Raw genomic sequence first — 56,521 nt, 5'->3', positions numbered from 1 at the left:
CAATTATTTTTATAAACGATATGATTTATACATTGTGGTATAAGTCGTCTCTTTCAGGCGCAACCACTTTATAATGATCTCAAAAAAAGGCAGTTAAAACATATCCGATATAAGATTTATTTAATAGAGAACTTGACATTCTAATTTAAATCTTATACCTTAGTAATCAAGTTTTATACGACACCGCTCGTTTGAAAATACATTTTCACGGCTTTTATCGCCGAAAACTTGGAAGCGTATTTTCTAAATAATACACTTTTTTAACTGCCTTTTTTTATTCCTTTTGCGTAAATAATATTTGTATTGAAAGTTATCTAACGATAGCCGCGCTATTGCTTACAACGTGATTGTGTATGGTTAGTTGCGTGGTTAAGCAACTAAGTTAGCAAACATTTACGAACCCGTGAATATTCCGCAGGAATATTCGCAAGTAAGCTTAATGAAGCAATTAATTATACACGGTGTTGGCAAATCGTTTTTTATTCGCTTTCATATTCGAACCAATTTTCCGCAATCTGCTTTTTCAAAATAAAGGTATTATAAATATTTCTTTCATTTCTCAAAGTGTCTCCAACTTTTAAATCCGATGAACTTTTATATAAATATCCGTTATGTTTTGATAGAGCGTATTGTTCGACTGGAAAATTATAAAATCCATCTTCTCTAATAAATTCGCTAACTTTTATTTCTTTAAAAACTGACAATAACTTGCTTAGCTTATCTGGCTCAATATCTAATTCTTTCGCACGTTTTGTGTAACTATAATAATTTGGCAGATTTTTTTGCAAAGTATCGTTGAAAATTGATTGTCCATTTACTTTAAATTCATTCCTTTCCAACTGAACGTCCACAACCGATATTTTCGTGATTTCATTCAGCGAATTTATTTCCACAACAAATTCTTTTCCAGCATTAAGATTAAATTCAGATAAATTATAAAACAGAGGATTTTTGGTCGTTTTACAACTAATCAGCAGAATTAGTATTCCGCAGTAAATTCCGATTATTTTATACCTTAATTTCAAATTTATCAATGTCCTCTTAAATGTTTGCCAACGTGATTGTGTATGATTAGTTGCGTGATTTAAGGAACTAAGTTAGCAAATAAATCACAGATAGAATATTCCGCAGGAATGTTCGTAAGTAGGCTTAAACCAGCAATTAATTATACACGGTGTTAGCTACTGTACTTTTATATGTTTTCCTAAGTTCTTTATTCGTTGTTCCCAATTTCCATTTCTTGAAACAATATAAATAGAATATTTTTTAAAATCATTTTTCCTAAGTTGAATATCATATTTTTTTAAAGGGTTTTCAGAATCGATTTTTTTAGATTTAGATGTTAAATCTTTGAAAGATTGATTTCCTAAACAAATAATAATCTCAGGTTGTAATTCTTTAATTAGGTCAATAGTTCTTTGTCTAAAGAAGTTTTTTAAATCATTTACGTTTTTAATTTTTTTCTCGTTAAGGGTAATTTGTTCTGAAACAATTCTTTTTAAAATGATATTCAATTCCTTTGTGGTTTTTGTTGAAATTGGATATAAATTATAATAAAATATATCTGAATTTATTTTCTTTTCAATTTCAGTATAATTTGATTTCTCATTTATATTGTAGTAGGCAAATAAAAATTCAATTAGTCTTTTGACAAAGACATTATTAACTTTTTGATTTCTTTCATACCATTTATATGATTTCCAAGTTTTACCTTTAAACTCTCCTCTCGAATTTCCATCTTTTAACCAATCGATTTGACTGATTTTGTTATCAGAGAATAAATTTTTCGGGTAATGTATTTCCTTAATGTTTTTGGATTTGTTTTTTTCATTAAATGCTCCAGGTCCAGGATTAATTCCGAGAAATAAGATTTTAGGTTTCGTAATCAATGGATTTAATGCAGTAATAAAACCTTTATATTCATTTTTAATAGATTCTAAAAATGATTTCTCCTCTAGAAGTTCAATAATAGGTAAGTACTTTTGTTCTATTTTATTCATCTGAGTGAGAGTATTGTAGCTAACAATTGTATATAGTTAGTACTAACTATATATCTATTATATGCGCACTAAGATAGTAAATCTTTAATTTCTGTAAAGGAACTCGTAGCAACATGTGTGTAAATTTCTGTTGTTTTAGTCGAATTATGCCCCAGTAGTAGTTGAATGTAACGAATATCGGTGCCACTTTCTAGTAAGTGAGTAGCAAAACTATGTCTTAACATATGCGGAGTAACTCTTTGTTTAATACCAGCATTCTTGGCAGATTTCACAACAATTTGTAACACGCTAGAGCTACTGTATGGATTACCCGAAATAGGGCTTTCAAATAAGTAGGTTTTAGGTCTGTAAATTTTAAAATACTTTCTCAAATCTTCTAGAACACTTTTGTTCAGTACAGTATATCGGTCTTTATTTCCTTTAGCTTGTTCAACTCTAATAACCATTCGTTTACTATCAATGTCTTTTATTTTTAATTGTAAAAGTTCATTTCTGCGCAAACCAGAAGAGTACAATAAGCTTATAATGCATTTATGTTTTATATTATTAGTTAAGTTGATTATTGCAATTATTTCTTCCTTTGATAGTACTTTTGGTAGTTTAGATTCTTTTCTAGGTCTTTCAATGGAGTAAAACCGATTAGGCATTCCTAAAACCATTTCATAATAGAATTTAATAGCGTTAATCGACATATTTATATATGAATTTGATCTATCTTCATTAACTAACTTTTTAAGATAGATTCGGATATCATTTTCGTTAATACTAAATAATTCTCTTTCTTTATAGTAGTTGATAAATTTCTCAAAGCTATGCACGTAGTTTTTTACCGTGCTATTAGAATATTTTTTCAACTCTAATTTCTGTAAAAACTCATCAGGACATGCTCTAAAGTGTTTTTTAATAGGTCGATTTCTAAACCAAGATACATCTGTATTTTTGTTATCACTATTTAGTTTTTTGTCTTTAAAAAAATAGTTGCAATTAACCCAGGCAACACCTTCAAATTTCTCAAAAACCAAATTGATATTAGATTTGTTATTTATAATATATACCATATTAAACTCTTTACTCCATTTTGGGTTAGGTAACTCTTTAATTAGAGCTTGAATAACTTTATCTGCATTAAATTGTAAGCCAATACATTGTTTTTCTTTAATAAAAAGATGTTTTAATGTTATATGTTTATTTAGCATATCAGTAATTTTAAAACAAGATATTTATATAAAATAATTTAGTCGTATCTTAAACGAATAGTATTCGTGTAATCTTCGTTTAAGTTAATATGAAATTAAAAAATAATGAGTGTTTAGCCTGCGGAAAAGAGCTGATAGGACGATCAGATAAAATTTATTGCGATTTACATTGCAAAAGCTCATATCACTACCGGAAATCTTTAGATGAAGCTCCAAGGTTCTATAATAAAGTAGACAACCAGTTGAAGCTTAATAGAAAAATTCTTAAAAACTTTAATAAATCGGGTAAAGCAACTGTGCGAGCAAAAGTTGTTCTCGAATTAGGATTTAATCCAAAATATTTTACCCATTACTGGAAAAACAAAAAACATGATGTTTATCTATTTGTTTATGAATTTGGTTTTCTAAAAAAGAAAGAAAATAATGTAGAAAAATATATTTTAATAAAATGGCAAGAGTATATGGAGTAACTATTGTTGTATAACGGGTTATTGAAATTTGGATAAAAACAACAAAGCCTTGGATTATCCAAGGCTTTATTATTACTTAATTTAATGGGTTTTAATTAAAAGAATCCCATAGGTTTCTTGTCGTAAGATATTAACATGTTTTTTACAACACGGTAATGATCTAAAGCCATTTTATGGTTTTCACGACCAAATCCAGATTCTTTAACACCACCAAAAGGAGCATGTGCAGGATAAGTATGGTATTGGTTTACCCAAACTCTACCAGCTTGTATTGCGCGAGGCACTTGGAATAATTCGTGTGCATCTCTAGACCAAACACCAGCACCTAAACCGTAAGGCGTATCGTTTGCAATAGCAATAGCTTCTTCGGTAGAGCTAAATGTTGTTAAAGCTACAACCGGACCAAAAATTTCTTCTTGGAAAATACGCATCTTATTATTTCCTTTTAAAACTGTAGGCTGAATGTAATATCCTTCAGAAAGTTCACCTTCATAATTACCAGCATCACCACCAGCAACAACTTCTGCACCTTCATCTTTTCCTATTTTAATATAGTCAAGAATTTTGTCGTATTGCGGCTTAGAAACTTGAGAACCAATCATTGTTTCTGGATCTAATGGGTTTCCTGTTTTAATTGCTTTTAAACGCACTTTCATTTTTTCGATAAAAATGTCTGCAATATCCTCATGTACTAAAATACGTGATGGAGCAGTACAAATTTCACCCTGGTTTAAAGAGAACATTAATGCACCTTCAATAGCTTTACTAAAGAAATCGTCGTCATGATCTGCTACAGATGGAAAAAATACGTTTGGAGATTTACCACCTAATTCCATAGTTACAGGAATAATGTTTTCGGCAGCATTGTGTAAAACTTTACGCCCAGTTTCTGTAGAACCTGTAAAAGATAGTTTTGCAATACGTTTAGATGTTGCTAAAGCAGCACCAGCTTCTGCGCCAAAACCAGTTACAATGTTTAATACACCTGCTGGTAAAATATCACCAATAAGTTCCATTAATGCAATAACACTAGTAGGTGTTTGCTCTGCTGGTTTTACAACAGCTGTACAACCTGCGGCTAAAGCTGGAGCAATTTTCCATGCTAACATTAACATTGGAAAATTCCAAGGAATAATTTCTCCAACAACACCAACAGGCTCGTGCAATACAATGCTTACTGTGTTTTTGTCGTGTTCTGAAATACTACCTTCGTCTGCACGAATTACACCTGCGAAATAACGAAAGTGATCGATACAATAAGGGATATCTGCTGCACGAGATTCGCGAATTGGTTTTCCGTTATCTATAGTTTCTAAAGTTGCTAAGTACTCGAAGTTATCTTCCATTACTTGTGCAATTTTCAATAACGCATTACTACGTTCTGTTGCTGAAGATTTACTCCAAGACGGGAATGCTTCGTGTGCTGCATCTAACGCTAAATCTATATCTTCTTTTGTTGAGCGTGCTGCTTGCGTAAATACTTTACCATCTACTGGAGAAACGTTATCGAAATATTGACCTTTTACAGGATCCACGAATTTACCGCCAATAAAGTTACCGTATCTTTCTTTAAATACTGGTTTTGTTACATTTGCCATAATTATAATTTTTAATTATTAATAGTGCTTGCAAAAACAAGCGTTGTTTAATTATGGTACAAATGTATGTTGGGTTATTACCTTTCTATTTATTGAAACGGCTCAATAACTTATGAAAAAAGGTCAATGTTGTTTATTTTGGAAAATAAATATCTTTAATCTCTAATAGGACTCTGTAAATCAGGTGTTTGGATGTTGTTTGTTTAATTTGAAATATCCGTTGGACTAATTCCGAACTTATTTTTAAAGGCTACACTAAAGTTAGACAGGTTGTTATAGCCAATTTCTAAGTAAATATCGGATGCTTTTAATTCACCTCCTTGTAACAATTCTTTGGCTTTTTGTAGACGTTTATCTTGCAACCATTTTCCTGGTGCTTGGTTGTATTCGTTTGTAAAATGACGTTTAAAAGTAGATAAACTCATATTACAGAGAAAGGCAATTTCTTCTAACTTTAAATTAGAATGCACATTGTTTTCTACTATGTTTTTAAATGGTGAAACATGTTTAGAAATTAGAGAATGTAAGTAATACTCAAAGGTATCACCATATTTATTTAATAAGTACAATAAAATTTCTTCAAACTTTAAAGCTAATAATGCATCGCTAAAATTGTGGTTTTCGAATGTATGTGATGCTAACGAACTAATAAAAGAAGCTATATATGCGTCGTTTTCAATTACAAAATAGGGTACATCTTCTTTATACGGTTTAACGTCGTTTGTGTATTTGCTTAAAAAATTGGTTAGTTTCTCTTCAGAAAAGAAAAAGAGTTTACAGTAATAAATAGCTTCTGTGTTTAATAATTCTGTCCAAAGCCAATTTCCTTTTTTCAGTAATAATGATTGGTCTTTATTTACTGCAACCGATGTTCCTGCAAAATGCACTTGTTTTTTTCCTACTTGAAGAAAACTAAACATATTCATGCCTAAATTCACCTTACTTTTAACAACATCTGTGGTCATTTTAAAGTCGTAAACAAATAAATCAGGACTTTCTGTTTTGTCCTTAATGTAGAGTTCGGGTATGTTTTCTATTGGCATCTAGATTCTTTTTTGGCTAACAGGTAATGTTCTTTTTTTTTGCTTGTAGGGCAGAAGGTAAGCTCAGCCTTTTAAATTCTTACTTGGCCAAATTTACATGTTTTGCTTTTAAATTAGCCTTAAGTCGCGCTATGGATTTGCACGTTGTTAATTTCTGTGGTTTTTTATATACTCAGTAGGGTCTAAATACCCTTCGGTATCAAAAGAATATCCGCCACCTATTGGAAGTCCAATTTGGCTTCTTAATTCTAAATGTAAGTGAGCAAGATATTGCCCATTATTATTTCCTATTGTTCCAATTTTTTGCCCTTTTTCTATGTAATCTCCTTTTTTAATAATTATTTCATCACAATGTGCATATAGAGATTCAATTTGATTTTCATTGTCAATATAATGTACTATTCTAATAACGTTTCCCCAACCTCCATAAACATTTTCAGCATTAGAGACATATCCATTTGCTATAGAATATATCGGATCGCCTAAATCGGTGTTTCCTCCTCCAACTCCATTCCAATCATCTCCTAAATGTTCGTTTTCTCCAAATTTTTGAGCATTATAATATTTTTTTGCATCTGGTTTTCCTACAGGGAAATCAAATCCATTTGTGAATTTTATCGTGTCAGATTTTATAATCTTTATATTATTTTGAGCTGTATAACTAATGTTTTTTTTGGTGTCAGGTTTACAACTAAAAAATCCAATTAATAATATTAAAATTAAGTTTTTCATAATGTTTTGTTCTGAAATATGTCTACAGGTTAAAATTGATTTTATGCTGTTTCTATATCTGTTATTCGTTTATAAATGTTTCGTTTTTTTTAGGAGGAAAAATTATTACATGAGAATTATAATCATGGTAATCGGTGAATTTAGTTTTTAAAAATAGAGGCGTGCTCTTGCTTAAGTTGTGTTTTTCAGAAGGAGCTCCAAGCCAATTACATTCTTTTAAATAGTTAAACCGGGTTATCCAAGTGTGCCATCCCTGATTGCTAAAACCCCAGCCAAACTCATTTAGATTTAGAAGATTATTAATGTCGTCTTTATCATCATCAACATCAAAAATACCCGTTAAAGGAATGTTGGGTTGTTTCCAAACATGGTATTTTTTATCCTTTTTGTAATTCTTTAAACAGGCATCATATTCATTAGAGTTTTTTGAGATAAAAAGGTAGGCTTTCCAGTTGTAGAATTTAGTTAAAATATATCCTAAGCTCCAGCCAGCATGTTCGCGGTTAGCCCATATTTTGGTATGATGTTTTTCAACAGTTTTAAATTCCTTTCCAAACCCAGCTTCTAAAGCTTTTACAGCAAATATAGTGCAGTGCATACTATCTAGCTTAATATCATTTTTTTCTAAAGCATATTTTTGAAAAACATTTATAGAGTCTAGTAAATCCTTACTTAAACCTACTGAGTAATACCATTGTGTGCCATAGTATTTACTTGAGTTTAACCTATAGTCATTAAAATATTCGTTTTCTATGTCTGCTATTCGATTTATAGCTTCTGGAGAATTAAAATTAAGATATTCATTTTCAAGTTTACTTTTTGGTGTGTAAACTATAGCGCTATCTATGACTTTCTTTTTTATATAAGTGCTTTTCTTTGTTTTTTCCTTACAGGAATAAAACAAAGATGAAATTGTTAATAGAAAACAAATTACTTTTTTCATGATGTTTGCTAAGGTTTTAGCAATGTAATATTCAAATTTAAAAATTCAACGCTTAATAAGTAAGAAAAAACACTTTAATTTAGTAGGGGATTTTCTAGTGATAATTTAAATCCTCTTTTACCTTTTAGAACTATCTTTTACACGAAAGCAAACTTCAAGCATTTGATATAAGTCTGGATGTTTTTTCTTCATCTTTTCAGGTTGTTCAAAAAAATATTCGGAAGCTACAGCTAAAAATTCGGCTTCATTGGTACCTCCATAATTTCTAATATCAGATTTATTGTTATTTATATCCTCCATTTCTTTATGGATAATTTTTAACCAAGGTATAACGTAGGGTTGCTGTATTAATGTTTCTGGTACGCCATCTGTTAAGCCATCTAGTTTGTCTATTAAATGTACAAACTCATGAATACCTGTATTGTGAATATGAGATTTTTTTTGAAAGCCACCATGTAGTGCTTTTCGTGATAAAATCATTTGATGTTCAAATTGTCCCGTACCAACCATACCTGCAATTTGTCGGTTTTCATCGGTTTGAGCAAAACCTAAATTTTCGTTAAAATGATCTGGATAAACCAAAACCGTACTTAAATTTTTGTAATGCCATTCCTCGAAATTAAAAACAGGAATAACAGCGCTACATGCAATTAATATTTTATCGAGATCTTCAAGGTTGAAACCTACACTTTCAATATTTACTTCACTTAAAAATACCATAATCCGCTGCTGGAATCGTTTTTGTTCAGTGGTAGATAAACCTTTATAAAAATTAACATGTCGGATGATTTTGTTATGCCAATTAGCGGGAAATTTTTCAGCTTTTTTCTTTTTGGTCGCATAAAGAGTATAGAGAGCGAAAGCCACTAATAATATAAAAGCAATAGTAAATGCCATAAAATGATGATTTAGTTTTTTGTAAAAGTATTCTATTTTTTAAAGAAAAGGAATTGCTGTTTGTGTTGCAATGCCTTTTACTAATATTAGTTCTTATTTGTAAAGAAACCATATTCAATTAAGTAGCTGTTTATTTTTGCTTGAGTATAAATAAAAAAAGCCGAATTTCAATATGTTTTGAAATTCGGCTAGAAAATTATAATGATGATAAATTAGCGCTTTACTTTTAAGTTTGGATAAAGTGCAATTGTTTTAGTATAAAACTCATCTCCAACAATTTTGGTTTTAGTTAAGGTTTTAGAATAGCTACTGCCAAACATTGAAAAGACATCAGCATTAAAAGTTAATGTGTTATGAACTTTTATAGCGCTTACTTGGCCTTCTATATTAAAGGTGAAAAGGTATTTGTAAGCAACGATTTCTTTGGTTTTAGTAGAATTGAAAGTAACAGAGGCATTGCTTAAGCGCTCTGAATTAAAAATTAAATGCTCTTTTAAATCGCCATCTACATCTGTCCTAAAATAATGCATTTTTTCTTCGCTTAAAATCAAAAAAGAAGGAGTTTCGACAGTTGTATGCTTTACGGTTAGGTGTAAACATGTGTTAAAAAAATAAAAGAAGTGTATATTAAATAAAAATAGAGGTTAGAGTTTAAGGTTCATTTTACGTGTAATCAGCGTCTTGTGTTCTCTGTGATTTTTTTAATTGTTGCGATATCGGAATAGGTGTCATTAAATTTCACGATTATAATGCAACTTGGGATTTTTATGATATATAAGAAGTTTAGATGTATCCATTTCTGATTTAAACAAAAACTTAAATTTTAACGCGAAACTTCTTTATCGTAATTAAGCTTGAAGGTTTTTGGTGAAATGTTGTGTTTTTTCTTGAAAGCTCTATTGAAATTAGAGAGCGAATTAAAACCGGCAGAATACGATATTTCGTTGATAGACATATTTGTTTCTGTCAATAGCTTTGTTACAACACCTAATCTGTAATCTTGAAGGTAACTAGTAAAACTGTGGCTTGTTCTTTTCTTAAAATAATGGCTAAAAGCTGATTCAGACATGTTTACCATTTCTGCCACTTGCGATAATTTAATGTTTTTTTGATAATTGTTTTTTACGTAATTTAAAATAAGCGAAATACGTCTACTTTCTCTTTGTTGGCTGTAATTTGCACTCGGCGGGCTGCTTAATACTTTTATGTCTTTAGATATTGATAAGGTATGTAGTATTTCGAGGAAGGTTAAAAAAGATTTGAAATTATTATTGTTATCAATAGATAGCATCATTTCTGATACCTTTTTTTTAGTTGGGTCTGAGAATGAGATGCCACGTTTAGATAGTTCTAAAAGTTTTTTTATATCTTTTGATACATTGTAACTCATTATTTTAGAGTGTAAAAAATGCTCTTGAAACTGTATGGTTATAACTCCTGTGTTACTAATAGCATTATCAGATTTCCAAACATGTTTCAATTCTGGGCCTAAAAGAGTTAAATCGTCTCCTTCTAAGGTTTCAACATAATCCCCCGTGGTTCTACTTCCTTTAAAATTTGTAATTAAATTTAATTCATATTCATTGTGGAAATGTAGAGGATAATCAAATAACGCATTTTCATGTTTTAGTATAACAAATGGATCATCTTGTTTTATAGGAGTTATTTCTTTAATAGATTTCATGGAGAATATTCAGCTTAACTTATTAAAAACTTTTACTTTTAAGAGTGCGATGTTCAAATTTAGTGATTAATTATTAATAATAATTTAAATTTAAATTAATGAAATTTAGAAAAATTAATAGGTAAAACTAGTAATAATTCAAAAAACGCATAGTATTGAGCATTATTTTATCATTATCTATTGTAGATGTTGTATAATTTTGAAACCCTAAACTAATACATAAAACTAAACTAAATGAATAAGAAAAATCGAATGTGGCTATTATCTGCTGTTTTGATAGTTCTGTGTCTAACTAAGATAAGCGCTCAAATAAATGTAGCTGGCTTAGTTACCGACCAAGATGGTTTTCCGCTACCAGGGGCAACGGTCTTAGAGCAAGGAACTAATAATGGAACAACAACAGATTTTGATGGTAATTTTAAAATTACCGTTAAAAATGAAAGTTCTAATATAGAAGTTTCATACATAGGGTATGTAAGCACGCTAATTAATGTTGGGACTGGTACTAATATTAAAGTGGTTTTAAAAGAAGATATTGCGGAGCTAAATGAGGTTGTTGTAGTTGGTTACGGGTCTGTAAAAAAGAGTGATCTTACTGGGTCTGTTGCTTCTGTTAAAATGGATAAACTTCCTGTACGCGCTACTAACTCTATTGATGGTTTATTGCAAGGGCAAGTTGCGGGTGTGCAAGTGCTTTCTCCCTCAGACGATCCGGGTGCAGGATCTGTGATAAGGATTAGGGGTGGTAGTTCTTTGCGTGGTGGTAACGATCCGCTTGTAGTTGTAGATGGTTTCCCGATAGGAACAGCAGGAGATTTAAAACAAATTTCTCCTCAAGATATTGCTTCAATGGAAGTGTTAAAAGATGCTTCTGCATCTGCTATCTATGGTTCTAGAGGAGCAAATGGAGTTATTTTAATAACAACTAAAAAAGGCTCAAAAAATAAAACTGAAGTTAGTTTCTCTCAACAAAATACGTTTTCTAGTTTTACTTCAGATTTGAATTTATGGAGAGATCCGGCTTTAATGGCAGAGCTAAGTAACGAGGCGCGTGTAAATGGTGGTTTTGTTCCTGTTTACATTGGTGCTAAAGATGCTAATGGTGTTTACTATCCGTCGGTTCAAGAACTGAATAACGGGTCGTGGCCTTACAATACAGCATGGGATGATATTGTATTTAGAGATCCAGTTTCTAATAATACAAATTTGGCTATAAGAAGTCAAACCGAGAAAACTCAATTTAGTTTAAGTACAACGTATTACACCAATGAAGGTGTTTATAAAGGAGACGATTACGAAAAGTTAAATTTCAATTTAAATGTAACACATAAAATTTGGGATGATAAAGCCACCGTAGGAACTAATGTTATTTATTCTAAAGGAAAAAGAAATAATAATGGAGATTTAGCATATTGGAGAAACCCAATATTCCCTGTTTATGATGATGCTGGAGATTACTTTTTAGTTGGTAATAACGATTTCTCTCACCCAGTAGCGTTAACAAACCATAGAACAAATAAAAACAAGTTTAAAGACTTTATAGGTTCGGCATTTATAGATGTACAGCTATTATCTACCTTAAATTTAAGAACACAATTAAACCATAAATTTGGAAACTCGATTGGAGATTACTATAATCCTAAAGTATTTACGGAAGATGGAACATTTAATAATGGTTCTGGAGGTATAAATAATTGGGAAAGTAATGAAACCGTTTCAGAAACTTTTTTAACGTTCAATAAAGAGTTTAATGAAAAACATGTTTTTAGTGCAATGGGTGGTTTTTCATATCAATATTATACAAGTCGTACTTCAGAATTAAAAGCGTTCAATTTTTTAAATGAATCTTTAGGTAACGGGAATCTTGCTGCGGGAAATCCAGATCAACAAGCTGTCTCAAACAGTTTAGTTGAAACTACCATGTATTCTTACTTAGGAAGATTGAATTATACTTTTGATGATAAGTATTTGGCAACCTTTACTATGCGGTCAGATGGTTCTTCCAAATTTGGAGAGAATAACAAGTGGGCTATGTTCCCTTCTGGAGCTTTAGGATGGAAAATACATAAAGAAAAATTCATTAGCGATCTAAATGTTTTTAATGAACTGAAAATTAGAGGGTCTTATGGTATTTCAGGAAATCAAGGTATTTCGCCTTATTTAATAAATAGTAGATATGGCCAAGATCAATATTATGTAAACGGTAGATGGCAAACCACTATTGGACCTGGTTATGTAGTAGGTCAAGATGCGCAAAGTGGTAAGAAAACTTGGGGAGGGATTCCTAATCCAGATTTAAAATGGGAAACAACATCTCAGTTAAATATTGGTGGAGATTTTGCTTTTTTTGATCGCAAGCTAAAAGTTACTTTCGATTATTATGATAAATATACCACAGATTTATTAAGAGAGCGTTTATTGTCGCCTTCATCATCTTACGATAGAATGTGGGTTAACGATGGTGAAATTCAGAATAAAGGTGCAGAGTTAACTTTAGATGGTATTATAGCTCGTAAAGATAATTGGGGTTTAAGTGGTTCTTTAATTTTAGCAAAAAATAAAAATAAGGTAGTAAGTCTTGGAGACGAGGTGTCTTCTGGCCTTAATACCGATGCTTTATCTGGAATGAAGTATGAATTTTCAGGAAGCGTGGTAGAGGCCTTTCGTTCTGTTCCAAACATTCTAGCTGTTGGGCAACCAATAAATGTGTTTTATGGATATCAAGTAGATGGTATTGTTCAAACTAGGGCAGAAGGTCTAGCTGCAGGATTAATTGGTGATGCTGCACAGCCGGGAGAATTTAAATATTTAGATTTAAATGAAGATGGTGTTATAGATGGAGACGACCGTACAATTATTGGTGATCCAAATCCAGATTTTCAAGCTAGTTTAAACCTTCAAGCGCATTATAATCGATTCGATTTGTCATTATTTTTCAATGGTAGTTTTGGTCAAGATGTATTTAATACACAAAGTTTTAACGAGCCAAGTAGCCGCCCTTTAAGATGGACACAAGATAACTTAACTAACAACTACCCAAGCTTGCGCGAAGGTCGAAATGTTTTAATGTCCGATTGGTTTATAGAGGAAGGAAGTTTTGTTCGTCTTCAAAATTTCTCATTGGGATATAAGTTAGAAGATATGAAAAATGTTGGGTTTAAAAGCGGACGACTTTTTGTTAACGGAACCAATTTATTTACAATCACTGATTTTAAAGGTTACGATCCAGAAGTTGGAAGTAATGGAATTTATTGGGGTGGTTATCCGAAGTTAAGAAATTGGACCATAGGACTTGAATTAACATTCTAGGTGAATTTAAAAAACATTTACAATATATAAACGAATTGAAAATGATGAAATTTAAAAAAATAATATTAGGATTAGTCTTTGCAATAGGATTAATATCCTGCGAGAGTTTAGATATAGAGCCAGAAGGATTTTATTCAGATCAAAACTTTTACAAAACGGTAGACGATGCAGAAGCTGCAATACTTTATGCTTATGATGCGCTTACTTTAGTAAGCTATGCACCAGTAACATTTTATTTAGCAGAATTATCGACAGATAACTGCCGAGTAAAATCAGATGAAGGGGCAGATGCTCAAGCATTTGTTAATTGGGAAGTAACATCTCAAAACGAATTGCTAACGCAATATTACAGGTCGGCATATATCGCCATCAATAGAGCGAATGCAGTTATTGAAAATGTAGAAGGAAAAGGTTTTAATCAAGAAGATGAAAATCGTCTTTTAGGGGAAGCTTTATTTCTTAGAGCATACAATCATTTTAACGTGGTTAGAGCATTTGGTTTAACTCCATTACAAACTTCTCTTATCGATAAGTTAGATGAAACAACGGCTTCTTTACCAGAGAATATGGATGTGGCCTATACTTTTTTAATAGACGATTTAGTAAGGGCTATCGATTATTTAGAAGTTAATCGAGTTGTTGGGCGCGCAGATAAAATAGCAGCACAAGCACTTCTATCTAAAGTTTACTTGTTTGCAGCATCGGCTAAAGAAAGCGGAACGCCAAAATATGAAGCTATAACTGAGAGTGTTGATAATCTATATGCAAAAGCAGCAGAGTACGCAGGATATGTATTAACAAGTCAAGGCGAATACAGTCATGATTTAGATTTGCAAAATATTTATAATGCTGAAAAGCCAAATGGGCCTGAGCATATTTTTATTTTGTCAATGGATCGTTCGGGAACTCAAGAGGGCGATTATTCCAAACTTTCTAAATACTTTCTACCTTATATCGCCGGTGGTTCAGTTTATCTAAAAAACATTGATGGTTCTTTTTCTGAAACTCATGATGGGTGGAGTGTATTTCAAACAACAGACGATTTATTTACATCGTATAACGCCGCAGATAAGCGTAGAAATGAATTAATTGTTTCTGAAGTTTTTGATGAAAATGGCGTTTCAATAGGTTCTGTTTCAGATGGAACTATCCCTTATGCATTTACAAGAAAATATGTAGACCCGTTATTTGAAGGTGATAAAACAAGCACAAGACCATACTTAATTCGTTACTCAGATATTCAATTAGTTTATGCAGAAGCTACGGCTAATACAGATGGATTAATTCAATATAATCAAATAAGAAATAGAGCTGGTGTGGCGGAGTTGGCAGATTTAAGCGGTTTATCTAAAGAAGATTTTAGAGAATTAATTATAGAAGAGCGTCAACGCGAATTAGCTTACGAAAGTGATCGCCTTTGGGATTTAAGACGTAAAAATATTGTACAACGTGAAGTTGTTGAAGCTGCAGGTCTCTCGCCAGAAGCAGTTGCTTTTTACCCAATTCCTCAACGTGAGATCGATTTAAATCCTAACATTAATTAAATCAAAAAAAATGAAAAAATTACAATATATATATCTAACGGTATTATCAGTTTTTGCTCTTGCATGTACAGATAATCCTTTAGAAGATTTAGAAGGTACAGATTGGCAGAAAGAACGCAATATTGTTTCGGTTTTAGTTGAAGGGCAAATAGGCACAGCAATAATAGAACGTAATTTAGATGATGCTAAAATTAAAATATTCGCCAAGTTAGAGAATATTGCAGATATTTCTAAAGTAGAAATTAAAAATATTCAATTAGCCTATGGTGCGAGTACTGTAAACGGAGCAGGAACAACATTAGATTTAACCAGTGGAACAGCTATAATTTCTGTGATATCAGGAGCAGGGCAAAGCTTAGATTGGGAAGTATCTGTGAGTCCGTTTAAATCAGATTTAGAAGGCAGTTGGTATGTAGGAGATGTTCGTATGTATTGCAATATGTTTACCTGGGAATCTTGGGGATGGGAGAAAAATGAGAGCATATTTGGGTATTTACCAGAGTTAGGTCCAGAATGGGATAATGAAATTATTTTTGCAGTAGAAGGTGCAGACGAAAAAGGAAACCCTTTTGGAACTTACGAGCATACTGGCGGAAATGATGGGCTTTATGGGAATTTTGGTGATACTAGCAAGTCTTGGGACTTTAATGAAAGATTTAGAAAAATACCAAAAGGAAAGGGAACATGGTTGCGCGATTTTGAGCGTAATGTAGTAGTAATTACAGATGCAAATAAAGTAGAACATGAGTTAGAACTTGAGGTTTTAACAGAAACAGGAGAGGTTGTTTTAAAATCAGAACTGCCTTATTTAGCCGATCTTTTTAGTTGGACTGATACTGATTGGAGTTTTGAGGAATTAGCCCATATGTCCAATCCAATGTGGTACGTGTTAACTAAGGACCGTGTACTTCAAACGGGAAATAGTATATCTGGTTTAACCGTAAAAGATCAAGTTGGAGATACAGTAATAGATAATGATGCCAAAATAATTACGGTAACAATTGAAGATAATGGAGCAGATATTTCTATGATAACTTTAGAAAATCTAGGATTATCATTTGGTGCTTCAGCTAATGTGTCTGAAGGCGAAACGTTAGATTTTTCATCAAGTAATACAACGAGCATTATTGTGTCTTCAGAAGTAGGAGAATCTGTTACTTGGATTATTAAATTACAGGTAGATATAGATTTAAGTGATGTTTCTATAGCAGGAACATGGACAATAAGTGAAATTGGAATTTATTCAGATTTGTTTTCTTGGGAATCTTGGGGATGGGAAAAGACTGAGTTGTTAAACAACTATTTACCTAATGTCTCTGCAGAGTTAGATAATACAATCACGTTTACTGTAGATGGTAAAAATGCAGAAGGAGAACCTTATGGAACTTTCGAAAATAATGCAGGAACTGATGGAGCATACGGAAACTTTGTCTCTGATGATGCTAGCTGGCCAGAAACCGATTTTAATAGCCGTTACAGAAAAGTGCCAACAACTGCTGGCACATGGATAATTAATGAAGAAAAAGTAATAATTACCGATGCCGGAGGCGTAGAGTACACATTAGATATTGAAGTTAATACACAAACTGAAATTGCTTTAAGTACAGAGTTGGAGTATAAGTCAGAATTGTTTGATTGGGGCGTGTCTAATTACAGCTTTGAAGAAACGGCTCACATGTCTAAAAAAATGTGGTACAATTTAATTAAATAGATAGTCTGCTTGCTTCGCGGTAAGCAGGTATCCTAAAAATATTCAAATGAAAAAAATGAAAATAAATAATATGGTATCTGTTCTATTTTCTCTAATACTTGTATTGGTTAGTTGTGATGACAATGAATTAAATATTGATAAAGCTGTAAAAAGCAATCGGGAAATGACGATCACAACAGATGTGGTGTCAACAGATTTTGTTGGTAATGGTGCCCAATGGGGAGGTTACGATGTTGTGCCAACTTGGTTAGGGACAGAAACGTTAAGCGATGCAGATTGGAATACCTTATTCCAAAGAATCGATTTTATGAGACCTCCGTTTTTAAGAATTATGACAAATTCAGGATGGTCTTATGATAATAATGGCACTTATGATAAGGTTACAAAAACACTGTCTCTTTTTAAAATGCTAGATTATGCTAAAAGTAGAAATATAGAAATTACTTATGGAGAATGGGGACATCAATCAGTAGGTGGTTTTGGTAATATAGATATGAATTGGATTGCAAATTCAGTTAAGTTTTTAAACCATTTAGTAAATGAAAAAGGATATACTAATATTAAAACCATAAACATTATTAATGAGCCAAATGGATATTGGGCTAGTACAGAAGGAAACTACGATATCTATAGAGATGTACAATTAGCTTACATTGAAGAAATGGCTAAATATGCTTTATCTAGTGTAAAATTAATGGGGCCAGATATAGCTGTGTTTAATACGGCAAGTGAAACTGAATGGATTACAAAAACAAATAATGACTTAGGCGATTATGTTGGTTTGTATGATATTCATGTATATCCAAAACAGCAACTTATTCGTAATGGCGAGTTTAGTAATATGCTAAGAGCCTACAAAAAAATAACACCTTCAGGAAAGCAAATTGTTCTTGGTGAAATAGGTTTTAAATATGATGAGGTAGATGCCGAGTTAAAAAGATTAAATGAAGAAGCTATCGAGAATGATCCATTCGCTGGAGAAGATTCTAACATGATGGTTTACAAATCTTTTTATGGAATTGATATGGCAGATGCCTTAATTCAAACCATGCGCGAAGGTTTTTCAGGTTCGTTAGTTTGGAACATGGATGATGCGATGTATAATAGCCCGGATAATGGGGATTACCAAACTTCTAAATTAAAGCGTTGGGGGTTTTGGAACATATTAGGAGAGGAGCTTACAAGTGATGTTTCAGACGAAAATATTCGTCCATATTTTTATCCTGTTTCTTTACTAACCCGCTATTTTCCTGCTGGAAGTGAAATTTATAATGTTGAATTACCAGATAAAAAAGGCGTGCGTGCTGTTGTAGGGATGCATAATGGAAAATATACAATTGCTATAGTTAACTCGCATTACTCAACATACGATATTGTTTTAAAATCAGATCTAGTAAGTAGTCTTACAGCTAACAAGTATAGATATAAGTCTAATGTAGATGGATCTTTTGTTGGTGCGGTAGATAGTGATGGTTTTGCTACGCCATTAGAAAGCAATGTTACTCTAGATTTTACTAAAGGTCTTGAAATGACTTTAGAAGGAGAGTCGTTTGTATTGTTTACAAACATGGAGTGATAAAATATTATTTGAATTAGCCTAAGTTTAAAATTTAAGAAGAATAGAATGAATACTATTGAAAAAGATAGAACCAAGTTGTTACGTTTAAAGAAACATGAAGAGAATCCAATATTTAGTCCAAACCCGGATAATTATTGGGAGAATATTGTAGTATGTAATCCTGGTGTTTGGTACGAAAACGGTAAGTTTTCAATGTTATACAGAGCAGCCGGAGATGATAAAGAACATTTTATCAGGTTTGGATTAGCAGAAAGCACAGATGGTGTTAATTTTGAAAGAGTTTCAGATAAGCCTGTTTTTTCACCTAGTATAGATGGTCCTGATATGGGCGGTGTAGAAGATCCTAGAATTGCAAAGTTTGGAGATGAGTTTTATATCACATATGCTTACAGACCTTTTCCTCCAGGACAATATTGGAAATTTGCTCACGATGTTATTTTATTGCCAGAATCTGGAGAAGATACACCGTTAGTTTATAAAAATAATATAGCAAACTCTGGGTTGGCTATTTCAAAAGATTTAAAAAGCTTTAAGCGATTAGGCCGTATTACAACATCTAATTTAGACGATAGAGATGTTATCCTTTTTCCAGAAAAGGTAAACGGTAAATTCGCTATGCTTCACAGGCCGAAAGAATGGATTGGAGAAGCTTACGGGACAAATAAACCAGCAATTTGGGTTCGTTTTTCAGACGATTTAATGGTTTGGGAAGAAGAAAGTACACTTTTAATTGCGGGTATTGAAGGTACTTGGGAAGAAAAAGTTGGTGGTAGCACACCGCCTTTAAAAACTAAGGATGGTTGGTTAATTATATATCACGGTGTGGAAAATGGCGGATTAGGTTATTATCGTGCAGGTGCGGCTTTGTTAGATTTAAACGACCCTACGAAAGTAATTGGGCGTTTGGAAAACTGGATTATGGAGCCAGAGCATGATTACGAAATAGAAGGTTATTATAAAGGTTGTGTTTTTCCAACAGGAAATGTTATTATTGACGATACGTTACATGTGTATTATGGTGCCGCAGATAAATATATTGGATTGGCAACATGCAGTGTGAACGAATTATTACAAGAATTAAAAAAATCTAATGATTAAAAAAATATTTATTCTCTCTTCATTCATAGCATTCACCTTTTTATTGGGTGGGTGCTATAATGTTACTAAACAGAATAAGGTTGATATTCGTATTACTTTTGATAAGCAAAATAAGTTAGAGTTTCCTTTTATAGGTCATGGTGTGCAATGGTCTGCCTATCCTCATGCCGATTCCAAAGATGCAGAATGGGGGGGGTTAATGACAGATGAAAAATGGAAAACACTTTATAATCGTTTAGATTTTGTAAATCCTAATATTATTAGGGTTATGGATGTTGCTACATGGCGTTATTATAAAGGTTTGGATGAAAGCGGAGACCCCATAATCGATTTTGAGAGTCAGGAAATTAAAAGCCTTTATAAACTTTTAGATTATTGTCAATCAAGGAATATAAAAGTGCTTTTTGGAGAATGGGGAGCGCCAGGATTATGGAATTTAGATGAAACTATTCCGGAAATAGAAAGAGCCGATGATGAGAGATGGATTAACATGATCGTTAAATATCTGGAGCATTTAATTATCGAAAAAGGATACACTTGTATTCAATATTACAATTTGGTAAACGAACCAAATGGCTATTGGGCATCAACAGATGGAGATTGGAAACAATGGAAATCTGGATATATTAAACTTGGTGAAGCTTTTAAAATATCTGGTTTGGATAAGTATATTGCTCTTTCTGGTCCAGATGCTGTAACACAATGGAATCATCCAACGCATCCTAAAAAAGCTCATGATTGGGTTTATTCAACAGTGACAGATTTAGATTCAATTACAGGATTATATGATTTTCATATTTATGCAGATCAAGAGTTAATTAGAACGGGTAATTTTGTTTCCTACTTAAAACCATTTACTTCAGCAATTAATAAAACCAATAAACCTTTTGTTTTAGGTGAATTAGGAATGAAATATAGTGGCGATTTAAAAGACGAAAACAGAAAGCGAGGAGAAGCAGATCTTTATGCGGGGCCAGATGATTCTTCTATGTTCGTTTACGATTATTTTTACGGAGTAGATATGGCAGATGCGGCAATACAAAGTATGCTAGCTGCTGTAGGAGGTACAATTGCTTGGGATTTGGATGATGCTATGCATACCGTTGGCGACTTAGGAGAAAAGAGTCAGTTAAAAAAGTGGGGTATGTGGAATATTTTAGCCGAAGAATTTGGCGATTTAGAGATTGATAAAAAACCAAGGCCTTGGTCTTACTCGTGGACGTTGATTTGCAATTTGTTTCCAACGGAATCTATAATTTACAAACCGGAGTTTTCGGTTGTTAACGATAGTGTTAGAGCTGTAGCTTCGAAATTAAAAAATGATGTAACTGTAGCGATAGTTAATCAGTCAAAATCAAATAAATCAACCCGTATAGAATCTAGTTTATTCAAAAACGATAAGCAACTGAATTTGTATGAATACTCAGAAGATAACAGACCTACAAATTCAGATGGGTTTCCTGTTGTTTCGAAAAAAGTTAACCTTAAATATATGGTGATTGATGTTAAACCCAATAGTGTGGTATTTCTTAGTACAATTTTAATTAAATAAGAACTTAAAAGGTTTTATAAAAGCAAAAAATGGAATACAATTTAGGAGTTATAGATATATCGGTTTTAGTACTTTATTTTATTTTTATTGTTTGGTTCGGCATTCGCTCATCCAAAAAAGGGAGCGATTCTACAAGCGATTATTTTCTTGCTGGTAGAAATATGACATGGCCAGTTATTGGTTTTTCATTATTCGCAGCAAGTATTTCAAGTACCACATTAATTGGTAAAAGTGGTGATGCTTATTCAACGGGAATAGCTGTTTTTAATTACGATTTAATTTCGGTATTAGTTATGGTGTTTTTCGCCATGTTCTTTTTACCTTTTTATATAAAATCGGGAATATTCACTATTCCAGAATTTTTAGAAAAACGATTTGATAAAAGATCAAGATATTATTTCTCATTTATCACCTTAATGGGGTCTACTTTTTTAGATGCAGCCGGAGCTTTGTATGCCGCTTCACTACTAATGAAATTAGTTTTCCCCTCACTATCCATAATGGAACTATCTGTAATATTTGCAGTAATAGTTGCTGCATATACTATTCCTGGCGGATTATCTGCGGCAATTAAAGTCGATCTTATTCAAGGAATCTTATTACTTGTAGGTACGTTTATTTTAACTTTCTTAGCCATGCGTAATGGCGGGTTAGAGCATTTGAAAGAACTTCTTTTAAATGAAGATATGATGATGAAGTTAATACGCCCTTTAGATGATCTGTCTGTGCCATGGCTTGGTATGATTGTAGGAATACCCATTTTAGGATTCTATTTTTGGGGAAATAACCAGGTATTGGTGCAACGTGTTTTAACGGCTAAATCTATAGATCATGGTAGAAAAGGTATTCTATTAGTAGGTTTTTTAACAGTGTCTTTAATTTTTATTATTATTTTTCCAGCAGTTATTGGTAAACACTTATTTCCAGGTTTACCTAAAAACGATATGGTGTATCCTAAGTTGGTTATAGAGCTTATGCCTATTGGTTTGTTAGGTTTAATGTTGGCCGCTATGGTAGCGGCACTTACATCAACATTAAGTGCGTTGTTAAATTCTGTAGCGACATTATTTACTATGGATTTTTATGTAAAATTTAAAAAAGAGCCATCTCAAAAAGAACAAGTTTATGTTGGTAAAATTGTTTCTGTAATAGTTTTAATTTTAGCTGTTTTATGGGTGCCTTTTGTCTCTAAATTTGATTCGTTATTAAAATATTATCAAGAAATGCTAACCTATATTGCCCCTCCTGTAGTGGCAGTATTCTTCTTAGGTGTGTTTTGGAAACGTATTAATAAACATGGCGCTTTTTGGGGGTTAATTGCTGGTGCTTTTGCTGCTATAGCCACTATAGTCGCTAAGGTTGGTTTTAATCATGAGCTTCTAGGTAGTATTCATTTTTTACTTAAAGTACCTTTCTATTTTGTATTTAGTGCAGTTGTAATTATTATAGTGAGTTTACTTTCTAAACCAGATGATAAAACGCAAATTGAAGATTTAATCTGGACAAAAAAAATATATCACGAAGAAACCAAAGAACTAGAAGGTGTGCCTTTTTATAAGAATTTTAGAGTGTGGTCTTTAATACTAATAGCGTTTTGTTTCATAGTATTATACATGTATCAATAATTCAATACCATCAATAAATAATTAAAGAAAATGAAAATAAATTTTTTTATAATAGGTGTCTTTTTGTTAAATGCAAATATGTTTTCACAAAATCCTAATTTTCATATTTATCTTTGTTTTGGTCAGTCTAATATGGAGGGTTCGGCTACCATTGAAACTCAAGATAAAATAGCAGCCGATCGGTTTTTAGTATTACAATCACTGGATTGCGATAATTTATTAAGAAAAAAGAATATATGGTATCCGGCAATTCCACCTTTAATTCAATGCCATACAGGGCTTTCTCCAGTCGATTATTTTGGAAAAACAATGATTAAGCATTTGCCAGATAGTGTTAAAGTAGGCGTTGTAAATATTGCTATTGGTGGTAGTGATATTAGGCTTTTTGATAAAGAGATATATCAAGATTATACCAAAACATATCTGGAAGAATGGTTTGCTAAAAAGATTAGAGACTACAAAGGGAATCCATATCAGCATTTTATAGAATTAGCAAAACTGGCTCAAGAAAATGGAGTTATTAAAGGTATTCTTTTACATCAAGGTGAAACAAATCAAGATGATGAAAAATGGCCGGATTATGTTAAAAAAGTTTATAATAACATGCTGAATGATTTAGGGTTGAAAGCAGAAGATGTGCCGCTATTAGCGGGTGAGGTTGTAAACGAGGAGCAAGGAGGTGTTTGTGCTAGTATGAACTCTATTATAAACACATTGCCAGAAGTGGTTCCTACCGCTCATGTAATTTCATCTAAAGGTTGCGAAGTTAGAGACGACTATGTGCATTTTAATTCTGCAGGTGTACGTGAATTAGGAAAACGTTATGCTCTTAAAATGCTTGATTTAAAAGGTTATAAAATAGTCTATTAATTATGGTACCCGGGTAAGTATACTGAAGTAGCATCTAAATAGGTTAAAACAAAGGTGTAAGAATTAGTTAGTGATAGTTTGTTTTAAGTGCGAATATGTTAGTTAATGTATTCGTGCTTTTTTAATTTATGTCGAAGAATAATAAAGAAGAAGATGATTAAAATTATGGTTAAGTATATCAAAGCATTTGTGTTATTAATATGTGTTACGGCTTGCAATACACCACCAAATTTTGTTTCGACGAAAATTAATTCTAATTGGCAATTTAAATCTGTTCAAGATACACTGTGGCTTAAAGCGGAGGTCCCCGGTTCTATTCATACAGATTTAATACAGAATGGGATTATTGAAGATCCATTTTATAGATTGAATGAAAAAGATCAACAATGGATTGATAAAAACGATTGGGAATATAAAACGGTTTTCAATATTGATGATGCTATTCTAGATAAAGAAAGAATAGAATTAAATTTTAAAGGGCTTGATACTTACGCGAATGTATTTTTAAATGATTCGTTGGTTGCAACAACTAATAATATGTTTGTTGGAAATAAGTTGAATTGCAAATCAATTTTAAAATTAGGAGAAAATAAATTGAAGATTGTTTTCGATTCCCCTATTAAAACAGGGCTTAAAAAACGAGAAGCACTTGGTTATCAGTTACCAAATGCTGTAAACGATCAATCAGAAAATGGTGGCTTGGGAAAAAAACAAGTTGCAGTATTTAATAGAAAAGCAGGCTATCATTTTGGTTGGGACTGGGGCCCGCGATTGGTAACAAGTGGTATTTGGCAAGATGTTGAGTTACATGCTTGGGACAACGCTATTATTAGAGATGCATATATTAAGCAGGATAAAATTTCTAAAAATATAGCATTGCTTAATGCCGAATTAGATATTCATGCAACACATCAATTTAAGGCTTTTTTAAATGTTAAAATTGATTCTGTTTTATTTGTTCAAAAGGAAATTGAACTGCAAAAAGGAGATAATAAAATAAGTATGCCTATAGAAATTGAAAACCCAAAATTATGGTGGACTAATGGATTGGGAAAGCAAAAATTATATCAAGTAGATATTGAGTTAGGTGAGCGCGGAAAAATATTTGCAACTAACTCTAATAAAATAGGATTAAAAACACTTCAGGTTGTTCAAGAAAAAGATAGTGTTGGTGAGAGCTTTTATTTTAAGTTAAACGGGCACTCTGTATTTATGAAAGGTGCCAACTACATTCCGCAAGATGTATTTTTAAATAGAGTTACTGTTGAAGATTATGAAACTGTTGTTAAAAATATGGTTGAAGCTAATTATAACATGATTCGTGTTTGGGGAGGCGGAGTCTACGAAAAAGATGTTTTTTATAATTTATGTGATAAATATGGTATTCTAGTTTGGCAAGATTTTATGTTTGCTTGCGCTATGTATCCTGGAGATGAGGCATTTTTAGAAAATGTGAAAGAGGAGGCTGAATATCAAGTAAAACGCTTAAGAAACCATACTAGCATCGCTTTATGGTGCGGTAATAATGAGAATTTAATAGCATGGAAAAATTGGGGATGGATTAACGAAATTTTAAATACTCAAGGACCAGATGTTGTAGATATTGTTTGGAAGGGATATCAAGATGTGTTTCATAATATACTACCAAATGTTGTAAAGGAGTTAGATAATGATACGTTTTATTGGGCATCTTCTCCAACTTCGGCAAGAGGTGAAGATTCAAACTTAAGCTCTGGAGATTATCATTATTGGGGCGTTTGGGGACAACAAGAACCGTTTTCAACCTTTAATGAATATATTCCTCGTTTTATGTCTGAATACGGATTTCAATCATTTCCAGAATTTGAGTCCGTAAAAAAATATACAATTGAAGATGATTGGGATATCTATTCCGATGTTATGAAATCTCACCAGCGATCAAACATAGGAAATAAAAATATAGAGCGGTATATGAAATATTGGTATAGAGCTCCAAAAGATTTCGAGTCATTTTTATATGTTAGTCAGCTTCTGCAAGCAAAAGGTATGAAAATAGCAATAGAAGCCCATCGAAGAAATATGCCATATTGTATGGGGTCTTTATATTGGCAAATAAACGACTGTTGGCCTGTAGCCTCATGGTCTACCATAGATTATTATGGTAATTGGAAAGCATCTCATTATCAGGTTAAGGAACTCTATAAGCCTATTAAATCTATGTTTTTTGAGAACGATAAAGCTCTAGAATTGCATATTGTTTCAGATGAATTAAAAAATAAAAAAGCATATCTTAATTTAGAAGTTGTTAATTTTAATGGAGATGTTTTAAATACTTTTAAAAGCGATATTAATATAGAGTCAAATGCGAGTAGCGTTTATTTTAGTACAGATATTAAGGATCTTATAAATGGGCATAAAAAAGAAAGTACATTTGTTGTTGCGCGATTATTAGGTGAAGATAATATTGTTTTTGATGAAAGCTTGTTCTTTTTTAAGCCATCGCGTAAATTGAAATTAACAGAACCAAATATTAATTATAAAATTTTGAATCAAGAAGAAAATAGAATTGTGTTAGAAATATGTACGGACGTTTTAGTTAAAGATGTTCGACTTAAAACACCTGCTAAAGGGCGGTTTTCTAATAATTATTTTGATATGGTTCCTAATAAAAACTATACTGTTTACTTTAATTTAGAAGTACCAATCAGTAGCGGGGAATTTAAAAACTCTTTGAGTATCGTTTCTTTATACAATTCTTATTAAAGAAGAATAATTATTCTATTTCTTCTCTAAAAAAGAAAAACCACCAAACAAAAACATAACAATTGCCATTAGCAATAACCCGTAAGCTTCTCGTGCTTCTTCTACATTTTTTATATCTCCTTTACCTATTTCAAAACCTTCAAAAGTTTCTGGGTAGGCTGATAAAAAACCGATTAAGAATAAAGTGCCAAGAACAAGTAGAACCATTTTAGGTGTTTTGTTAGCGGCATAACCGAAACTAGCAATAGAAGCAATGGAATAAATAATAATCCATAATATAGGGTCTGGGTCGTTGTATTGCACAATAGCTCCAAAAATGAATAAAACACCAAATATAATACCGAGTACTTTTAATACTATTTTCATAATACGTGTAATGTCGTTTTTGCTTATTCTAAAATAGACCCCTAGGTTAAAGAAGGCTAAGTTACTATATTTTTAAACTTTCCATTTGATTAAAAAAGGCTTAGTTGAATCGTTTCGGGTTAATTTAAAGATTAAACGTAGTAACATATTGATGGATTAAGCCGTTTATTTGTGGCTAGATATAAATTATGACTTTTTTAACCTGCTTACTTTTTGGATTTCTTATTGCTGCTTCCGGTAGTATTGTACCTAGTTTTTTAAATCTTACAGTTGTTAAGTTTAGTTTGAAAAGTGGACGGAAATCTGCTTTTTATCTCATTGGTGGTTTTGCTACGGTATTGTTTTTTCAAGCTAATATAGGCGCATATCTTTCAAGCGTTTTAATGGCGAATTCAGAATATATAACCCTGATACAAAAAGTTGGTACAGGTATTCTTATCTTGCTATCTGCAAACTTTTTTAGGTTATATTTTACTTCAAAAAAGCAAATTAAAAAACAAGAAATCGATAAGTCTAAAGCTTACTTACACGGTATTGGTATGTCTTTATTAAATACTTTTGCCATTCCGTTTTACTTCACGTCTATTTCTTTGCTAATAGGTTTAGAGTATTTCGAATACTCACTTCTTAATAGTTTATATTTCTCTATAGGTTCTACGGCGGGCTCATTTACATTATACGCCGTGTATGCCACAGTAGCGAGCAGAATTGAACATAAACTTACTTTTATAGCAATTAGAATGGATTTTATTTTAGGCTGTTTAACAGGAGTTGTTGGAGTTGGGAACCTAATTTATTTATTGTAATTACCTATCAAATTAGTTTGTAGACAACATGAAATTAACAGAAGTAAATTATTCAAATCAGAATTAGATTTTCTATTTCGTTACTATCGATAATAAATTATATAAAACAAAAAGGTTCACTCCATTCAAAAATTTCAAATAAAGTAAACCTTTTGTATAAATAAAATTTTATTTCTTAACCAATCTACGCATAGCAACCCATTGTTTTAGCATATCTCGAGCGTCTTGCGCAGGATAACCTAAAACGGTTTGTCCGGCTTTTACATCGTTCATTACACCAGATCCAGCACCTACGGTTGCTCCCGAATCAATGTTGGTATGGTCTTTTATAGAAGCACTTCCGCCAATAATAACACCATCTCCAAGTGTAACCGAACCAGCGAGTCCGCTATGTCCAGCCATAATACAAGATCGTCCCATAACACTATTGTGAGCCACCTGTACTAGATTATCAATTTTACACCCGTCGCCAATAATGGTCGAGCTGAATTTGGCTCTATCTACACAAGAGTTTGCTCCAATTTCAACAAAATGACCAATAATTACATTTCCTATTTGTGGTATTTTAACTAAGCCTCTACCATCGTCACTTGGTCTGTATCCAAAACCATCGGCACCAATACTTACATTAGTATGGAAAATACAGTTACTACCAATAATACAACGTTCGCGAATTACGGTACCCGACCAAACTATGGTTTTATCACCAATAATGGTTTCGTCAAAAACACAAACATTAGGGTATAGTATAACTTCGTTACCCAATTCAACATCTTTACCAACGTAGCAATTGGCTCCAATTTTACATCCGTTACCAATTTTTGCAGTTTCGTGTATAACGGCTGTTGGGTGAATATCGGTATCGAATACGGGAGCGGGCTGATTAAAAAGTTCCAGTATTTTAGCCATTGCTAAATCGGCGTTTTTCACTTTAATAATAGCGCGATTATCTCCGGCTTCAATTTTTAAATTATCATTTACAACAGCAGCACATGCTTTTGAGTCGGCCCAAAACTTTACGTATTTAACGCTTCCAACGAAAGTGATATGGTTATTATTCGCGTTTTGTAATTGTTCAGGTCCATTAATTTTTTGCGTAGTATGGCCAATTAATTCGCCTTGTAATACGTCGTTAATTTCCTCAATTGTATATGATGTCTTCAAATTTTATGTGATTAGAATGTTAGTATTCGTAAATCTAATTGAAAAAAATAAAATAGTTCTAAAAGAACAGATGTTTTTCTGTGATAGACTAAGGAATTGGTCTAAAAATACTATTTAGCCTACGTAATTCAAAAAAAATATATACAAGAAGAAGGTAAATCTATTATTTCTTTATTCTATTTTCATCGAATGCAGAAGGTAATAATTTTGGAATAAATTTAATAACTAAGGGTAGTAAAATGGCTCCGCCTGGCAAAAGGAAAATCGCTAAGCTAGGTATAGATTTAAAAATATCTAATAATTGATCGGTTACTTTTTTCTGTTCTTCTTTAGTTAAATCTCTAACCGTAGATTGGGTAAGTAGAACCATAAGTTCCTTACTATCCTTTAGTTCTTGGTACAAGCGTTTACTATTTCTAGTAATAAGTTTGTAAACCATTTTACTAGAATTATCGTAAAAACTGTGTACAATATTTTTAGAGCTTAAAAGCGCAATGTTGCCTTTGTTGGCTGTGTAAAAGGTGTTTACACTTTGGATGGATTGTTGAATACGTTCACTATTCAATCTTAAATCTTGACCTAGTTTTACTAAAAATTGATATTCTTTCTCGTCTATAATAGCATCACTCCAAGAGGCCATGCAAGCAATGTCTAAAATATAGTAGGCTTCCTTAGAAGTTTTTACCATGGCAACGGCTGCTTTATAATCTATATGCGTGTCGTTTTGGTAGCGTAAAGATGATTCAAACAATTTAATTAAACTTTCATCATATTTGTTTTTAGAGGCTTTGGCATTCAAAACTTCTAAAGAAATAGAGGTAATGGCAGCTTCTAAATTTTTTAAATATTCAATTGAAATGGTTTCGTTTTTTAAATAACCTTGGTACGCCAATACATCTATATATAATAGCGCGTTAATAACAAAGTAGTTGAAGTTTTTTGTTAAAACATTAGCGTCTATTTGAACGCGTTTGTGAATTATTTTTTCGAGTTGCTCGCTCGATTTTTTACCACCTAATAAACCTTGGAAAAAAGAATTTTTAGATTTCTTTATAGTAGAATAAAACCCAATAACACTATCTACAAATTCGGCTTTAGAGTTCGATGTTTTGTGCGTGTATAAAAATGCTAGGCATAAATTGGTTTTACAAAGTTCTTCTTCCGTAAGGTCTTTATTTTCAAAAGTATGTTCTACAACTTCTAAATTACTTCCGTAGATAAACCCAGAATCGCGCAATGCTTCATAAAAAGATTCTTTGTCTATATTAAATAGCGCATCCTTTTTACTAACATCTGTAAGCAATTTATTTATCCAACCAGAAGCCGATGGGTTCATTCTTCTATCATTTTTAATAAGGCACAAAGATAAATTTTATATCCAATATTTAGGCGGTTTTTCGCTTTAACATAATTTTAACAAAACCGCTCTTGTTGTTTCTTCGTAGGTATGCGTGAATTCAAAAATTAACAGATTAACAAAAATTCAAAATCATGAAAAACTTAAAAAGAGTATTAGGAATTGGAGTAGTAGCTGCGGCTAGTGTCTTCATTTTAGCGGCAGATCATATCGATGCACCTGCTGTGCAAGGCGGAACAAGTGATATCACAGATTTTTATGCCTTTCAAGCTGAAAACACAAATAACTTGGTGTTTGTAGCCAACGTACAAGGTTTAATTAGCCCAAGCGCAACGGCCGATGCTGCATTTGATGAAAGTGTTTTAGTTGAAATTAATATTGATACCGATGGTGACAATATTGAAGACATGGTAATTCAAGCCATTCCGAGAGACGGAAAAATGTACTTTTTTGGACCCGTTGCACCATCGCAAACAGGACTTAATAGTACCATTGCAACTACAGCAACTAATACAGGTTGGGTAGATATTACAACATATGGTGAAGCTGCCGTAACAGAAACTAATGCAATGGGTATGACGTTTTTCGCTGGTCCACGTGACGATCCATTTTTTATGGATTTTGCACAATACTCTGCAATTATTGCTGGTACTGCCGATGGTTTTAACGATCCAGGAGCCGATACATTTGCAGGTAGTAATGTTATGTCTATAGTAGTAGAAGTGCCAAAAAGTATGATTGGTGGTTCGGGAACTATTAACACTTGGGTAGAATCTAAAAAGAAATAAAAAATAACTAATTAAAATTATTAAGTATGAAAACTATAAAAAATATAAGTGTCGCATTTGCATTATCATTTTTAGCATTTAATTGCTCATCGGACGATGATAACAATATTGTAGAAAATATGGAGCCTGATTTTTCGGGAACATTTATGCAACAAGATCAAATGGGAAGACCTGCAGTAAATACTGTATTTGTTTCTGGATCTAGTAAAGATGATTTCAATGTTACTATTCCTTCAGAACAAAATGCTGCATTCCAAAGTATGTTTCAAGCAAATTTAGAAGGGTTAAGTCCTGCTTTTGCTAACGCTGGCGATAAAAATGCATTACAACAAGATGCTGCAACCTTTACAGGTTTACTGGCAACCGATGTTTTAAATGTATCCTTAGACGGAACAACAACGTTTTACGACGGTACTAATGTTTTAACAGGTCGTAATTTAACCGATGATGTTATTACTGTAGAGTTATTATTAATTTTTGGTGGTGAAGATTTTACTGAAAACCCTCAATTTTCTAATGATAATGTAAGTGCTAATGATAAAGACTTTTTGCCTTCATTTCCTTACCTAGCTTCTCCTTGGTAGAAGCTTATTTAGAGGTTGTTTATTTATTTTTTTAAACAGCCTCTTTGTTTTTTCAACCTAAAAACGAATCACAAAAAAATCACACTAAAATCATGAAAATCACTCATCAACTGGCGTTTGTATTATTAGCAGCTTGTTTTGTAAGTTGTAATAATGCCGATAATAAAATTACCAACTCTAAAGATTATAATGTTTTTTTAGAAAACACAACTTATAAAGCATTAGCATTGGCTCAGGCCGATTTAAATTTTTGGAAACAAAAACTAGAAAAACAACCGAATCAATTTCCTTATTTATCAAAGGTATCTGCCTCACAATCTCAAATATTTGGAGTTACGGGTAATATTGAATCTCTTTTAGAGGCCGAAGAAAGTTTAATAAAAGCGAACGAGGCTGTAAACTATACTAGCACAGGCTATTTACGTGCTTTAGCAAGAAATTATATTTCGCAACACCGTTTTAAAGAAGCTTTAGGCTTACTTAAAAAAGCGGAAATTAATGGGGAACATTTAGAAAGTACTCAAAAAATGCTTTTCGATGTTAACCTAGAATTAGGAGACTTTGAAGCTGCGAAAAGTTATTTAGAAACTTTTAAAGATTTTGAAGATTTCGATTATATCATTCGTTTATCAAAATGGTCGGATGTTCGTGGCGATTTAGATGCTGCTATAAAATATATGGAACGTGCTAAAACCATGGCAGAATATACCAATATGCCATCTACAAAAAAATGGGTGTATACTAATTTAGCTGATTATTACGGGCACGCCGGAAAAATAGAAGCTGCTTATAAGCACTATTTAATGGCTTTAGAAATTGATCCGCAAGATGCTTATTCTAAAAAAGGAATTGCATGGATTGTGTATTCTCACGAGAAAAACCCTAAGGAAGCGTTACGCATTTTAGATTATGCTACCAGAACTCATTTATCTCCAGATTACTATTTGCTGAAGGCCGATATTGCTGAATATTTAGAAGATGCTGAACTGCAAAAAGAACAGTTAGAATTATACAAAAAAGCAGTAAGCAATTCGCAATATGGCGATATGTATAATAAATATAACGCGCTTTTATTTGCTGAAGATATTAATATGAAAAACAAAGCTTTAGAAATAGCGTTAACCGAAATTGAAAATCGCCCAACACCACAATCTTACGATTTGTTAGCTTGGTCTTATTTTAATTTAGGAGACACTAAAAAAGCATTAACAGTTATGGAAGATTTTGTTGTTGGAAAAACATCAGAACCTGATGTGCTCTACCATTTAGCGCGCATTTATAAGGTTAATGGAAAGTTAAAAAAAGCCGAAGAATTAAAAAAAGAATTGAATAATAGTATTTTTGAACTTGGTCCTTTAATGGCCAATGAAATTCGTAATATTTAAATGTTTTATATGAATTATAGAAAATATTTTTCTACAGTTTTAGTCTTGTTTTTAGTTAATTTAGGGTTTTCACAACGTTTAAAAGGTGTGATTATAGATGAAAATAATCAGCCTTTGGAAGCTGCTTATGTTTATAACTTAAATTCTGAAACGCATGCGCACTCTTCTGCAAATGGTAGGTTTGTTTTAGATGAAAATAAAATAGGCGATTCCATTAAAATCGGACTTCTAGGTTATAAAAATCAGGTTTTAGTTTTAGAAGAAAAGGCTTTGACTTCGGGAATAACGATTACTTTACAAGAGAAAACATTTCAGTTAGAAGAATTACACTTAAATGAGCAATTAAATGCGTTGAGCACAATTTCTCGATTAGATTTAAGTATCGATCCCGTAAACTCTTCGCAAGAAGTATTACGAAAAGTACCTGGTTTAATTATTGGTCAACACGCTGGTGGCGGAAAAGCAGAACAACTTTTTTTAAGAGGTTTTGATATCGATCACGGAACCGATGTTGCCATTTCGGTAGATGGTATGCCAGTAAATATGGTGTCTCATGCACATGGGCAAGGGTATAGTGATTTACACTTTTTAATAGCCGAAACGGTTAACAAAATAGATTTTGGTAAAGGAAGTTATTATGCCAATAAAGGTGATTTTAACACGGCAGGTTATGTAGATTTTTCTACCAAAGATTATATAAAAGATAGTCAGGTTTCATTGTCTATTGGTCAGTTTAACTCTTTAAGAACTCTTGGGATGTTTGATTTGTTGGGCGATTCTAAAAATGAGAATGCTTATATGGCCATTGAGTATTTAGAAAATGATGGCCCGTTTGAGTCTCCTCAAAATTTTAATAGACTCAACCTATTTGGAAAGTACACCGTTATTTCTCCACAAAACAATAAATTAAGTTTAACGCTATCTCATTTTAAAAGTCGTTGGGATGCTTCTGGGCAAATACCACAGCGTGAAGTTGATAATGGAAATATTTCTAGATTTGGAGCTATCGATGATACTGAAGGTGGTAACACGCAACGTACCAATTTAAATATAGAATATAGTAAGTATATAAATGATGATACAAGGTTAAAAACCAATATGTTTTACACACATTCGGCATTCGAACTGTATTCTAATTTTACATTCTTTTTAGAAGATCCTGTAAATGGCGATCAAATAAAACAAACTGAAAATCGTGATATTTTTGGATTTAATAGTCGTTTAATTCATGATACTTATTTAGGGGAAACACCTGTAGTTTTAAGTGCAGGTGTAAGTTTAAGAAATGATGTTGCAAACGATACCGAGTTGTCTAAAACGTTAAATAGAAGTACAACATTAGAGCAAGTGCAGTTGGGTGATATAAACCAAACTAACGCGAGTATGTTTGTAAACGCAGAATTCGAGTTTGGAAAACTTGTTGTTGCTCCGGCTTTACGCTTAGAGCATTTTAAATTTATGTATAATGATAAGCTACAAACAAACTACACGGCTTTAGATGAAACCAAAACAGCGTTGTTGCCAAAGTTAAATTTCTTTTATAACGCAAAAGATAACTTACAGCTATACTTAAAATCGGGTATTGGTTTTCACTCTAATGATACACGCGTTGTTGTAACCAATGCTAGTGAAAATGTTTTGCCAAAAGCCTATGGCGTTGATTTTGGTAATATTTGGAAACCAACACCAAAATTAGTGGTTAATTCTGCTTTATGGTATTTGTTTTTAGAACAAGAGTTTGTGTATGTTGGCGATGCTGGTATTGTTGAGCCTAGCGGAAGAACAAGGCGCTATGGTGCCGATTTAGGTGTAAGATATCAATTAAACAATTGGTTGTTTTTAAATACCGATGCTACACTTACAAAAGCGCGTAGTATAGATGAAGCTTCTGGTGAAGATTATATTCCGTTGGCTCCAGATTTTACTTTAACAGGCGGACTTGCGGTTAACGATTTAAAAGGGTTTTCTGGAGGATTAAATTTTAGATATATTGATGATAGACCAGCAAACGAAGATAATAGTATTATTGCCGAAGGTTATTTTGTGAGCGATTTTAATGTGAATTATACTATCAATAATTTAACTTTTGGTTTCGCGATAGAGAATCTTTTTGATACCGAATGGAACGAAACACAATTTGCTACAACCTCACGCTTACAGAATGAAACCGCACCTATAGAAGAAATTCATTTTACACCAGGCACACCGTTTTCTAGTAAGTTTACGGTGAGTTATAGGTTTTAATTAAGGTACATTTTAAGAAGTGTAGTGATTTGAAAATATAAAGATTAAGCCAAGAATTTTGTGATTGATTTTGTTGGTTTTTTAGGTGAAAGCACTTGATTATAGAAATATAGTCAAGTGTTTTTTTATGCTTAATAATTAGGTTTTGGGAAACTATTTAAAGGTAGACAGGAGTGAGGTGAATAATAAATAAGCTAAACCGCAATAGACGTAAAGAATAGAGCGTTTCTGTACCTTTTCCTAGTCATAGAAAACACAAATAAGAAGATGAAATGTTTTTAAAATGAATTAACTAGCCGCAACACCAAGTGTGTATAAAAACTCCATAGTTGGGGTTTCGCTTCCGCCAGCAGGCTCTAAGGTTATACCAAAAGCTTCACTTTGATTGGCATTTGCAATCTCGAATATTTTGTTGGTATCCGTAGCAAAATCGTCAATAGTACCTAAGCTTGTAGGTGTTAAAGGGCTAAGTTTTAAAGACCAAACTTGATATACTTTACCTTCTGGAGGTTCTGGTAATCCTTGCGCGTCTAGAAAAATACGTTGTTCTTTTTTATCCCAATATACCTTGGCGTAAGTGCTAGCAAAATTTCCTTGACCAGCAAGAGGTATTTTAGTAATGGCATCGTCTCGTAAAACGGAAACCAGAGTTTGTGCTTCTTCTAAACTGTTTTTAGAATTTGCAATTTGAGTTTCTAATAAGGCTTGTTTTACGTTGGCAACTTCTATATTAGATTGTAAAGTAGTGTTTTGGTTTACGGTCCATAATAGGCCAGCGGCCAAAACAACAGATGCTGCCCAACCGGTATAAGTAATCCAGTTGTATTTAGTAATCGATATAACTTTAGTATCGTTATTACCTTTAAAATTTAAAGTTTTTTTGATACTCGTTAATATATAGTTTTTGTTTTTTGGAGCTGTAGCTGCGGTAAGTTTAATAACGGCGGCTTCAATATTTAAAACTTCTTGTAAAATTTCGGGATGTTTTTGCATAAGTGCATAGATCTCCTCGTTTTCTTTATCAGAAAGCGAACCAGCTACGTATAGCTCTAAAATCCCAGACTCTATGTATGCGTTAATATCCATTTTAATTTTAACTAATGTTTAAAATATAGACTTAAAAGGTTTTAATTTAAAACCATATTTCTAAGCTCTTTTATACAATTTCTATTTCTTGTTTTAATTGTGCCAATAGGCATGTTTAATGTTTCGGAAGCTTCGGTTTGTGTGTAACCTTTAAAATAAAGAAGTTCTATAACTTCAATACATTTTTTTGCAAGTTTACCTACATAATTTTTTATACCTATGGCATCCGTGGTATTATCTAGATTATCACTAGTTTCAAGTATATCTACGAAAAAAGAGGCGTCAAGGTTTTGTTTGGTGTTCTTGAAACTTTTGGAGCGCGTTTTATCTATAGCCGCGTTTCTGGCGATATTTAAAATCCAGGTGAAGAAACGGCCTTTTTTACTAGAGTACGTATCCGATTTATGCCAAGCTTTTACAAAAACATCTTGCATTATTTCTTCAGCAATATCGTGGTTTCTAACAATATTAAAAATAACGCCATGCATACTTTCGCTATACATGGCGTACAAACTTTCAAAAGCCTTTTCGTCTTTTTGTTTAAATTTTTCGACTAGAATGTCTAAATCCATAAATGGTTTTAAAAGTTGAGTGCTATTTTTGGGTAACGTTTAGTTTTCGCGTAAAAAAGTATTCACTTCAATAGCGACATCGTCCCAAGTTTTACTAACACCATCTGAGCCTTTATGTAAATCGAAACATACTTTGTTTAACGATTCTAAGGCCCCTAATGCGTCCCATTCTTTTAAATCCATAACACCTGTCATTACTACACGGCGTTCTTCTGTAATTTTAACCTCTAGAGGTAAATCGCTAGTAACACCATTCATGGTAATCGCTGCAGAATAAGCACCATTGGCATATTTAATTGTACCGGTTAACAGCTCAGTGTCTAGCATAGCTCCAAAAAATGAAGTTTTAATTTTAGCATCACGTGTGTTTGTTGCATCGTTAGTAAATACACTGCTTACTGGGATAGAAAAGCTTAAGTTGTTTAGCGCTTCTTCTGGAGTTGCTCCAGTTTTTTCATCAAATCTTAAAACTTTAAATTCTCCACCAACAGGTTTTTTCTCTGTGGTTTTGTAAGCGGTCCATTTTACTGAAGTCGCTTCTGGCTTTACTACGTATTGTACAGCCGTTTCAGTTGTTACTGTTTCAGTTGTTGTGTTGTCTTTTTTTTCGTTTTTACAAGAGGCTAAACTTACAGCCATTGCTAAGAAAAGAATACTTATTTTTTTCATTTTGTTATGCTTTTTTTATTTAGTCGAAAGTTAAGCCAATAATAAATGACATGCAAGATTTGGTATGATATATATCATATTTTTAGAACCCTAATTCTTCTAATTTTGAACTATAATTATTAGGTATGAACACATCATTAGTAGATAAATATAATATTTCTGGTCCTCGATACACGAGTTATCCAACTGTTCCGTATTGGAATAATGAAACATTTTCGTTAAATAAATGGAAAGGATCATTAGTACAATCTTTTAAAGAAAGTAACTCTAAAGAAGGAATTAGTCTATATATACATCTACCTTTTTGCGAAAGTTTATGCACATTTTGTGGTTGTAATAAGCGTATTACAAAACAACACAGTGTAGAGTCACCATATATAAATGCGGTTTTAAAAGAGTGGGATTTGTATTTAGAATTGTTTGATGAAAAACCGATAATTAAGGAATTACATTTAGGCGGCGGAACACCAACTTTTTTTAGTCCGGAGCATTTAAAAATATTAATAAATGGTATTTTAAATAGATCGGTTTTAGCCGATAATTATGAGTTTAGTTTTGAAGGTCACCCAAATAATACAACACGCGAGCATTTGCAAGCACTTTTTGATGTTGGATTTAGACGCGTAAGTTATGGAGTGCAGGATTATAATGAAACGGTACAAAAAGCCATTCATCGTATTCAGCCCTTTGAAAATGTTAAACGTGCTACCGAGATGGCTAGAGAAGTGGGTTACACCTCTGTTGGTCACGATATTATTTTTGGTCTACCTTTTCAAACCATAGACCATGTAAAATCTACCATATTAAAAACAAAAGCATTATTGCCAGATCGATTGGCTTTTTATAGCTACGCACATGTGCCATGGATAAAAGGAAATGGACAACGCGGTTTTAATGATAACGATTTACCAGCGCCAGAACTAAAAAGAAAACAGTACGAGTTAGGTAAACAATTATTAGCAGAAGTAGGATATCACGAAATTGGGATGGATCATTTTGCATTAAAAACCGATAGCCTTTTTAAGTCTATGGAAAATGGTGATTTACACCGCAATTTTATGGGCTACACAGCCTCTAAAACACAAGCCATGATAGGTTTAGGTGTGTCTTCTATTAGTGATAGTTGGTACGGGTTTGCTCAAAACGTAAAAGGCCTAGAAAGCTATTACAATTTGTTGGAAGATAATATAATACCTGTTTATAGAGGTCATATTTTAAATGAAGAAGATTTGGTAATTAGGCAACACATTCTTAATTTAATGTGTCGTTTTAAAACCAGTTGGACCAATGATGCCCTTCGTTTTCCAGAATTGCCCGATGCTTTAATTAGGCTAAAAGAAATGGAGCAAGATGGCTTATTGAAAATAGAAACAGATAGTATTGCCGTTACCGATAAAGGACAACCATTTGTACGCAATATTTGTATGGCTTTCGATTTACTATTGCAACGTAAACAGCCCGATACACAACTGTTTTCTATGACGGTTTAAAAAACCGCTACCAAATTAATTTAATATTTAGTAAGCTGTAATGGCTCTGAGATTTATAACAACTTAAAACCCAAGTAACATGAAAAAAATTATTGTACCCGTCGATTTTTCAGAACATTCAGAATATGCTTTAAAAACAGCAGCAAAATTAGCAAAAAAACATGATGCTGAGGTGCTTGCATTGCATATGCTAGAAATGTCTACTGAAGCCCTTTCTGTCTCAGATGAACTTCTAGGACAAAAAGCAGTATTTTTTATGAAATTAGCTGAAAAGAAGTTTAACGATTTCTTAGATAAAGACTATTTAGAAGGTGTTAAAATCACTCCAATTATTAAGCATTTAAAAGTGTTTAGCGAGGTTAACGATGTTGCTAAGCAACACGATGCAGATATTATAATTATGGGCTCTCATGGCGCCAATGGCTTCGAAGAGATGTTTATAGGTTCTAATACAGAACGCGTTGTACGTAGTTCAGAAATACCTGTGCTTGTTGTTAAAAGCAATGTAGCCAATATTAATTTTGATGTGGTTGCATTGGCTTGCGATTTCTCGGAAGAGTCTATAGAATCATACCACCATACCATGGAAATGTTCCAGGATATTGCCTCTAAAATTTATTTAGTGCATGTTAATTTACCAAACGAAAAGTTTAGTAGCACAGCACAATTAGAGAAAATGGCCGTTAACTTTTTTACAAAAGCAGATAAGCATTTAAGAAGTTTAGAGAACGTTCGTTATGTAAGTGACTATACCGTAGATGATGGTATTGTAAATTTCTCTAATAAACACAATGTAGATTTAATTGTAATGCCAACCCATGGCAGAAAAGGTTTAGCGCGCTTTTTTAAAGGCAGCGTAGGTGAGGAAGTTGTAAACCATTCACCTATACCAGTATTAACATTGAAAATTTAATAGTAATTTTTTGTATTGTAATGGGGGTAATTTCGTCATTCTGGTTAAACTCAGGGTGGCGAAATTATATTTTATAGCTATACCTAAAAGAGAAAATAAAATAGCTTAAAGCTGGCAATCCATACTAGCCGAAACTGCATCCAAAACCGGTGCAGGAGAGAGGTAAGGGATCCCTAAGCCTAAACCACGAATAATAAATAGCACACCAATAATAACTACAAAAACAGGAATTGCTTTCTGTATTTTTTGGCGAGCGGCACCTTTTAAAAACTGCGAAAAATAAATAGCCGTTGTCATCAATGGTATGGTGCCCAAACCAAAAACAGCCATGTATAGTGCGCCATTTAGCGCATTGCCACTAGCAATAGCTGCAAAAACAGCCATGTAAACTAAGCCACAAGGTAAAAAGCCATTTAAAAAACCAATGGTTAAAAAAGTATCCATTGTTTTTTTCTTCATAGCAGATCCTAAAGCCGATTTAACTTTAGAAATTAACTTGTAAACCGGTTTAGAAAAGTTGTATTTGTTAAATGTTTTCTGCGGAATTAAAACCACTAGAATCATTAAAATTCCAATAAAAATAGAGAGTTGTTGCTGGAAACCAAATAAGTATAAGCTTTTGCCAATTAAGCCAAAAACGAGGCCGATAACGCTGTAAGCTAGTAGTTTTCCGAGGTGATAAACACCAATTTGTAATGCTTTTTTTAACGCATTATTTCGATCTACAGGCAGCATAAATGCAATGGGACCACACATGCCCACACAATGAAAACTACCTAAAAGGCCTAGTATAAATGCTGAGAAAAGCATGTTAATAAATTATAGATTCCTTAAATAAATAAGAATTTCCCTTATATTGCCAGTCAATTTTAATGTTCCAACGACCATCTACCAAACGTTTGTCAGGTATGAGCAAAGTAGAATCAGACAGTGAAACAATAGAAGTCTCAAAGTCTAGTTGTTTGTTAGATGGTCTATATAGGAACACTTTTCCTGTAATTTCTTTATAATCAAAACCCTTTGGGAATACCACTTTTAAGCCATCATTAGTGCGCAAGTAATTTACGTTTACCGTTAATTCTTTCGATTTTTCAAGCTTATTAATATCCTTTTGATACAATAATTCTGCACCATAATAATCTTCGGTAACCAATTCATTTTTAAACCTATTGTCCGCAAACATGGTTACAACAAAGTACATTATAAAAGCTATAAAGCCTATAAATGCAAGTACTACGCCAGTTCCCCAATTAAATTTCATCTCAATTATATTTTTTTTATTTCCGCGAAAGCGAAAAATGTAACATTATTAATTTTATATTTAGGGCATTACCCTACGGGTCGGGCTATCACTACTCGCTCCCTTCCTTTGGTCGGGGAGCTCAAACATGCCGTTCTATCCCTAATGCAACTACGTGCTAAATTCCTTTTTAGTTTTTAGCAATAGGTTTACTTAAAACTACGCGGCCCTAAAAAGTTGGCTGTAGTGGTTTCTATTAACTTATCACCAGAGTAAACTCCAATTTTAATTTTATTTCTATCGCCACTTAAAGCCGAATTATTTATTTCAACAAACAAAGTACCTTTCGATATTTCTTGCTTTGGCACTACAAAATGATCGTTTGTAGCAACCAATTTTAATTCCCCTTTATGCGACAGTAATTTAAAGCTTACGCTCTCAATATCTTTAGATGTTTTGTTTACCAGCTTATAGGTAAACACATTACTAATAATGTTGTTTTCCTTGTGTTCGTAAAGTTGACCTGGTAATCTTAAAATTGTCGCTTCTACATCGTTTCGTAAAAAAAGCATACCAACAAGCAAGCCGGTTAAAATGGCTAATACTGCTATGTAACCTTTAATTCTAGGTGTTAATTTAAAAGGTGTTTTCTTCTCTATATTTTCTTCGCTGGTATATCTAATTAAACCTTTTGGAAGACTAATGCTTTCCATAATATGATCGCACTCATCAATACAAGCTGTACAGTTCACGCACTCTAATTGTGTACCGTTTCTAATGTCTATACCTGTTGGGCAAACATTAACACATTGCATACAATCTATACAGTCACCATGGCCTAAAGCTTCGCGATCTTCAGTTTTTCTGAATTTTTTTCTACCATTTTCTGCCTCACCACGTTTATGGTCGTAAGCCACAACAATAGACTTGGTGTCTAAAAGTACACCTTGCAATCTACCGTAAGGGCAAGCAATAATACAAACCTGTTCTCTAAACCAAGCAAAAACAAAATAGAATACAGCTGTAAATATGGTAAGAGATATAAGGGTGCTTAAATGCTCTGTCGGACCATCAATAATGTAAGATATTAACTTGTCGCTTCCTATTAAATAAGCCAAAAATACATTGGCGATTATAAAAGAAATTAACACAAAAATTACTGTTTTTAATGTTTTCTTTCTAATTTTTTCGGCATTCCAAGGTTGTTTAGCTAAACGCATTTGTTTACCACGATCGCCTTCAATCCAATATTCAATACGTCTAAAAACCATTTCCATAAAAATGGTTTGCGGACAAATCCATCCACAGAAAATTCTTCCAAATACAACTGTAAAAAGGGCAACAAACACAACACCAATAATCATCGATATTACAAATAGATGAAAATCTTGTGGCCAAAACGGGAAACCAAAAATATTAAAACGCCTCTCTAAAATATTAAACATTAAAAATTGGTTGCCATTAATTTTAATAAATGGCGCCAATAATAAAAATGCTAATAGGGCATAGCTTACATATTTACGGTATTTGTAAAACTTGCCACTAGGTTTTTTAGGAAATACCCATGCACGTTTACCGTCTTTGGTAACCGTTCCAATGGAATCTCTAAATGTTTCGTTATCTGGCGTTTCCACAATGTTTGGTGTTAAATAGACCTGCTAGTTAGTTTTACTACCAGGTCTTGAATATATTAAGTTAGTTTTTTGCTTAATTTACTTCTGTAGCAGCATCACCTTCGGGAGTCCAAATATCGCCTTGTGGCTCTTTTGGGTTTGCAGGTGTTGTACCTTGAAGACTTAAAACGTAACTAGAAACCTGTGCAATTTGCGCTGGTTTAAGTTGTGCTTTCCAGGCAATCATACCTTTTCCAGAACGTCCACCTTCAGAAACTGTTTTAAATACGTGTTTAATATCGCCACCTAAAATCCAGTTTTTATCGGTTAAGTTTGGTCCAATTCCACCACCACCGTCAGCCATATGGCAAGCCACACAGTTGCTTTCGAAAATGGTTTTTCCTGCCTTTAGATCCGATGCTTCAGTTAATAGAGTTACCGTATTAAAATCGACTAAATCTTTTGCTGTTTTTTTGTATTCTTCAATAGCTATTCTTGCTTCTGCTAATTCAGTTTCTAATTCATCAATTTGATTATCTCCATTAAAAACTTCGTATTTCAACATGTAACCAATAGCAAAAATGATTGAAATATAAAAGGCGTATACCCACCATGGTGGTAAATTATTATCAAGTTCTTTTATACCATCGTAATTATGATCTAAAACAATTTCAGCTTCTTGTTCAATTGGTTTCTGACCTAATAATTTAATGTAGGTTTCTTTAACCCAAGTGAATTTATAGCCCAATTCTTTTTCAGCTAAAAAACGAGCTTTAGCTTCTTCATCTAATTTATGAAGCATAACATTTTCCAATGCTCCAATAACACCCTCAATAGCAATTAAAATTAGCAGCACTAAAATTAAAAATAATTGAACGGCAGTGTACTCCATAAAAGCAGGCTTTTCGCCAGAATCTACAAAGTATTCTGTTGCTGCGAAAATTATTAAAAAGGCTACGGGAATTCGTATCCAAGATGGAATTAGTTTTCTCATAATGTATCGTCGTTTTGAGTTTCTAAAGGCAGGTTGCTAACGTTTTGTATATAGTCTTTTTTCGCAGTAATTACCCACCAAAAAAGTAGTACAAAAAAAGTAAAGAATATCACTAACGAAATTATTGGATAAATCTCGATACCGTCAATACTCTCCATGTGGTATTTTACAAATTTCAACATGATTTTATATTGTTTTGGTGGTTATTATTTTTGTTCTGGTTTAACATGGATATCGGTGCCTAATCGCTGTAAATAAGCAATAAGTGCAACAATTTCTCTATTTTTCATTTCTATAAAAGGCTCTCCGTTTTCGGCTGCATATTTTTTATCAGCTTCATAAGTTTTAGCAAAATCAGGATCTTGATATAGGTTTTGTTCAATTTGCCCACCTTGCTCTAACATAGCTTGTTGTGCATTATCAATTTCTTCTTGCGTGTATGGTACGCCTAGAGTTACCATAGCTTCCATTTTTGTTTCGGTTAACGATTTATCTAGTTCACTACCTTCTCCAGTAATTAACCAAGGATATCTTGGCATAATAGAACCCGATGAGGTACTTTGCGGATCGTACATGTGGTTAAAGTGCCAGTTATCTGAATATTTAGCACCAATTCTATGTAAATCTGGTCCAGTACGTTTAGAACCCCAAAGGAATGGATGATCGTAAACAAATTCTCCCGCTTTAGAGTATTCTCCATAACGTTCAACCTCGTGTCTAAACGGACGAATCATTTGTGTATGGCAGCCTACACAACCTTCACGTATATAAATATCTCGACCTTCTAACTCCAGTGGTGTATATGGTTTTACTGTAGAAATAGTTGGTATATTAGATTTTACCATAATGGTTGGTACAATTTGAATAATACCTCCAATTAATATGGCAATAGTTGCTAAAATGGTTAGTTGTATTGGTTTACGTTCTAACCAAGTGTGCCATCCTTCGTTTGCAGTTCTACTTTTAGAAACACGTTCTAAAGCAGGTGCTTCGGCCAATTCATCTTGAACTTTGCTACCTTGTCTAATCGTCATGATTACGTTGTAAACTAAGATAAACATACCGATAATATATAAACTACCTCCAATAGCACGCATTAAGTACATTGGCATAATTTCGGTAACAGTTTCTAAGAAGTTACCATAAACTAAAGTTCCATCTGGATTAAATTGTTGCCACATAGAATACTGAGTAAAACCAGCAACATATAGTGGTAAAGCGTACATAATAATACCTAAAGTCCCTACCCAAAAGTGTAAGTTGGTTAAACCTGTAGAGTACATTTTTGTTTTAAATAATTTTGGTATTAAATAGTAGATAATACCAAAGGCCATAAACCCGTTCCAAGCTAATGCACCAACGTGTACGTGAGCAATAATCCAATCTGTAAAGTGTGCTACGGCATTTACACTTTTAAGTGAAAGCATTGGGCCTTCAAACGTAGCCATACCATAACCGGTAATGGCAACAACCATGAATTTTAAAACAGGATCGGTACGTACTTTATCCCAAGCACCACGAAGTGTTAATAATCCATTAATCATACCACCCCAAGACGGCATTAATAACATTACTGAGAATGCAACACCTAAATTTTGTGCCCATTCTGGTAAAGCCGTGTATAGTAAGTGGTGAGGTCCAGCCCAGATATAAATAAATATAAGAGACCAAAAGTGTACAATAGATAATCTATATGAGTATACAGGTCTGTTGGCTGCTTTAGGAACAAAATAATACATAAGTCCTAAAAACGGTGTTGTTAAAAAGAAAGCAACCGCATTATGGCCGTACCACCATTGTACTAGGGCATCTTGAACACCCGCGTAAACCGAGTAACTTTTCATTGCGCTTACAGGAAGCTCTAAGCTATTAAAGATATGCAGTACAGCAACAGTTACAAACGTGGCTAAGTAAAACCAAATAGCTACATATAAGTGACGTTGTCTACGTTTTAAAATAGTCCAAATCATGTTAATACCAAAAACAACCCAAATAACTGCAATAGCAATATCTATAGGCCATTCTAATTCGGCATACTCTTTAGAAGATGTATAACCTAATGGTAATGAAATAGCTGCTGCAACAATAATAAGTTGCCAACCCCAAAAGTTAATGTTACTTAACAGGTCGCTTGCCATTCTCGCTTTTAATAAACGCTGTAGCGAGTAATAAATACCAGCAAACATGGCGTTACCAACAAAAGCAAAAATTACAGCATTGGTGTGTAATGGTCTTAAGCGTCCAAAACTTAACCATGCAATTCCATCGGTTAAGTTGGGGAACAAAAACATAAAAGCAAGTAGTAAACCTACCGACATACCCACAACACCAAAAACGATGGTGGCGTAAATAAATTTTGTAACGATTTTATTATCGTACTTAAACTGTTGCATTTCCATAAATTAAAATGTTAATCGTTTTTAGTTAAAATTGTTTTTTCGGTTTTTTCTTTAACCAATTCGTCTTCAAAAAGCATACGAACCGAAGGCGTATAGCTATCATCAAACTGCCCATTACGAACAGCTATAATAAACGCCACAAAGAAGCCAATAGCAACAATAATGCTAATAGTTAATAAAATATATATAACACTCATACCTAATTGAAGTTATGCATCAAAAGTACTTTGATAGCGATAGTTAAAACATGACATTTGTCATGTTTAGTAAAATTTGATTCTATTTTGATTCAATAAAAATAAACACTCTTTTAATTATTTTTCTATTCTTTTTAATAGGCCTTTTTCTTTTGCAATTTTCGACCTAAAAAATTTGTACTAACGGTTGTAAATACTACAATACTAATAGAGCTTAAAGGCATTAATATAGCAGCTATAACGGGGGCTAGTTGACCTGTAACGGCAAAATATAACCCAATACTGTTATAGAAAAAAGACAGTAGAAAACTCCATTTTATAATTTTGATAGCCGATTTGGAGGCTTTAATAAAATCATACAATTGATTAAATTTTGAAGCATCGAGAATAGCATCACATGCTGGAGAAAATATGTTTACATTTTCTGAAATGGCGATACCAACATTACTTTGTGCTAAGGCGCCAGCATCATTTAGTCCATCGCCTATCATTAAAACCTTTGCTCCAGATTTTTGATGATGTTTAATGTACTCTAGTTTATCTTCTGGTTTCTGGTTAAAAAACAGTTTCGTTTTTGCAGGCAATAGTTTAGTTAGGTTTTCTTGCTCGCCAGCATTATCTCCTGAAAGGATTACTAAATCGTAATGTTTTTTTAATTTATTAAATAGTTTAGAAAGTCCTTTTCTGTATTTGTTGTAGAAAGTAAATCGTCCTTTATACTTGCTATTGGTGCTAACGTAAACAGCAGTATTTAAAGTAGCTGTTTCTGCGGTGGCACCTACAAAAGGCGCAGAACCTATTTTAATAGTGTCTTGGTTATGTTTGGCTTCTATACCTTTGCCTATATGTTCTTCGTAAGTATCTAGAGTAACAATATTGTGTTGATCTAAAAGGGAGTATAGCGATCTGCTTAATGGGTGATTGGAGTTTCTTAAAGTGCTTCTAAGTAAAGATTCTTCATTGTTAGAAAGATTAGAGCCTTCGTACATTACAGAAGTTTCTTTATTCGCAGTAATGGTTCCGGTTTTATCAAAAATAATAGTGTTAATAGCTGCTAATTGCTCGATAACGGAAGCGTTTTTTGCATAGAACTTCAGTTTCCCGAAAATACGAAGTAAATTTCCGAAGGTAAAAGGAGCAGCTAATGCGATTGCGCATGGACAAGCGATTATTAAAACGGCTGTAAAAACATTTAATGCTTTAGATGAATCTACAAAAAGCCAATATCCCGTAGCTATAAATGCGATGCTTAAAACAGCAATTGTGAATTTTTTACTAATAGCATTGGTTAATGTGGTAAAACCATCCTCTTTGTTTTTATTAAAGACATCGTTACTCCAAAGCTGGGTTAAATAACTTTGCTCTACGGTTTTTAATACATCTACTTCAATGCTGCCATTTAGTTGTTTTCCTCCTGCAAATAATTTATCGCCCGATTTTTTAGAAACCGCTTCAGATTCGCCTGTTACAAAACTATAATCAATACGTGCTTTTCCGTTAATTAATATACAATCTACAGGAATTAACTCTTCATTCCTAATCAATAATCTATCACCTTTTACAATATCGTAAACCTGCACAGATTCTTCTTTGCCATCATTATACAATTTAGTGATTCCGATAGGGAAATACGATTTGTAATCTCTTTCAAAAGATAAAAAGTTGTATGTTTTCTGCTGAAAAAATTTACCGAGTAGTAAGAAAAATATAAGGCCAGTTAGACTATCGAAAAAACCTGTGCCTAAATTCAGAATTATTTCTGCAGTACTTCTTACAAATAAAACTATAACACCTAAAGAAATAGGAACATCGATATTTAAAATTTTAGATCGTAAACCTTTATATGCTGAAATAAAATAATCTTGGGCCGAGTAAAAAACAACAGGAAGTGAGAATGAAAACATAAGCCATCTAAACACGGGAGCGTAAGTTTCAATCCAAAAACCAGTAACCTGAAAATATTCGGGAAAGGATAAAAACATCACGTTTCCGAAGGCAAAACCAGCAACACCTAGTTTATAAATAAGCGATCGGTCTACATTTTTTTTACCAACGCTATAATCGTCTAAACTAATAAAAGGCTCGTAACCAATGCTGCCTAAAAGTTTAACCAATTGCTTTATGGTAATGTTATTACAATTGTAAGTTACACGTACTGTTTTTTTACCAAAATTTACAATTGATGCGCTTATGGCAGGATTTAATTTGTTTAAGTTTTCTAAAATCCAAATGCAAGAACTGCAGTGAATATGTGGTATGTATAAGGTTGCTATTTGTGTTGTATTGTCGTTAAAATCTAATATGCTTTCAACAATTTTAGCGTTGTCTAGAAAGTTGTATTTGCCTTCAATATCGCTAGGTTTGGCTCCAGCAGATGCTTGTAAATCGTAATAGCAAGTTAAATCGTTTACAGAGAAAATCTCGTATACGGTTTTACAGCCGTTACAACAAAACGGTTTATCATCAAATGTAATTTCAGCCGCAGACGCGTCTAAACCACAGTGAAAACATGGGGTTTTACTCATTTCTAATTGCTCATTTATACCTATTGCAAAATTCAGAAATCAACCGTATTTTAAATATGATATTAATCATGTTTTTGCTATTTTTACAAAGTACAAAATTTTACTACAAGGAAATTCTGACAGTATGAAATTAAGATAATTAGCTTAATTCTGTGTTTATCACTATTTCTGTTTTCGTGTTTCATGTAAGGTTTCAAAATCAATTTCAATAATGTTTCAGAATAGTGATCGAATTTTTAATGTGCTTTTTGAAGCTGTTTCAGAAGGTGTTATTGTTGTCGATAAAAATCAAAAAATTGTTGCAACCAACAAGTCTTCCGAGAGTATGTTTGGTTATACCAAAGAAGAACTTTTAAACGCAGACTTAAATATTTTAATTCCTAAAACTTATCATGCCAATCATGGTGCTCATTTTGATGGTTTTATGAAGAATAAAGAAAGCCGTAAAATGGGGCGCGGTAGAGATTTGTATGGCGCTCATAAAGATGGTTCTACATTCCCCGTTGAAGCTGGATTAAATCCGTTAGAAATTGGAGGAGAGTCCTTTATAATGACATTAATTATAGATATTTCTATAAGAAAACAGCAGGAGCTTGAGTTACTCGAACTTAATAACGAGTTAGAGCGAAAAGTTAACGAGCGTACTACAGAGTTAAGTAATACGGTTGAAGAATTAAAGATTGTAAATGTTGAGCGTGACGAAGAAATAAAAAAACGTATTGATGCTCAAAATAAAATAAGCAACGCGCTTAAAAAAGAAAAAGAGCTTAATGAGTTAAAAACTAAATTTTTATCATCAGTTTCTCATGAGTTTAAAACGCCTTTAAGTGGTATTTTAACATCATCTATGTTGTTAAGTAAGTATAAGTTAACAGAGCAACAGGAAAGACGCGATAAGCATATAAAGACTATTTCCGATAAGGTACATTATCTTAATAATATTTTGAATGATTTTCTATCTATTGAAAAGTTAGAAACTGGAAAAATGAATTATAAATTAACTACTTTTAAATTGAGTAAAGTGGTTAACGAGGTGGTTTACAATGCAAATATGCTTTTAAAAGATGGGCAAAAAATAAATTATCCTGAGAATATTGATGATTACTCCATGCATCAGGATGAGAAAATTTTAGAATTAGCATTATCTAATTTAGTGCATAATGCTATTAAGTATTCTTCGGAAAATACCATTGTCGATATCATGATTAAGCAAGATGATACCCATACTACATTCGATATAAAAGATAACGGTATTGGGATTCCAGAAAAAGATCAAAAAAGTATATTTAATCGCTATTTTAGAGCTGAAAATGCCTTACTTGAGCAAGGAACGGGTATTGGATTAAATATCGTGAAAAGCCATTTGGAAAACTTAGGCGGTACTATAAGTTTTAAAAGTGAAGAAAATAAAGGAAGTATATTTACAATTATAATAAAAAATAAAGCAGAATAATGAATAAAGTATTATTGATAGAAGATGATGTTGTTTTAAGAGAAAACACAGCAGAATTATTAGAACTGTCTAACTATAATATGATGACTGCTCGAAACGGGAAATTAGGAGTAGAATTGGCTATTGCAAATTTACCGGATATAATTGTATGCGATATCATGATGCCAGAACTCGATGGTTATGGTGTTTTAGAAGCGCTATCTAAAAATGAAACGACTAAGCATATTCCTTTTATATTTTTATCTGCAAAAACAGAGCGTAGAGATGTGCGAAAAGGGATGGATTTGGGTGCCGACGATTATATCACTAAACCCTTTGAAGAAGATGAACTTATTAGTGCCATAGAAAGTAGATTAGCTAAAGCAGCTATTTTAAAAGATATAAGCGATAAAAAAGAAGACGCAAAGGTTGACGAGTCTGAGATTAGAACGCTTAATGATTTAAAAAACTTTTTTGATGATAATGGTGAAATAACAAAGTACGGAAAAGGCGATGTTATTTATGAAGAAGGACAACACTCTAATTATATTTATTTAATAGCTAAAGGTTTAGTGAAGTCTCATAAATTTGATGAAAAAGGGAAAGATTTAACCACTGCGCTCTATAAAGAAGACGATTTGTTTGGTTACACATCTTTTGTGCAAAACACAACTTACGAGGAGTCTACAACCGCCATAAAAGAAACCACCTTAATAGGTGTTACAAAAAGCGCTTTAAAAGAGGTGCTTAATAACAACCACCAAGTCACCTTAGAATTAATACAATTACTAACAGAAAATCTAACCGATGTAAAAGATCATTTACTGCAAATGGCATACAGTTCGGTTAAAAAAAGAACAGCAAATACCATTTTACAATTTGCTGAAAAATTAAATAGAAATCCACAAGATACTATTAGAATTTCGCGTAACGATTTAGCCAGTGTTGCTGGTATTGCTACCGAAAGTTTAATTAGAACCCTATCTAGTTTTAAAGACAGTGGTATTATTGAAATTGAAGGTAGAAATATCAAAATTTTAGATTTAGATAAACTGCAACAAGTACGTTAAAATATTCTAAATATGGCGTGTTCATGATATTGGTCATATTTCCTTAAACATCCTGCCTTTATTTTTGTTCTCTAGAAGAAGATAGGCATGAAGAATATTTTAATACCCACAGATTTTTCTGAAAACGCATGGAATGCCATAGAGTATGCGTTGCGTTTTTTTAGTAAGTCGTCGTGTAATTTTTACATATTGCACGTAAACACTTCCGAGGTTTCCAGATTTCAGGAACAGGTATCAACAAATGAAGATACCATAGTTTCTAGTGTCGTAAAAAGTCCGTCAAAAAAACTGCTACAACAAACTATAAAACGTATTGTAAAAAGTCCTTATTTAAGTGATAAACATCGTTTTTATCCGGTAATGGATAACAACTATATTCTTAATTCTATTAGAAAACAGGTTACAGAAAAAAAGATTGATTTTATTGTCATGGGTACACGTGGCGCGTCTGGTTTAAATAATTTAGCTGTTGGGAGTAATACCGGGAATGTAATAACAAAAGTAAAATGTACTACATTGGTTGTGCCCGAAAACGCAAAGTACGTTAGTCCAAAAGAAATAGCTTTTCCTACAGATTTTTCTTTTTTCTATAATGTAGAAACCTTGCAGCCTATGGCCGATATTATTGAGGCAAACCATGCAGCGGTTAGAGCGCTTCATATCAATAAAAAAAGCACAGATCTTAATGAAGATCAACAAAAAAACAAAGAATTTCTAGACGATTATTTTAATAACCACGAGCATACGTTTCATTTTTTAACAGACCATCATATCGAAGATGCTGTTCAGAATTTTGTTGAACATAAACAGATTAATTTAATTGCCATGATGGCCAAGAATTTAAATTATTTTCAAAAAATTCTGTTTCATCCTACAACACCCAAAAAGCGCTATTATACAGATGTTCCTTTTTTAGTTTTACATTAAATGGAGTTTTCAATCAAAATTATTTTAAAGTAAAAACAGCAAGATAGGTATGGGGAAGTGTGAACAATGTATAATAAAGCAGTTTAATGCAATGAAGTCTTTAACTAAAGATGAGTTAATTCGTATTTCAGGCTGTAAAACTTCTAGAATTATTAAAAAAGGAGAAGTTATTTTCGAAGAAGGAGAGAATATAAACGGAGTCTATTGCATAAAAGATGGTATTTGTAAGTTGTCTAAACTAAGTGAAAATGGAAAAGACCAAATAGTGAAAATGGTTGTAAAAGGCCAATTGTTAGGGCAGCGCTCACTTATAACGGAAGAAGTTTCTAATCTACAAGCTGTAGCATTAAATGATATGGAGGTGTGTTTTATACCTCGTGTCGAGATTATGGCAGATCTTCAAAATAATCTAAAATTCTCTTTTGATGTGCTTAAGGTTATGGCTAGAGATTTGCGAGAGTCCGATGATATTATTGTCAACATGGCTCAAAAAACAGTGCGTAAAAGGCTGGCAGATGTTTTAATTTATCTGCATAGTAATTTTGGTGAAAACACAGATGGCACATTAAGTATTTTGTTATCGCGCGAAGATTACGCTAATATTGTGGGCACTGCTACAGAATCTGCTATTCGTATTATTTCTCAACTAAAAAAAGAAAACCTTATCTCTACTAAAGGCAAGTATATTAAAATCGAAGATTTGGCGGGTTTAAAACGTGTAGAATAACACAGTATAACCGAACTCATTCTACCCATAGATAATTCCGATTATCACTTGCTGCTTTTTTGATTTTAAATTGAGTATTTTTATAGAGTTATGAATAGAAATACATCAAGAAAAGGTTTTGTTTTTAAAACTTACGAAGCGCCTTATCAATCGCCTTTCGATAAGTTATTCGATATTTTTAAAGAACTTATTACACATACTTCTGGCGATTTCGACGAGGCTATAGATTGGTTGCGCGAACTCGATAAAGAATACACTTTAACTACTGCAGAATATACTATAGACGATTTTATTGAAGACCTTAAAAAGAAGGGCTACATAAAAGAAGAAATAGATCCAGATGGTAATGGCGGTATCGCGATTACAGCAAAAACCGAACGTGCTATAAGGCAGCAAGCCTTAGACCAGATTTTTGGAAATATAAAGCGCAGCGGGCAAGGGAATCATAAAAGTAAAGGGCAGGGTACAGGCGACGAGCATACTGGCGATTTTAGAAACTATCAATTTGGAGATGCTTTAGATAAAGTATCGATGACGGAAAGTTTAAAAAATGCGCAAATTAATCATGGAATTTCTAATTTTACCTTATCGGAAGATGATTTAGTTGTTGAAGAAACCTTGCATAAAGCGCAAATGAGTACCGTGTTAATGATTGATATTAGCCACAGTATGATTTTGTATGGTGAAGATAGAATAACACCAGCTAAAAAAGTAGCCATGGCTTTAGCCGAATTAATTACCACGCGATATCCAAAAGATACACTCGATATTTTGGTGTTTGGTAACGATGCTTGGCAAATAGAAATTAAAGATTTGCCGTATTTAAAAGTTGGACCATACCACACAAATACCGTTGCTGGTTTACAATTGGCTATGGATTTACTCCGAAGAAAACGAAACACCAACAAGCAAATTTTTATGATAACCGACGGCAAACCAAGTTGCTTGCGTCTTCCGGATGGTCAATATTATAAAAATAGTAATGGCTTAGATACCCATATTGTAAATAAATGTTATGCCATGGCGCAACAAGCGAGGCGTTTACATATTCCTATTACCACCTTTATGATTGCACAAGATAACTACTTAATGCAGTTTGTTCGTGAGTTTACAAAGGCCAACCAAGGGAAAGCTTTTTACACCGGTTTAAAAGGTTTGGGTGAAATGATTTTTGAAGATTACGAAACCAATAGAAAAAAACGAATTAAAGGATAGAAAAGATAAAAGAATAAAGAGATTAGAAAAAGAGAGTTGTTGACGACTACGTATTGTCTTTTTTCTCTATTCTAGAATCTCTTTTCTAAATATAAGATATGAAAATAGAAAACATAAAAACATTAGGTGAACTTAAAAAGTCAGGTTACAGCAGTAAATCAATAAAAGATGAATTGCGAGATAATTTAATCATAAAAATTAAAAATAAAGAAACCACTTTCGAAGGGGTTCATGGTTATGAAAATACCGTGATTCCTGAATTAGAGCGTGCAATTTTATCAAGGCATAATATTAATTTATTAGGTTTACGCGGACAAGCAAAAACACGTTTAGCACGTTTGATGCTGAATCTTTTAGATGAATACATTCCGTTTGTATCAGGTTCGGAAATTAATGACGATCCGTTACAGCCTATTTCAAGATTTGCCGTAGAGTTAATAAAAGAAAAGGGAGACGATACACCAATTTCTTGGTTACATAGAAGTGACAGATTTGCTGAAAAATTAGCAACGCCAGATGTTACGGTTGCCGATATTATTGGAGACGTCGACCCTATAAAAGCAGCAAATTTAAAGTTAAGTTATGCCGACGATCGTGTGATTCATTATGGTATGATTCCGAGAGCAAATCGTTGTATTTTTGTAATTAACGAACTTCCCGATTTACAAGCTAGAATACAAGTAGCTCTGTTTAATATTCTACAAGAAGGCGATATTCAAATTAGAGGTTTTAAGCTGAGGTTACCTTTAGATATTCAATTTTTATTTACTGCAAACCCAGAAGATTATACCAATAGAGGGAGTATTGTAACGCCTTTAAAAGATAGAATTGGGTCGCAAATATTAACGCATTATCCCGAAGATATTGAAACAGCTAGGCGTATTACCGAACAAGAATCTAATTTAGTTGAAGGGCAAAAAAGCGCTGTGAAAGTTCCTGATTTTGCTAAAGACCTTTTGGAGCAAATTGTTTTTGAAGCTAGAGAAAGTGAATATATAGATGCTAAAAGTGGTGTAAGTGCTAGGTTAAGTATTACAGCATTCGAAAATTTATTAAGCACAGCCGAAAGACGTGCCCTAATTTGTGGAGATGATAGTACTACGGTTCGTTTAAGTGATTTTTCAGGTATTATTCCTGCAATAACTGGTAAGGTCGAGTTGGTTTATGAAGGTGAGCAAGAAGGTGCTGCTGTGGTGGCTTACAATCTTATAGGTGAAGCTGTAAAGAGTCTTTTTGAAGAATTTTTTCCGAAGATAAGTAAACTTCAAAAGCAAGATGAGGAAAGTCCGTATGATGATATAGTATCATGGTTTTTCAATGAAAAGGATGGTTTTGAATTGTTAGACGATTTAAAAAACAAAGAATATACTAATTTATTAGATGCCATTTCTCCTTTAGATGATTTACTTGGTGAATATCAACCTAATTTAAAACCTGAAGATGCTTATTTCATGAAAGAGTTTGTGCTTTGGGCATTAGTAGAGTTTAAATTATTAAGTAAACAACGTTTTTCCGAAGGCACTCAATTTAGAGATCCTTATGGAAGTTTTATAAGTGGGATTTAATCACTTGATAAATAAGTTTTTAATTAAAAAAGCGATAAGAAATAAATTTTCTTATCGCTTTTTTTGGGTTCACCAATTATCATATACTCAAAAATTATAGTACTGTTTTTAATATTTCGTAGTCTTTATCTTTCTATTTCCCATATAAGGAAAACACTTTTGGTTTAATCCGTTTTCTTTGGTTTTTTAACGAAAAATCGTTAGTTTATACTCAAAACAGAGTAAAAATTGACAATAATCGATAAATTTTAAAGATTTTATGGAAAAACCTAATAGTGAAATTCAACATGATATCAATTTATTATCTTTTGATATAGATAACACGCTTATAGATTTTAATACTCATAAAAGTAACTTTCGGAAAGTATGGAAAAAACACAAGCCAGAACAAGGTGTTTTACTTGCATACAATACGGGGCGTTTGGTTGATGATGTTATTCATTTAATAGAAAAAGGGACATTGCCAGAGCCCGATTATATTATTTCTGGTGTAGGTACTCATATTTATGATTACAATAAAAAATGTGTTGTTAAGGAATTTAATGACGTTTTAGACGATGGTTGGGATTTAAAATTGGTAGAAGATATTATACAAAATAT

48 protein-coding genes (1 of these 48 only partly in view) are annotated in these 56,521 nt (G+C 32.8%); 24 read left to right on the top strand and 24 right to left on the bottom strand.

Annotated elements, in window-relative coordinates; all coding sequences use genetic code 11:
• Positions 1–479: 479 nt before the first annotated feature.
• The 3 genes from BM246_RS12880 to xerA all read right to left on the bottom strand — a co-directional run bounded on the left by BM246_RS12880 (position 480) and on the right by xerA (position 3,196).
• Entirely contained in the window at positions 480–1,025 is a 546-nt protein-coding gene (locus tag BM246_RS12880; protein WP_074938409.1) for a hypothetical protein, read from the bottom strand.
• A gap of 156 nt (positions 1,026–1,181) precedes the next feature.
• Complete coding sequence (locus BM246_RS12875; RefSeq protein ID WP_074938407.1) at positions 1,182–2,000, bottom strand: hypothetical protein; 819 nt, start codon at positions 1,998–2,000, stop codon at positions 1,182–1,184.
• 68 nt (positions 2,001–2,068) lie between these two features.
• Positions 2,069–3,196 (bottom strand): site-specific tyrosine recombinase/integron integrase, encoded by a 1,128-nt coding sequence (gene xerA / locus BM246_RS12870; RefSeq protein ID WP_074938405.1) that lies wholly within the window; start codon positions 3,194–3,196, stop codon positions 2,069–2,071.
• Between the two features lie 89 nt (positions 3,197–3,285).
• On the opposite strand from xerA, the gene BM246_RS12865 reads away from it, so the two are divergent.
• On the top strand, positions 3,286–3,666 hold the full coding sequence (locus BM246_RS12865) for a hypothetical protein (protein ID WP_042506571.1): 381 nt from the start codon (positions 3,286–3,288) through the stop codon (positions 3,664–3,666).
• A 95-nt stretch (positions 3,667–3,761) separates the two neighbouring features.
• Here the strand turns inward: BM246_RS12865 and BM246_RS12860 are convergent, their stop codons facing one another.
• From BM246_RS12860 to BM246_RS12830, 7 genes are all read right to left on the bottom strand, one after another.
• Positions 3,762–5,264, bottom strand: coding sequence for an aldehyde dehydrogenase family protein (locus BM246_RS12860; protein WP_074938403.1), 1,503 nt, complete (start codon positions 5,262–5,264; stop codon positions 3,762–3,764).
• Between the two features lie 203 nt (positions 5,265–5,467).
• Positions 5,468–6,307: a helix-turn-helix domain-containing protein gene (locus BM246_RS12855; RefSeq protein WP_074938401.1), complete on the bottom strand. Its 840-nt coding sequence runs from the start codon at positions 6,305–6,307 to the stop codon at positions 5,468–5,470.
• A 147-nt stretch (positions 6,308–6,454) separates the two neighbouring features.
• Positions 6,455–7,039 carry a M23 family metallopeptidase gene (locus BM246_RS12850; protein ID WP_074938399.1) on the bottom strand — a complete coding sequence of 195 codons (585 nt, stop codon included), beginning with the start codon at positions 7,037–7,039 and terminating at the stop codon, positions 6,455–6,457.
• Positions 7,040–7,100: 61 nt separating this feature from the next.
• Entirely contained in the window at positions 7,101–7,982 is an 882-nt protein-coding gene (locus BM246_RS12845) for a hypothetical protein (RefSeq protein ID WP_074938397.1), read from the bottom strand.
• 117 nt (positions 7,983–8,099) lie between these two features.
• Complete coding sequence (locus BM246_RS12840) at positions 8,100–8,879, bottom strand: M90 family metallopeptidase (RefSeq protein WP_074938395.1); 780 nt, start codon at positions 8,877–8,879, stop codon at positions 8,100–8,102.
• A 212-nt stretch (positions 8,880–9,091) separates the two neighbouring features.
• Positions 9,092–9,409, bottom strand: a complete 318-nt coding sequence (locus BM246_RS12835; RefSeq protein WP_074938393.1) for a hypothetical protein — start codon at positions 9,407–9,409, stop codon at positions 9,092–9,094.
• A 293-nt stretch (positions 9,410–9,702) separates the two neighbouring features.
• Positions 9,703–10,563, bottom strand: a complete 861-nt coding sequence (locus BM246_RS12830) for an AraC family transcriptional regulator (protein ID WP_042500119.1) — start codon at positions 10,561–10,563, stop codon at positions 9,703–9,705.
• 234 nt (positions 10,564–10,797) lie between these two features.
• Between BM246_RS12830 and BM246_RS12825 the strand changes: the two genes are divergently transcribed.
• The 9 genes from BM246_RS12825 (at position 10,798) to BM246_RS12785 (ending at position 26,593) form a co-directional block, all read left to right on the top strand.
• Positions 10,798–13,872, top strand: coding sequence for a SusC/RagA family TonB-linked outer membrane protein (locus BM246_RS12825; RefSeq protein ID WP_074938391.1), 3,075 nt, complete (start codon positions 10,798–10,800; stop codon positions 13,870–13,872).
• A 41-nt stretch (positions 13,873–13,913) separates the two neighbouring features.
• Entirely contained in the window at positions 13,914–15,416 is a 1,503-nt protein-coding gene (locus tag BM246_RS12820) for a RagB/SusD family nutrient uptake outer membrane protein (protein ID WP_083415800.1), read from the top strand.
• Between the two features lie 10 nt (positions 15,417–15,426).
• A complete protein-coding gene (locus BM246_RS12815) occupies positions 15,427–17,127 on the top strand; it encodes a hypothetical protein (RefSeq protein ID WP_074938387.1) in 1,701 nt (566 codons plus the stop codon).
• A 46-nt stretch (positions 17,128–17,173) separates the two neighbouring features.
• Complete coding sequence (locus tag BM246_RS12810) at positions 17,174–18,703, top strand: hypothetical protein (RefSeq protein WP_231961857.1); 1,530 nt, start codon at positions 17,174–17,176, stop codon at positions 18,701–18,703.
• A 48-nt stretch (positions 18,704–18,751) separates the two neighbouring features.
• Positions 18,752–19,804, top strand: a complete 1,053-nt coding sequence (locus tag BM246_RS12805) for a glycoside hydrolase family 130 protein (protein ID WP_042500122.1) — start codon at positions 18,752–18,754, stop codon at positions 19,802–19,804.
• Positions 19,797–21,356 carry a cellulase family glycosylhydrolase gene (locus BM246_RS12800; RefSeq protein WP_074938385.1) on the top strand — a complete coding sequence of 520 codons (1,560 nt, stop codon included), beginning with the start codon at positions 19,797–19,799 and terminating at the stop codon, positions 21,354–21,356. The genes BM246_RS12805 and BM246_RS12800 overlap by 8 nt, the downstream gene beginning before the upstream one ends.
• A gap of 29 nt (positions 21,357–21,385) precedes the next feature.
• The gene (locus BM246_RS12795) at positions 21,386–22,981 is read left to right on the top strand and encodes a sodium:solute symporter (protein ID WP_074938383.1); all 1,596 of its coding nucleotides are present in this window, start codon (positions 21,386–21,388) and stop codon (positions 22,979–22,981) included.
• 30 nt (positions 22,982–23,011) lie between these two features.
• Positions 23,012–23,851: a sialate O-acetylesterase gene (locus tag BM246_RS12790; protein ID WP_042506553.1), complete on the top strand. Its 840-nt coding sequence runs from the start codon at positions 23,012–23,014 to the stop codon at positions 23,849–23,851.
• A gap of 165 nt (positions 23,852–24,016) precedes the next feature.
• Positions 24,017–26,593, top strand: a complete 2,577-nt coding sequence (locus BM246_RS12785) for a beta-mannosidase (protein WP_083415804.1) — start codon at positions 24,017–24,019, stop codon at positions 26,591–26,593.
• A gap of 15 nt (positions 26,594–26,608) precedes the next feature.
• Here BM246_RS12785 and BM246_RS12780 read toward each other — a convergent pair whose 3' ends face one another.
• Positions 26,609–26,959, bottom strand: a complete 351-nt coding sequence (locus BM246_RS12780; RefSeq protein ID WP_074938381.1) for a transmembrane 220 family protein — start codon at positions 26,957–26,959, stop codon at positions 26,609–26,611.
• 188 nt (positions 26,960–27,147) lie between these two features.
• On the opposite strand from BM246_RS12780, the gene BM246_RS12775 reads away from it, so the two are divergent.
• Positions 27,148–27,765: a LysE family translocator gene (locus BM246_RS12775; protein WP_042500127.1), complete on the top strand. Its 618-nt coding sequence runs from the start codon at positions 27,148–27,150 to the stop codon at positions 27,763–27,765.
• Positions 27,766–27,933: 168 nt separating this feature from the next.
• Here the strand turns inward: BM246_RS12775 and lpxD are convergent, their stop codons facing one another.
• Entirely contained in the window at positions 27,934–28,929 is a 996-nt protein-coding gene (gene lpxD, locus BM246_RS12770) for a UDP-3-O-(3-hydroxymyristoyl)glucosamine N-acyltransferase (RefSeq protein WP_074938379.1), read from the bottom strand.
• Between the two features lie 163 nt (positions 28,930–29,092).
• Positions 29,093–30,265: an LETM1-related biofilm-associated protein gene (locus BM246_RS12765; protein WP_042506547.1), complete on the bottom strand. Its 1,173-nt coding sequence runs from the start codon at positions 30,263–30,265 to the stop codon at positions 29,093–29,095.
• A gap of 155 nt (positions 30,266–30,420) precedes the next feature.
• Here BM246_RS12765 and BM246_RS20190 point away from each other — a divergent pair, with 155 nt between their 5' ends.
• The 4 genes from BM246_RS20190 (at position 30,421) to BM246_RS12745 (ending at position 35,287) form a co-directional block, all read left to right on the top strand.
• Positions 30,421–31,074, top strand: a complete 654-nt coding sequence (locus tag BM246_RS20190) for a DUF4331 family protein (RefSeq protein ID WP_074938377.1) — start codon at positions 30,421–30,423, stop codon at positions 31,072–31,074.
• Between the two features lie 26 nt (positions 31,075–31,100).
• Positions 31,101–31,658 carry a DUF4331 family protein gene (locus BM246_RS20185; protein WP_042500134.1) on the top strand — a complete coding sequence of 186 codons (558 nt, stop codon included), beginning with the start codon at positions 31,101–31,103 and terminating at the stop codon, positions 31,656–31,658.
• 92 nt (positions 31,659–31,750) lie between these two features.
• Positions 31,751–33,043 (top strand): tetratricopeptide repeat protein, encoded by a 1,293-nt coding sequence (locus BM246_RS12750; protein ID WP_074938437.1) that lies wholly within the window; start codon positions 31,751–31,753, stop codon positions 33,041–33,043.
• 9 nt (positions 33,044–33,052) lie between these two features.
• Positions 33,053–35,287: a TonB-dependent receptor gene (locus BM246_RS12745; RefSeq protein ID WP_074938435.1), complete on the top strand. Its 2,235-nt coding sequence runs from the start codon at positions 33,053–33,055 to the stop codon at positions 35,285–35,287.
• 288 nt (positions 35,288–35,575) lie between these two features.
• Here BM246_RS12745 and BM246_RS12740 read toward each other — a convergent pair whose 3' ends face one another.
• Genes BM246_RS12740 through BM246_RS12730 form a run of 3 tightly spaced genes read right to left on the bottom strand, consistent with a single transcriptional unit; the run spans position 35,576 to position 37,614 of the window.
• Complete coding sequence (locus tag BM246_RS12740) at positions 35,576–36,373, bottom strand: anti-sigma factor (protein ID WP_074938375.1); 798 nt, start codon at positions 36,371–36,373, stop codon at positions 35,576–35,578.
• Between the two features lie 41 nt (positions 36,374–36,414).
• Positions 36,415–36,945 carry an RNA polymerase sigma factor gene (locus tag BM246_RS12735; RefSeq protein WP_042506540.1) on the bottom strand — a complete coding sequence of 177 codons (531 nt, stop codon included), beginning with the start codon at positions 36,943–36,945 and terminating at the stop codon, positions 36,415–36,417.
• A 39-nt stretch (positions 36,946–36,984) separates the two neighbouring features.
• The gene (locus BM246_RS12730) at positions 36,985–37,614 is read right to left on the bottom strand and encodes a YceI family protein (protein ID WP_042506538.1); all 630 of its coding nucleotides are present in this window, start codon (positions 37,612–37,614) and stop codon (positions 36,985–36,987) included.
• Positions 37,615–37,739: 125 nt separating this feature from the next.
• Between BM246_RS12730 and hemN the strand changes: the two genes are divergently transcribed.
• Both hemN and BM246_RS12720 read left to right on the top strand, forming a co-directional pair.
• Positions 37,740–39,104 carry an oxygen-independent coproporphyrinogen III oxidase gene (hemN, locus tag BM246_RS12725; protein ID WP_074938373.1) on the top strand — a complete coding sequence of 455 codons (1,365 nt, stop codon included), beginning with the start codon at positions 37,740–37,742 and terminating at the stop codon, positions 39,102–39,104.
• 79 nt (positions 39,105–39,183) lie between these two features.
• Positions 39,184–40,017, top strand: coding sequence for a universal stress protein (locus BM246_RS12720; protein ID WP_042500141.1), 834 nt, complete (start codon positions 39,184–39,186; stop codon positions 40,015–40,017).
• A gap of 105 nt (positions 40,018–40,122) precedes the next feature.
• Here BM246_RS12720 and BM246_RS12715 read toward each other — a convergent pair whose 3' ends face one another.
• The 8 genes from BM246_RS12715 to BM246_RS12680 all read right to left on the bottom strand — a co-directional run bounded on the left by BM246_RS12715 (position 40,123) and on the right by BM246_RS12680 (position 48,985).
• Positions 40,123–40,827, bottom strand: a complete 705-nt coding sequence (locus BM246_RS12715) for a sulfite exporter TauE/SafE family protein (protein ID WP_074938371.1) — start codon at positions 40,825–40,827, stop codon at positions 40,123–40,125.
• Position 40,828: 1 nt separating this feature from the next.
• Positions 40,829–41,278: a FixH family protein gene (locus BM246_RS12710; RefSeq protein WP_074938369.1), complete on the bottom strand. Its 450-nt coding sequence runs from the start codon at positions 41,276–41,278 to the stop codon at positions 40,829–40,831.
• A 188-nt stretch (positions 41,279–41,466) separates the two neighbouring features.
• The gene (gene ccoG / locus BM246_RS12705) at positions 41,467–42,891 is read right to left on the bottom strand and encodes a cytochrome c oxidase accessory protein CcoG (protein WP_074938367.1); all 1,425 of its coding nucleotides are present in this window, start codon (positions 42,889–42,891) and stop codon (positions 41,467–41,469) included.
• Between the two features lie 73 nt (positions 42,892–42,964).
• Positions 42,965–43,864, bottom strand: coding sequence for a cbb3-type cytochrome c oxidase N-terminal domain-containing protein (locus tag BM246_RS12700; protein ID WP_042500150.1), 900 nt, complete (start codon positions 43,862–43,864; stop codon positions 42,965–42,967).
• The gene (locus BM246_RS12695) at positions 43,861–44,046 is read right to left on the bottom strand and encodes a cytochrome c oxidase subunit IV (RefSeq protein ID WP_042500153.1); all 186 of its coding nucleotides are present in this window, start codon (positions 44,044–44,046) and stop codon (positions 43,861–43,863) included. The genes BM246_RS12700 and BM246_RS12695 overlap by 4 nt, the downstream gene beginning before the upstream one ends.
• Positions 44,047–44,070: 24 nt before the next feature.
• A complete protein-coding gene (gene ccoN, locus BM246_RS12690) occupies positions 44,071–46,263 on the bottom strand; it encodes a cytochrome-c oxidase, cbb3-type subunit I (RefSeq protein WP_074938365.1) in 2,193 nt (730 codons plus the stop codon).
• A gap of 11 nt (positions 46,264–46,274) precedes the next feature.
• The gene (gene ccoS / locus BM246_RS12685; RefSeq protein ID WP_042500155.1) at positions 46,275–46,460 is read right to left on the bottom strand and encodes a cbb3-type cytochrome oxidase assembly protein CcoS; all 186 of its coding nucleotides are present in this window, start codon (positions 46,458–46,460) and stop codon (positions 46,275–46,277) included.
• A gap of 134 nt (positions 46,461–46,594) precedes the next feature.
• Positions 46,595–48,985 carry a heavy metal translocating P-type ATPase gene (locus BM246_RS12680; protein WP_074938363.1) on the bottom strand — a complete coding sequence of 797 codons (2,391 nt, stop codon included), beginning with the start codon at positions 48,983–48,985 and terminating at the stop codon, positions 46,595–46,597.
• Positions 48,986–49,196: 211 nt separating this feature from the next.
• Between BM246_RS12680 and BM246_RS12675 the strand changes: the two genes are divergently transcribed.
• The 7 genes from BM246_RS12675 to BM246_RS12645 form a co-directional block, all read left to right on the top strand.
• Positions 49,197–50,438 carry a PAS domain-containing sensor histidine kinase gene (locus tag BM246_RS12675; RefSeq protein ID WP_074938361.1) on the top strand — a complete coding sequence of 414 codons (1,242 nt, stop codon included), beginning with the start codon at positions 49,197–49,199 and terminating at the stop codon, positions 50,436–50,438.
• Entirely contained in the window at positions 50,438–51,487 is a 1,050-nt protein-coding gene (locus BM246_RS12670; RefSeq protein ID WP_042500160.1) for a response regulator, read from the top strand. The genes BM246_RS12675 and BM246_RS12670 overlap by 1 nt, the downstream gene beginning before the upstream one ends.
• 87 nt (positions 51,488–51,574) lie before the next feature.
• Positions 51,575–52,414 (top strand): universal stress protein, encoded by an 840-nt coding sequence (locus BM246_RS12665; RefSeq protein WP_074938359.1) that lies wholly within the window; start codon positions 51,575–51,577, stop codon positions 52,412–52,414.
• Positions 52,415–52,463: 49 nt separating this feature from the next.
• Complete coding sequence (locus BM246_RS12660) at positions 52,464–53,141, top strand: Crp/Fnr family transcriptional regulator (protein ID WP_074938357.1); 678 nt, start codon at positions 52,464–52,466, stop codon at positions 53,139–53,141.
• A 90-nt stretch (positions 53,142–53,231) separates the two neighbouring features.
• Positions 53,232–54,356, top strand: coding sequence for a vWA domain-containing protein (locus BM246_RS12655; RefSeq protein ID WP_042500165.1), 1,125 nt, complete (start codon positions 53,232–53,234; stop codon positions 54,354–54,356).
• 98 nt (positions 54,357–54,454) lie between these two features.
• Positions 54,455–55,921 carry a MoxR family ATPase gene (locus BM246_RS12650; RefSeq protein WP_074938355.1) on the top strand — a complete coding sequence of 489 codons (1,467 nt, stop codon included), beginning with the start codon at positions 54,455–54,457 and terminating at the stop codon, positions 55,919–55,921.
• 259 nt (positions 55,922–56,180) lie between these two features.
• On the top strand, positions 56,181–56,521 hold the beginning of the coding sequence (locus tag BM246_RS12645; protein ID WP_074938354.1) for an HAD-IIB family hydrolase. It continues 1,747 nt past the right edge of the window; the window shows 341 of its 2,088 coding nt (coding positions 1–341); it begins with the start codon at positions 56,181–56,183; the stop codon falls past the right edge of the window.

Source organism: Algibacter lectus, assembly GCF_900112395.1.
GTDB classification, from domain to species: Bacteria; Bacteroidota; Bacteroidia; order Flavobacteriales; family Flavobacteriaceae; genus Algibacter; species Algibacter lectus.
This window is presented reverse-complemented; position numbering and strand designations above follow the sequence as displayed.

Excerpts from the sequence above, each read along its gene's own strand:
- BM246_RS12660 (WP_074938357.1), top strand. The coding sequence starts at position 52,464 with ATGGGGAAGTGTGAACAATGTATAATAAAGCAGTTTAATGCAATGAAG.
- BM246_RS12845 (WP_074938397.1), bottom strand. The coding sequence starts at position 7,982 with ATGAAAAAAGTAATTTGTTTTCTATTAACAATTTCATCTTTGTTTTAT.
- BM246_RS12735 (WP_042506540.1), bottom strand. The coding sequence starts at position 36,945 with ATGGATTTAGACATTCTAGTCGAAAAATTTAAACAAAAAGACGAAAAG.
- BM246_RS12730 (WP_042506538.1), bottom strand. The coding sequence starts at position 37,614 with ATGAAAAAAATAAGTATTCTTTTCTTAGCAATGGCTGTAAGTTTAGCC.
- BM246_RS12665 (WP_074938359.1), top strand. The coding sequence starts at position 51,575 with ATGAAGAATATTTTAATACCCACAGATTTTTCTGAAAACGCATGGAAT.
- hemN (WP_074938373.1), top strand. The coding sequence starts at position 37,740 with ATGAACACATCATTAGTAGATAAATATAATATTTCTGGTCCTCGATAC.
- BM246_RS12840 (WP_074938395.1), bottom strand. The coding sequence starts at position 8,879 with ATGGCATTTACTATTGCTTTTATATTATTAGTGGCTTTCGCTCTCTAT.
- BM246_RS20190 (WP_074938377.1), top strand. The coding sequence starts at position 30,421 with ATGAAAAACTTAAAAAGAGTATTAGGAATTGGAGTAGTAGCTGCGGCT.
- BM246_RS12745 (WP_074938435.1), top strand. The coding sequence starts at position 33,053 with ATGAATTATAGAAAATATTTTTCTACAGTTTTAGTCTTGTTTTTAGTT.
- BM246_RS12785 (WP_083415804.1), top strand. The coding sequence starts at position 24,017 with ATGGTTAAGTATATCAAAGCATTTGTGTTATTAATATGTGTTACGGCT.
- BM246_RS12695 (WP_042500153.1), bottom strand. The coding sequence starts at position 44,046 with ATGTTGAAATTTGTAAAATACCACATGGAGAGTATTGACGGTATCGAG.
- BM246_RS20185 (WP_042500134.1), top strand. The coding sequence starts at position 31,101 with ATGAAAACTATAAAAAATATAAGTGTCGCATTTGCATTATCATTTTTA.
- BM246_RS12650 (WP_074938355.1), top strand. The coding sequence starts at position 54,455 with ATGAAAATAGAAAACATAAAAACATTAGGTGAACTTAAAAAGTCAGGT.
- ccoS (WP_042500155.1), bottom strand. The coding sequence starts at position 46,460 with ATGAGTGTTATATATATTTTATTAACTATTAGCATTATTGTTGCTATT.
- BM246_RS12750 (WP_074938437.1), top strand. The coding sequence starts at position 31,751 with ATGAAAATCACTCATCAACTGGCGTTTGTATTATTAGCAGCTTGTTTT.
- BM246_RS12865 (WP_042506571.1), top strand. The coding sequence starts at position 3,286 with ATGAAATTAAAAAATAATGAGTGTTTAGCCTGCGGAAAAGAGCTGATA.
- ccoN (WP_074938365.1), bottom strand. The coding sequence starts at position 46,263 with ATGGAAATGCAACAGTTTAAGTACGATAATAAAATCGTTACAAAATTT.
- BM246_RS12680 (WP_074938363.1), bottom strand. The coding sequence starts at position 48,985 with ATGAGTAAAACCCCATGTTTTCACTGTGGTTTAGACGCGTCTGCGGCT.
- BM246_RS12875 (WP_074938407.1), bottom strand. The coding sequence starts at position 2,000 with ATGAATAAAATAGAACAAAAGTACTTACCTATTATTGAACTTCTAGAG.
- BM246_RS12800 (WP_074938385.1), top strand. The coding sequence starts at position 19,797 with ATGATTAAAAAAATATTTATTCTCTCTTCATTCATAGCATTCACCTTT.
- BM246_RS12710 (WP_074938369.1), bottom strand. The coding sequence starts at position 41,278 with ATGAAATTTAATTGGGGAACTGGCGTAGTACTTGCATTTATAGGCTTT.
- BM246_RS12655 (WP_042500165.1), top strand. The coding sequence starts at position 53,232 with ATGAATAGAAATACATCAAGAAAAGGTTTTGTTTTTAAAACTTACGAA.
- BM246_RS12670 (WP_042500160.1), top strand. The coding sequence starts at position 50,438 with ATGAATAAAGTATTATTGATAGAAGATGATGTTGTTTTAAGAGAAAAC.
- BM246_RS12825 (WP_074938391.1), top strand. The coding sequence starts at position 10,798 with ATGAATAAGAAAAATCGAATGTGGCTATTATCTGCTGTTTTGATAGTT.
- BM246_RS12765 (WP_042506547.1), bottom strand. The coding sequence starts at position 30,265 with ATGAACCCATCGGCTTCTGGTTGGATAAATAAATTGCTTACAGATGTT.
- BM246_RS12815 (WP_074938387.1), top strand. The coding sequence starts at position 15,427 with ATGAAAAAATTACAATATATATATCTAACGGTATTATCAGTTTTTGCT.
- BM246_RS12780 (WP_074938381.1), bottom strand. The coding sequence starts at position 26,959 with ATGAAAATAGTATTAAAAGTACTCGGTATTATATTTGGTGTTTTATTC.
- BM246_RS12790 (WP_042506553.1), top strand. The coding sequence starts at position 23,012 with ATGAAAATAAATTTTTTTATAATAGGTGTCTTTTTGTTAAATGCAAAT.
- BM246_RS12835 (WP_074938393.1), bottom strand. The coding sequence starts at position 9,409 with ATGCATTATTTTAGGACAGATGTAGATGGCGATTTAAAAGAGCATTTA.
- BM246_RS12775 (WP_042500127.1), top strand. The coding sequence starts at position 27,148 with ATGACTTTTTTAACCTGCTTACTTTTTGGATTTCTTATTGCTGCTTCC.
- BM246_RS12820 (WP_083415800.1), top strand. The coding sequence starts at position 13,914 with ATGATGAAATTTAAAAAAATAATATTAGGATTAGTCTTTGCAATAGGA.
- BM246_RS12805 (WP_042500122.1), top strand. The coding sequence starts at position 18,752 with ATGAATACTATTGAAAAAGATAGAACCAAGTTGTTACGTTTAAAGAAA.
- BM246_RS12855 (WP_074938401.1), bottom strand. The coding sequence starts at position 6,307 with ATGCCAATAGAAAACATACCCGAACTCTACATTAAGGACAAAACAGAA.
- BM246_RS12830 (WP_042500119.1), bottom strand. The coding sequence starts at position 10,563 with ATGAAATCTATTAAAGAAATAACTCCTATAAAACAAGATGATCCATTT.
- BM246_RS12850 (WP_074938399.1), bottom strand. The coding sequence starts at position 7,039 with ATGAAAAACTTAATTTTAATATTATTAATTGGATTTTTTAGTTGTAAA.
- BM246_RS12740 (WP_074938375.1), bottom strand. The coding sequence starts at position 36,373 with ATGGATATTAACGCATACATAGAGTCTGGGATTTTAGAGCTATACGTA.
- BM246_RS12860 (WP_074938403.1), bottom strand. The coding sequence starts at position 5,264 with ATGGCAAATGTAACAAAACCAGTATTTAAAGAAAGATACGGTAACTTT.
- BM246_RS12700 (WP_042500150.1), bottom strand. The coding sequence starts at position 43,864 with ATGAGAAAACTAATTCCATCTTGGATACGAATTCCCGTAGCCTTTTTA.
- xerA (WP_074938405.1), bottom strand. The coding sequence starts at position 3,196 with ATGCTAAATAAACATATAACATTAAAACATCTTTTTATTAAAGAAAAA.
- BM246_RS12810 (WP_231961857.1), top strand. The coding sequence starts at position 17,174 with ATGAAAAAAATGAAAATAAATAATATGGTATCTGTTCTATTTTCTCTA.
- BM246_RS12795 (WP_074938383.1), top strand. The coding sequence starts at position 21,386 with ATGGAATACAATTTAGGAGTTATAGATATATCGGTTTTAGTACTTTAT.
- BM246_RS12720 (WP_042500141.1), top strand. The coding sequence starts at position 39,184 with ATGAAAAAAATTATTGTACCCGTCGATTTTTCAGAACATTCAGAATAT.
- BM246_RS12675 (WP_074938361.1), top strand. The coding sequence starts at position 49,197 with ATGTTTCAGAATAGTGATCGAATTTTTAATGTGCTTTTTGAAGCTGTT.
- BM246_RS12715 (WP_074938371.1), bottom strand. The coding sequence starts at position 40,827 with ATGCTTTTCTCAGCATTTATACTAGGCCTTTTAGGTAGTTTTCATTGT.